Here is a 57051-nt window from a genome sequence, read left to right as displayed (position 1 = left end):
GGAGCCATGGATCCCCTTGAGGCGCTCGACGAAATCTCTTTCTGGCTCGAACGAAGCCAAGCCCCCACTTTCAAGGTCCAGGCGTTTCGAAAAGCAGCCGACGCCGCACGGCAGCTTTCGCCCGAGGACCTCAAGAAACTCGTGGGTTCCGGACGCATCACCAGTCTGAAAGGCGTAGGCAACCGCAGCGCCGAAGTCATCACCCAAGCCATGGACGGCCGGGTTCCCGACTATCTGGCTGATTTACGCGAGCGCGGCACTGAAGCCCTGGCCGCCGGAGGTGACACGCTGCGGGCAGCACTACGCGGGGACCTTCACAGCCACAGCAACTGGTCCGACGGCGGCTCCCCCATCGAAGCCATGGTTGCCGCCGCGCGCACCCTCGGACGCGAGTACCTGGCCCTGACTGATCACTCCCCCAACCTCACTATCGCCAATGGCCTCAGCGTGGAACGACTGGAGAAGCAATTGGATGTGGTGGACGGCATCAATGCCTCCCAGGATGGCTTCCGATTGCTCAAAGGAATTGAAGTGGACATCCTTGAAGACGGAACCCTGGACCAGACCCCGGACATGTTGGACCGTCTGGACGTGGTGGTGGCCAGCGTTCACTCAAAACTCCGATCAGACAAAAAGACCATGACCACACGAATGTTGGGTGGCATCAGTGATCCGCACACCAATGTGCTGGGGCATTGCACGGGCCGTCTGGTCCAAGGCTCACGGGGCACCCGGCCCGAATCCGAATTCGATGCCCCCAGAATCTTCAAGGAATGCGCGGAGTGGGGTGTCGCCGTCGAAATCAACTCCAGGCCCGAGCGCCAGGACCCACCGGACAACCTCATCACCATGGCCTTGGACGCCGGCTGCCTGTTCAGCATCGACAGCGACGCTCATGCACCCGGCCAGCTCGATTTCCTCCAGTACGGGGCGGAGCGGGCCGAAGCCATGGGTGTGCCCAAGGAACGGATCGTCACCACCTGGCCGCTGGAGCAATTGAAGGAATGGCTGAGCCTGAAAAAGTAGGTCTTCGGCCCACAACAAAGGGCTCCCCTGCAACGCTTAGCAGGGGAGCCCTTCGTGTGATGGCGTCGTCGCCGCGAGGTTAGTGGTCTACCGCCTTCTCAGCTCCAATGCCGGTCAGTGAGCGCACTTCCATCTCCGCCTGCTTGGCGGGATCTTCGCGCCGCTTGTCCAGGACCGTCCCGAGCCAGCCGAGGAAGAACGCCAGCGGGATGGACACAATGCCTGGGTTGCTCAACGGGAAGAGGGCGAAGTTCGCTCCCGGGATCATGGAGGTCTTGGCACCGGAAACCACAGGTGAGAACGTGATCAGCAAGATGGCAGCAGCAAGGCCGCCGTACATGCTCCACACCGCGCCCTGGGTGGTGAACTTCCTCCAGAACAGGGAGTAGACAATGGTGGGCAGGTTGGCCGATGCTGCTACCGCGAAGGCCAGGGCCACCAGGAAAGCCACATTCTGACCGTTGGCGAAGATTCCTCCCAAGATGGCCAGTACTCCAATCACCACCACGGTGCGTCGGGCTACCTTGACCTCAGTAACCGCGTCGGCTTTGCCCTTGGCAATGACATTTGCGTAGATGTCGTGCGCGAAGGATGCCGCCGCAGTGATGGTCAGGCCGGCCACCACCGCCAGGATGGTGGCGAAGGCGACTGCGGAAATGAAGCCCAGGAGCAGCGGGCCACCCAAGTGGAAGGCCAGCAGGGGTGCTGCGGAATTGACGCCACCGGGTGCGGACTTGATGGTCTCCGCACCTACCAGGGCTGCGGCACCGTAGCCCAGTACCAGGGTGAACAGGTAGAAGAGGCCGATCAGCCAAATGGCCCAGACCACGGACTTGCGGGCTTCCTTGGCGGTGGGGACGGTGTAGAAGCGCATCAGCACGTGCGGGAGCGCCGCCGTTCCCAGGACCAGGGCAAGGCCAAGTGACATGAAGTCGAGCTTGGACGTTTCGGTCTTGCCGTACTGCAGTCCCGGGTTCAGGATGGCCGGGTTGTTGGCGGCCTCGGCTGCAGAACCAAGCAGGCTGGACAGGTTGAAGCCGTAGATGGCGAGCACCATGGCCGTCATGACTGCGGCACCGGCGATCAGCAGGATTGCCTTGATGATCTGTACCCAGGTGGTGCCCTTCATGCCGCCAATCAGAACGTACATGATCATCAGGGCGCCGACGACCATGATCACCAGGGCTTGTCCGCCCCAGTCGCTAATGCCCAGCAGGAGCGAAATCAGGCTGCCCGCGCCCGCCATTTGGGCGAGGAGGTAGAAGAAGCAGACCGCCAAGGTGGACAGGGCCGCCGCAATTCGCACAGGGCGCTGGCGCAGGCGGAAGGACAGGACGTCAGCCATGGTGAATTTGCCGGTGTTGCGGAGCAGCTCAGCCACCAGGAGCAAAGCCACCAGCCAGGCAACAAGGAAGCCGATGGAGTACAGGAAGCCGTCGTAGCCGTTGATGGCAATGGCACCGGTGATGCCAAGGAACGAGGCAGCGGAGAGGTAATCGCCGGCAATTGCCGTGCCGTTTTGGGAGCCGGTGAACGAGCGCCCGGCAGCGTAGTAGTCCGCCGCGGTTTTATTGTTCCGGCTGGCTCGGAAGACGATCACCATGGTGACCGCCACGAACAGGGCGAAAATGCCCATATTCAACAGGGTGGTGTCTTTGAGGGCTTCGACGTTCACTGCCGCCGGGACCATGGTGTTCATTTGGTTACCCCGCTGTTCACATTGCCGTCCTTATCGAATTCGTGGCCCTCGATCTCGTTGCGGATTTCAGCAGCGATGGGGTCCAGCTTCCTGTTGGAGTAACTCACGTACCAAGCCGTAATGCCGAAGGTGGTGGCGAACTGCAGCAGGCCCAGAATCAGGCCGACGTTGATATTGCCCCACACTTTGATGGACATGAAGTCCACTGCGTAGGCGGCCAAGAGAACGTAAGCGAAATACCAAAGCAGGAATACAACTGCCATCGGGAAGACAAAGCTCCGGTGCCGCTTGCGCAGTGTCTTGAACCGTTCCGTCTGCTGGACTTCCTGGAAGTCCACGGACGCTGTTGCGTCCTGGGGTTGGGCCTCATTACCCATGGTTCCTCCTGATTGTGATGTGTCCACATCAGCTCCACGCGCCTTGCCAATGTGACTGCAATCACTATCGAACGCGGTGCTGTACCTGATCCAGAGGATCGCCGACCGCCGTCGCTCAGCGGTTATGATGCTGCGCCAAACGGCACCCGGGAGTGACCAACCGGGGCAACCGGCCGGCCGCGGAGGCGCATCCGGCTACGCTGGCCTCATGCCTGATTCCCCGCTCTTCACCGCAGCCGCGATCGCCGTGATCGCCCTGGCAGTCGCCGTCGTGGTGGGCGTTGGCCTCAAGGTGATCCGTTCCTTCAGGGATCTGGGCACGGACGCCGAGCGCGCAACCTACACCACACTCCATGCAGCTTCCCGGGCCGGGCAGCACCTTCGCGGCGGCCTCCACCCCGCCGGAGCAGCCAAGGCGAGCAAGCAACTGCGGGTCCTTCTGGGCTGCGATGCGTTGGCCATCACGGACACGGACTCAGTGCTCGCCTGGGACGGCGCCGCCGAAGAACTCCGGCCTACACTGATGCAACTCGCGGCGGAAGTTCTGACCACGGGGCGCACGGTAGTGGTTCCCCGGGCCGGTTACCCTGCCACCTCCGACCATGGACACCACGACTACAGCGCTGTGATCGCACCCATCCGGGCCGGATCCAAGGTGGTTGGCTCCGTGGCCGCGCTGGCCCCTGCGGCCGGGGCCGGGCTGGTCAGGGCCACCAGCGAAGTGGCCGACTGGATTGCCGCGCAGTTGGAGCTGGCAGAGCTGGAATCTTCGCGCACCCTCCTCATGGAAGCCGAGGTCCGGGCACTTCGGGCGCAGATCAGTCCGCACTTCATCTACAACTCGTTGAACGCCATAGCCTCTTTCATCAACACCGATCCAGCAAGGGCCAGGGAACTCGTGGTGGAGTTCGCCGATTTCACCCGGTACTCGTTCCGGCGGCACGGGGACTTCACCACCGTAGCGGAGGAACTACGCTGCATAGATCGCTACCTGCTGCTGGAACGGGCCAGGTTTGGCGAGCGCGTCCAAGTGAGCCTTCGGATCGCTCCCGAAGTCCTCAGCACCGTCATCCCGTTCCTCAGCCTCCAACCCCTGGTGGAAAACGCCGTCCGGCACGGCTTGGAGGCCAAGGAAGGCCCGGGACACATCACCATTTGCGCGAATGACTCCGGCGCGTTCGCCGAAGTGACCATCGAAGACGACGGCGTGGGCATGGACCCGGAACATCTGCGGTCAGTGCTCGCCGGACATACAGACGGTGACCACGTGGGACTCCGCAATGTGGACGCCCGCCTCAGGCAGGTCTACGGCGACGAGCACGGGCTTGTCATCGACACGGCGCCGGGCGAAGGCACCATGATCACAATGCGGGTGCCCAAATCCCAGCCCGACCACGACGCCTGATGCTGCGGTTAGTCTTTTAAACATGATCAACGTGCTCGTCGCCGATGACGAACTACCCGCAGTGGAAGAGCTCGCCTTCCTGCTGGGCCGGGATGACCGCATAGGCGTCATCCACCGTGCATCATCCGGTGCCCAGGCGCTGCGGACCCTGGAAACAGAGTCCGTGGATGCTGTCTTCCTCGATATCCACATGCCGGCGCTCTCAGGCCTGGACATCGCACGCGTCATTTCCCGCAGCGCCCGCCCGCCCGCCGTCGTATTCGTCACCGCAGATGAAGATTGCGCGCTCGAAGCGTTCGACCTCGCCGCCGTCGACTACTTGCTGAAGCCACTCCGGGCGGAACGGCTTTCGCGTTCCGTGGACAGGATCAGCGATCTCATCAAGGATGGAACTCCAGCGCCGGAAATGATCACGGTGGACCTCGGCAGCACCACCCGCATGATCCGCCGCGACGACGTCACCTACGTGCAGGCCCAAGGGGACTACGCAAGACTGCACACCGCCGAAGCCAGTTACCTCATCCGGGTTCCCCTCAGCGATCTCGAACAAAAATGGGCGGGAGCCGGGTTCATCCGGATCCATCGCTCCTATCTCATCGCCCTGAACCACGTACAGCACCTCAAGCTGTCCGCCACAGGGCCGAGCGTCGCTGTGGCCGGCGCTGAACTGCCCATCAGTCGCAGGCACCTGCCCTCGGTCAGGGAAAAGCTGCACTCCACCCGCATCCGGCCGCAAGGATGACACGCGTCCGTGTCACGGCGCCACGGCAGTCGGCCACAGCTGCGCCGGGTAGGTTGCCCTATCCCCGGGAGGTCAGCGAAGACTCCGACGCCGGACGTCTTTTCATCCGCTCCCTGATCCGGTCCCAACTACGGTTGGCTTTGGTGGTGGCCTGCGGGTTCCTGATTATCCTCGCCGTGCTCGCACTCTTTCTTGTATACGGCCCCGGGGTGGCGGAGACAAGAATCGCAGGGATTCCCTTGGATTGGCTGGTATTGGGCGCCGGCATCTACCCCGTGATCGGGCTGAGCGCCTGGCTTTACAATCGTGCAGCAGCCCGCAATGAGGCACGCTACAGGGACCTTGTGGAGGACAAGTGAACCCAGCCGTGGGCCTCTTCGCTTTCCTCGCCGTTTCCATCGCGACGGCCGTCATTGGCTTCTACGGCCTGCGCATTTCACGGACCACCGGCGATTTCTATGTGGCCTCACGAACCGTTCCGCCCTGGTGGAACGCTTCTGCAATCGGCGGCGAATATCTCTCAGCCGCCAGCTTCCTGGGCGTCGCCGGGCTGATCCTGCTTTCAGGGACCGACGCACTCTGGTTCCCTGTGGGATACACGGCCGGCTACCTCATGCTGCTGCTCTTCGTGGCCGCTCCCCTGCGTCGCTCCGGCGCCTACACCATTCCGGATTTCACCGAAGCACGGTTGGACTCACAGCTGGTCCGCCGGGTGACCAGCCTGATGGTGGTGGCCGTCGGCTGGCTATACATCGTGCCGCAACTCCACGGCGCTGCGCTCGCTATCCGGATCACCACCGGCCTGCCGTCCTGGGTCGGTTCGACGGCGGTAGTGGTGGTGGTGTGCTTGACGGTGGCTGCCGGTGGCATGCGCTCGATCACTTTCGTTCAGGCTTTCCAGTACTGGCTGAAACTGACTGCGCTGGCGGTGCCCGTCATGTTCGTCCTACTGGTGCTGGCAGGTAACGGCACGCAACCACAAGCACCTCTGCCCGTCAATCCCACCGGCCAAGGGGCTGCCGGGGCGTACCAGCACATATCACTTCTGGTGGCGTTACTCTTCGGAACCCTGGGCCTCCCCCACGTCCTGGTGAGGTTCTACACCAACCCGGACGGCCAATCGGCCCGCCGGACAACCCTCATTGTGCTGGGGCTGCTCTCCGTCTTCTACCTCTTTCCTACCCTGTCCGGGGCCTTGGGCAGGATGTTCGCGCCGGAACTGGCACAGTCCGGTCAAGCCGACGCCCTGGTCTTGTTGCTGCCCGGCAAACTCGTGGGAGGCATGGCCGGTGACCTCCTGTCCGCCTTGGTAGTCGCCGGTGCGTTCGCCGCCTTCCTGTCCACGACGTGCGGGCTGGTTGTTTCACTGTCCGGCGTCATCAGCCAGGACCTCTTTGGAGGAAGCGTGAGGGGCTTCCGCCTCGCTGCGGTGCTGGCCGCCGTCGTACCTTTGGGTTTTGCGTTGATGACAGACACTCTTGCGCTGGCAGGAAGCGTTGGCTTGGTCTTTGCTTTCACAGCGTCCACCATCTGCCCGCTGTTATTGCTGGGGATCTGGTGGCGCGGACTGACCGACGCCGGCGCCATCGCGGGCATGCTGACAGGGGCGCTCCTTTGCGGGGGCGCCATGGTGGTGGGCACCCTCATGGGCCCCGGGAATGCGTCGGCGTGGTTGGCTCAGCCTGCGGCATGGAGCGTGCCTGCAGCATTCGCGGTGACCGTGACGGTGTCGATCATCACCAAGAACCGTGTTCCGGCGTCAGTGAACCGGGTGATGTCGCGGCTGCATGTGCCGGAGAGGCCCGTAGCGACCGAAAGGTAGCGGCGTCAAGCCGTTGTCCGCTGCCCCCGCAGGGTGGACAATGGCGCCATGTCCGAGGAACCGGGCGCCGCCGGTCCAGAACCGCCGCCCACACCGGAGTTATCTCCCAGCGTTCGCGCGCAGTTGTTGGCCACGGAACACTGGAGCCTGCTGGCATCAAGGAGCACCACCCAAGGTGAAGTCCTCACCCGCATCAGCATGTTCCTGACTTTCACCTCGGCAAGCCTGCTCAGTGTGGCACTCGTGGGCAATGCCACCCAGTTTTCAGACGCATTCAGGGCCTTCGCGCTGACCATCCTGTGCATCGACGTCATGGTCGGTTTTCTGACTCAGGTTCGCGTACTGAACGTCGGCATGGAAGACCTGATGTATGTGATCGCCATGAACAGGCTGCGGGCTGCGTATGTGGAACTCGATCCGGGGATGGCCCGCTATCTTATGGCGGCGTACCACGACGATTTGGCCGGCTCCGACCAGACCTACTACTTTCTGGGCCCGCGGAGCTCGTTGAGCCAACTGGCCGGCAGCAGCATGATCTTCATGATCACAGCCAACTCGGCCTTGATGGCGCTGTGGTCGGGGTCCGCACTCCTGGCAATGGGACTCCCCATACCAGTCTTCGTCTCAATCGCGGTCTTTGTAGCCTTGGCCTTCTTCACCGGGTCCATGCTTGTGGGCAAGCGCGCCTACGACCAGGCTTACAAGAACAACCCGCCAATCTCGCCGACTCCCCGCAAGGCCTAAACCGACCCAGTGTTACTGATCAGTCGATGGCCGCCATGAGCTCGACAACGCGGGCGAGGAATGCGTCCACCTGGGCTTCCTCATACCCCTCGGCACCCTTGGCTGGCCGGAAAACAGCCCGGCGCACAGTGTCTACACTCAGGGCCTGATCGTGCTCCAGGTACCCGATGAGCTCGGCACACAGGGCATCAACATCCTCGACGTTGTAGCTGCGGGTCCGCTTCCCCGACGGGCGACGGAACCGCTCGCCGTCGGGCCTGTGAAGCCTGCCGCGGAGAATGCCGGAGAGTTTGCCGATCTGCCGCAGCCAGGCTTCTTCGCCCTGCTGGCTGATGAGGTCGTCCCTCTCTCTGCGCGCAAACGCGTCCTCCAACCGGTCCAGTGCGGCATCGACGCTGTTGGCATCGTAGCCGCCCTTGACGGGATCAAAAGCAACGGCCCTGACGTCCACGCTGGTCACTTGGTCCGCCGTGCCTACCGGGTTCTCAAACGATGTCCGGGCGCGCTGGAGGAACTCGTCCACCTGCTTGGCGTTATAGCCGTACTTGCTGCGCTCCACGCGCTCAAACGTTGCGGGGATCTGGCGTCGAATATCCAAGGCCACTAGTTTTCCTTCATTGGGTTGTCAGACGCCGCTCAGCAGCGCGAACAGAACATAGGCTACGGGGGCTGCGAACACGATGGAGTCCAGGCGGTCCATGATGCCGCCATGGCCGGGCAGGATGCTGCTCATGTCCTTGACGCCAAGTTCGCGTTTGACCATGGACTCGGCGAGATCACCGGCGGTTGATGCGGCTACCATTCCCACGGCCAGCACAAGACCCACCCACCAAGGCCTGTCCAGCAGGAAGATGCACGCAAGGACGCCAATCAGCATGGCCCCGGCGACGGACCCCGCGAAGCCCTCCCACGACTTCTTGGGGCTGATCTTTGGCGCCATGGGGTGCTTACCGAAGGAGGCGCCAACAATGTACCCGAACGTGTCATTGGATACCACCAACAACAGCATGGACGCGATCTGCCAGGCGCCTTCGGGAATTCCGTCGGGCCAGAAACCCACAGGAGTGGGCCCGCCGGCGGTGTGCAGGGAAAGCGAGGCGAAACTGATGAGGAAAGGAATCCACGCCAGGGTGAAGACACCGGCGAACACGCTCCGCGGCGCCCCTGCAGCGCTCTCTATGGAGCGCCACAACAAGACGGCCACGGAGCTCGCCGTCATAGTGAAAAGCAAACCTTCAAGTCCGCCGAAGTAGGCAGACACCGGCATCACCAAGCTGCCGATCATCACGGGGATGACCGGCATCCGGGTGCCCTGCGCCTCAAGGGCCCTATAAACCTCCCAGACACCCAGCACCGCAAAAGCGGTAGTGAGGAGGACGAATCCCAGCGGGAGGAACAGCAAGCCGCCCAAAACGGCCAAAAGCATGGCAAGCCCGACGCCGATGGCGGCCGGAAGATTCCGGCCCGCCTTGGGTGTGGGGTTCTTGCGCACGCGCCTGGCGCGCTTGGGGGTATCGCGTGTCGGGACCCGCTCAGCGGGCGCCGGCTCAGCCTGGTTCATCAGACCTCGAGCAGCTCGGCTTCCTTGCGCTTGAGCAGTTCGTCGATGCTGTCAACGTGCTGCTTGGTCAGGGCGTCGAGTTCCTTCTCAGCGCGTGCACCCTCGTCTTCGCCGGCTTCGCCGTCCTTGACGAGCTTGTCCAGCGAATCCTTGGCTTTGCGGCGGATGCTACGGATGGAAACCTTGGCGTCCTCACCCTTGCCCTTGACGATCTTCACGTACTCTTTGCGGCGCTCTTTGGTGAGTTCCGGGATGGTCACGCGAATGACGTTGCCATCATTGGAGGGGTTGGCGCCAACCTCGGAGTCGCTCAGGGCCTTCTCGATGTCACGCAGGGCGGTTTTATCGTAAGGGGTAATCAGGATGGTGCGGGCATCCGGCACCCCGAAGGAGGCCAGCTGCTGCAGCGGAGTAGGCGTGCCGTAATACTCGACGATCACCTTGTTGTAGAGGGCGGGGTTGGCCCGGCCAGTACGGATCGAGGCGAAATCGTCCTTGGCTACCTCCACCGCCTTGTCCATCTTCTCGCCGGCTTCGAGCAAGGTCTCTTCGATCACGGGTTTCTCCTCAGAAATAGTTGCTGCCCAACTGCAGGCGGCAATGCACAGTAAAGCAATGCACAGTAAAGATCCGCCACCAGGGGCGGACGGTCCTAGAAATATCCTAGCCCTTGCTAGGGAGTAACCAGGGTTCCCAGCGTTTCGCCGAGGATGGCACGGGTTACGTTGCCTTCACCCTCCATACCGAAGACCACCATGGAGAGACTGTTGTCCTTGCACATGGTCATTGCGGTCTGGTCCATGACCCGGATGTCACGGCGCAGGGCGTCATCGTAGCTGAGGACATCCAGCTTCTCGGCCGTGGGGTCCTTTTTGGGATCGGCGGTGTAGACGCCATCCACGCCACTCTTGGCCATGAGGACCACGTCTGCGTGCACTTCGAGGGCACGCTGCGCAGCGACTGTATCGGTGGAGAAGTAGGGCAAGCCCGCGCCCGCGCCGAAAATGACCACACGGCCCTTTTCCATGTGGCGGATAGCCCGGCGGGGGATGTAAGCCTCTGCCACCTGGCCCATGGTGATGGCGCTCTGGACGCGGGTTTCCACTCCGGCTTGCTCCAGGAAGTCCTGCAGGGCCAGGCAGTTCATCACGGTGCCCAGCATGCCCATGTAATCGGCGCGGGAGCGGTCCATGCCGCTTTGCGACAGTTCGGCGCCGCGGAAGAAGTTACCCCCGCCTACGACGATTGCCACTTCGACTTCAGTGACCGCGGCAGCGATCTGCTTGGCGATGGCGCGCACTGTCTCGGGATCGACGCCGAGCTTGCCTCCGCCGATGACCTCGCCGGAGAGCTTCAGAAGTACACGGCGGCGGGTCTTCTCGGGCTGGATAGCAGTGTTGACGGTTTCCATGGTGCCTTCCCGTTGGTGGACTCTGGCTAGATTATCGTGCTGTGGGTCCGCGCAGGTACTACCCGGACGGGTGCATGAAAAAGGGGCGGCCACCGAAGTGACCACCCCTTTTCATGTAGTACTAGTTTCCGACGCGGAAACGGGTTACTGCGGTTGCCTTGACGCCGGCTTCTTCGAGGACCTGTGCAACAGTCTTCTTTGAATCCTTGGCGAATGCCTGGTCAACCAGAACTTCGCCCTTGTAGAAGCCCGTCACGCGGCCTTCCACGATCTTGGAGAGCGCAGCTTCGGGCTTGCCTTCAGCCTTTGCGGTCTCTTCGGCGATGCGACGCTCGGACTCGACCAGTTCGGCCGGGACATCCTCGCGGGTCAGGTAGTTCGGAGCCATGGCTGCAACGTGGACAGCGATGTCGTGTGCGGCGGTGGCAGCGGCTTCGCCTTCACCGTCGACAGCGAACAGGACGCCGACCTGGGCCGGGAGGTCCTTGGACGTCTTGTGCAAGTAGGCGTCAACCGTGGTGCCCTCAACGCGGGAGATACGGCGGACAACAACCTTCTCGCCGAGGACAGCGCCCTCTTCGACGACAACCTCGGACAACGGCTTGCCGTCAACCTCGGTGGCCAGCAGGGTCTCGAGGTCGGCTGCGCCGGACTCGACTGCAACGTTGAGAACCTTGTCAGCCAGCTGGATGAACTTGTCAGCCTTGGCGACGAAGTCGGTCTCGCAGTTGACCTCGATCATTACGCCAACGCCGCCGTTGACCTTGGCAGCAACCAGGCCTTCAGCAGTGGAACGGCCTTCGCGCTTGGTAGCACCCTTGAGGCCCTTGATGCGGATGATTTCGATGGCCTTCTCGGCGTCACCGTTGGCTTCGTCAAGAGCCTTCTTGACGTCCATCATGCCGGCGCCGGTGCGCTCGCGCAGGGCCTTGATGTCAGCAGCAGTGTAGTTCGCCATGTGAACCCCTCTGTCTAGAAATTTTTGTGTTTACATAACTGACAGGACGGCAGCCCACCGCGTGAGCCACCATCCTGTCAGTTGCCCCTGGTGCCGTTTCGGGTATCAGGGAAGGTCCAGATTTACTTGGCTTCTTCGGCTTCGCCGGCTGCAGCTTCAGTTGCCTCGGGAGCCTCAGCTGCGGGAGCTTCTGCTGCCGGAGCCTCGGTTGCCGCTGCTTCTTCGGCCTTGCTGCCTTCGAGGAGCTCGCGCTCCCACTCAGCCAGCGGCTCTTCCGGAGCTTCGGTGGTGCCGGTTGCGCGCTGGTTGCGGGCGATGAGGCCCTCAGCCACGGCGTCGGCAACAACGCGGGTCAGCAGGTTGACGGAGCGGATGGCGTCGTCGTTGCCCGGGATCGGGAAGTCAACTTCGTCGGGATCGCAGTTGGTGTCCAGGATGGCAACAACCGGGATGTTCAGCTTCTTGGCTTCGTCAACAGCAAGGTGTTCCTTCTTGGTGTCAACAACCCAGAGGACCGAGGGAGCCTTGGTCAGGTTGCGGATGCCACCGAGGTTGGACTCGAGCTTGGTGAGTTCACGCTTGAGGAGCAGGAGCTCCTTCTTGGTGTAAGCCGAACCGGCGACGTCGTCGAAGTTGATCTCTTCGAGTTCCTTCATGCGCTGGATACGCTTGGCGACGGTCTGGAAGTTGGTGAGCATACCGCCCAACCAACGCTGGTTGACGTACGGCTGGCCGACGCGCGTAGCCTGCTCGGCAATTGCTTCCTGAGCCTGCTTCTTGGTGCCGACGAACAGGACGGTGCCGCCGTGGGCAACAGTAGCCTTGACGAACTCGTAAGCGCGGTCGATGTAGGACAGCGACTGCTGAAGGTCAATGATGTAGATGCCGTTGCGCTCCGTGAAGATGAAGCGCTTCATCTTCGGGTTCCAACGACGGGTCTGGTGTCCAAAGTGGACGCCGCTGTCAAGCAGCTGGCGCATAGTTACGACGGGCATGCCGACGCTCCTTCCGGCAGGTCATTCATGAGAGAGCCCATGGGACTGCTCTTACCCTGCCAATAGTTGACGGTTGTTTAGCCTTTGCCCGGATGGGCGCGGCTCCTGGCATCCATTGCGCTTCTCATCCGGCATGGAGCCTAAGCTCTGCCGGACCGCAAGAGGCACAATCCTCCGCAGCACAAAACCGTGAGGCTTCGCTGGTGGAGGGCTGGATACGCGTAGTCAGCCTGGGACCCTCACACATCTGAATGAGACATGCTCCTGAACAAGCTCGAGGGCACAGCAAACTGCTCCACCAAGTGTACTACAGCGACCCCACCGCTTTGACCGTAGGAAACCACGCGTTATCCACATACGGAAGCCCGGGGATCGATCCAGGGGGCGTTCGGCAGAAGGCTTGGTCCATGACCCTTTTGAAGACCCTGATGGCCGCTGTTGCCGCCCTGACCGTCGTGGCGACCACTGCCATGACGCCCGCGCCGGTCAACCCACGCTGGAGTTGGCCCCTCTCCCCCAAACCTGCCGTGCTGCGAACGTTCGACCCGCCGGACAAGCCCTGGCTCAGCGGGCACCGGGGTGTTGATTTGGGGCCACCGCCCGACGGCGGCCCGGTCACCGCGCCGTCGGATGGCGTGGTGACCTTTGCCGGCGTCGTGGTTGACCGTCCTGTAGTGACCATCGATCACGGCGATGGACTCAAGAGCAGTTTCGAGCCGGTGACCAGTGAACTCAAAGCCGGCGACACCGTGCGCAAGGGTCAGGTTATGGGCACCGTAGAGCCCGGTCACTGCAACAGCACCGCATGCCTTCATTGGGGCGTGCGGCGCGGCGAGGACTACGTCAATCCCCTGGGTTTCGTAGAGGACATGCGGCCATCCGTCCTGTTGCCGCTGCACTGATCGCCGCCGAAGATGGGTCCCCGCCGCGCAGCAAGCGTCTTAGACGATGGCAGAAACGCCCGTAATGGCGCGGCCGGTCACCAAAGTGTTGATCTCGTGCGTGCCCTCGTAGGAGTAAATGGCCTCCGCATCGGAGAAGATCTTGGCCATTCCGTAGTCCGTAACGATTCCGTTGCCGCCCAGGATGCTGCGCCCCAGGGCAACGCTTTCGCGCATGCGGGCCGTGGTGAAAGCCTTCGCCAAGGCCGACTGCTCGTCCCTGGCCACGCCAGCGTCTTCAAGTTGGGCCAGGCGAACCATCATGCCCATGGAGGCTACGGTGTTTCCGAGAATCTGGACCAACTGGTTCTGCACCAACTGGAACGCCGCCAGCGGCCGCCCGAATTGCTGACGCTCCACGGCGTAACTGCGGGCGACATCGAAGGCAGCCATCTGCAGCCCCACAGCCTGCCAGGCCACAGCCAGACGGGTCACCTTGAGCACCTTGTTGGTATCACGGAAGCTGTTGCCGTTGGCAAGCTTGAAGAAGTCCGGCACCACCACGTTGTCCAGAACGATATCCGCATTCTGGACCGTACGCAGGGAGATCTTGTTCTCGATCTTGCTGGCCGAGTAGCCCGGAAGTGCGGTGTCCACCAGGAACGCCTTGACCTGGTTGTCCTCCACGTCCTTGGCGTAGATGACCACCCAGTCGGAGAACGTGGCATTGCCGATCCACCGCTTGGCGCCATTGAGAATCCAGGTGTCGCCGTCCCGCTTGGCGGTGGTGCGCGTTCCACCAGCGACGTCGGAGCCACCCAGGGGCTCGGTCAGTCCGAAGGCGCCGATCTTCTTCAGGGAGTAAATGTCCGGCAGCCAGGCGTCCTTCTGCTCCTGCGACGCCAGGGCCTCAATCGAGCCCGTGAAGAGCCCGTCGTGGACACCCATGAACGTGGCGATCGAAGCGTCAGCACGGGTCACTTCTGCGTGGAGCATGCCGGCGAACAGGTTGGAGTACCCCTGACGCCGAACCGGGCTGACAAGATCCAGTTCGCCAAGCTTGGGGATGAGGTCCATGGGGAACTCGCCACGGTTCCAGCAATCCACGGCAATGGGCTTGACTTCGCGGGTGAGGAATTCGCGGACTTCCGCCAGACGGTCCTGCTCTTTTCCTGTCAGCATCTGCTCGAAGGCGTAGAAGTCGCCGTCGGCATACGGGAGGTTGGTGGCGTCGAATGCAGCGTTGGACATATTCGCTCCTTCAAAGGTGGTCGCCTGCGACCACATCAGGTCCGGAAGAACTGCACAGCCTCGATGGGAAACGGTGCAGCCAAGGTACCGGCAGGTAGTAAGTTACTGCTCAGTAACATACCGCAGGTTCTACGGTCCCCGCAATGGAGGGCACCCCATTCCCGGTCACCAATGCACTGTTCCCAGGCGACCGTTCTGTAACGTCGGTTGTGATGCGCCGCACTCAACTGGGGGACTTTCCGATGATCAATCCACGACGCGAGGCGATTCTGGTCCGTAGCCGCCACCACAAAGGCCTTGATGACAAGACCGCTGAGGTGGTGGAGTACCGTGCCGACGGCGCCTTCGTGCGGCTGACCTTTGGTTCCGGAAAGAGCTACAAGTACTCCGCGGAAAACGTCATCATCCTGCGGAATCCGGCGTCGACAAACCTTGGGCGCCAGGACACGGTGACCATTCGGGGCAGGGTGCTTGACGGCGTTACAGAGGTTCTCCGCTTCGAGTCGCCCCAGGGAACATGGTGGCGTGTTTTTCACGCGGCTGGTTCGGGAACCGGGTATCAAAGTTGTCAGGACACTGAGATAGCCATCGCCCGGCCGTCCGATGAAGAACTAAAGGCCCAAGCAGTCCTTGAATATTGGCGGGATGTGTCGTCGAAGCTGCGGGAGGATGACCCACTCCGCCGGCAGTATGAGAATTTTCGGAACATCCCGAAAGGAAGCGCGCTGGAACTTTACCTCCAGGGTCAGTCCATTGATTCCGCAGGGCAGGATCAACAGCACCCCATCCTGCCCTTCCCCTCTAACATCAGCCAACGTGAGGCCCTGCTGAAGGGCTTCAGCCACCGAATCTCCGTGATCAACGGTCCGCCCGGAACAGGAAAGACGCAAACCATACTCAACGTCGTCGCCAACATTGTCGCCGTTCCGGGCAAGACGGTTGGAGTCGTCTCCTTCAATAACGCCGCAGTTGAGAACGTTCGCGACAAACTCGTGCAAGAAGGTGTGGGCTACATCGTGGCGGACCTTCGACGCAAGGAGAAAATGGACGAATTCTTCGCCCGTCAGGAAAGCAGAAATGCCGATGTCGATCGCTTCCTCAGCAGACCCCGCCACGAAGCGCCTCCAGCGGAGCAGGTAGCTGCCCTCGACAAACGCTTGCGCGGCTTACAGGAGACGGCCCTGCAGCTGGCGCAGTGGAAGCAGGAGTTGGAAGCGTTCAAACTCGAGAGGCGCCATTTCTTCCTTCGCGCGACCCACCCTGACTCCGATGGACTGAGCGCAGTACCGACCCTGCCCGGCTCGTCCCGCCGCATCCTCGAATTTCTGGCCGAGACGTCCTCCGTCCCTCAGGATGAGGGTCCGCTGCGCAGGTTCTTCAGACGCATGGGACTTCGACTGCGATACGGGGCACTGGGCAAAGCGAACAGCAGCGACACTGATGTTGTCCTGGGTCTGCAGGGCGCCTATTACCACAAGAAAATCGCAGAGCTGGGGCGCCTCATTGATAGAGGGAATGAGATTCTGGCTGCTGAGGACTACCCGGCTCTGGAAGAGGACCATCAGCTGGCCTCCAGGCAACGGCTCGACGCGGCACTCCATCTTCGATATGCCCGGAAGCGGAGAAGGACCTACACGGAAAGCAGTTACAAGACTGCCTTCGCAGAATTCACCTCCGACTATCCGGTAGTACTCAGCACCTGCCACTCCTTGCGAAGAAACGTTCCCACGGGAACGCTCCTGGATTACTTGATCATCGACGAAGCGTCCCAGGTTGATCTGCTCGCTGCCGGTCTGGCGCTCTCATGTGCCCGGAACGTCATCGTTGTGGGCGACCTGCAGCAGCTCCAACACATCACCGACGAAAAAGCCTCAAGGAACGCCTTTAAAGCACCGTCACCAAACGTCGACTACACGCTGCACAACATTCTGTCCTCGATGATCGGGCAATTCGGGGCCGACCTTCCGCGCACCATGCTCCGGGAGCACTACCGGTGCGATCCTGCGATCATCGACTATTGCAACAGGAAGTTCTACGGCGGGCAACTCGTTCCCTATACCACCGGCGACGCTGAGGGCCGGCCTCTCGTCGTAGTCCGCACTGCTGCCGGGAACCACATGCGTCAGCACCTCAGTGGTGGCCGAACCAACCAGCGCGAGGCAGACGTCATTGCCAAGGAAGTACTCGACCAGTTCTGTTCAGGCATTCCTGACCACGACATCGGCGTGGTCACACCCTATCGGCGGCAAGTGGACAAGGTCACAGAGGCACTGCTCAATAACATCCAGGCCGATACAGTCCACAAGTTTCAGGGGCGGCAAAAGTCCGTAATCATCATGAGCACTGTCTTGGACGAAACGAACAGCGGGCAATCTGGCATTGGCTTTGTGGACGACCCCCATTTGGTCAATGTCGCAGTTTCCCGCGCGGTGAAGCGGTTCGTGCTGGTAACCAACCATCAGATGCTTCCAACAAGTCGCCACCTTCGGGATCTGGTTCACTTCATCCGATACCGAAACCCGGACGATGGTGTTTTTGACAGCAGCGTGTTGTCTGTCTTCGACCTCTTGTACACGGAGTATTCGACTCTTTTGAGGCCCTTTGCCAGCAGGGTCCGGGGCACCTCACAGTTCCCCTCGGAAAACATCGTATGGACGCTGCTGACTGAACTGATCGGGGATGAGCCTTTCAGCGACTTGGCCATAGCTCCGCAGGTCGTACTGAGGAGCCTGCTGCCGGACCTGTCGATGCTCACGCCCGACCAGCATTCCTACGTCCAAAACCGCGCAACTTTGGACTTTGTGGTCTACAACCGCATCAGCAACATTCCCGTTCTTGCCGTTGAGGTGGATGGTTATGCGTTCCATGAGAACAATCCGATCCAGCGCGCGCGGGATGCACTCAAAGACGCCATCTGCCGCGCCCACAAGATCCGCCTCGTGCGTTTACCCACCACGGGCAGTGGCGAGGAAGCACGCCTTCGCCACGAGTTGTCAGCCGCTCTTAGCGACCAGTGACAGCAAGAGCCGTGGCCGACGATGGATCATCAGCCACGGCTCCTGCATGAAATGTAGGGCTACTCGGACTTGAACCGAGGACCTTAGGATTATGAGTCCCGCGCTCTAACCAGCTGAGCTATAGCCCCTTGATGCCCGGTCCGGCCACCGCAAAGCAGCAGTTCCGGGCAAAGCACTCCAGCAATTCTAATAGGTCCTGGAGAGTGCTTTTGTCACACCACCATGTCCTCGTACGTAGCGCCCCGGTAGAGGTCCTCGAAGGTATGAAGGGTGCTGTTGATGCTGTGCGGCTCCACCATCTCGCGGCTCAACTTGCCCATGACCTCAAGCTCGTCCCGGGGAAGTTCCACCAGTTGGGTGATCTTTGCCGCCAACTCGTTGCTGTCATTGGGGGTGAAAAGGTAACCGTTCTCCCCGTCGCGAACCAAATGCGGCAGCGCCATGGCGTTGGCCAGCAGCACAGGAGTGGAAGCAGACATGGCCTCCAGCGTCACCAGTGACTGAAGCTCGGCTGTCCCGGGCATGCAGAAGATGTCGGCCTTGATGTAGGCCTCACGCAAGTCCTCGTCGCTGGCCAGCCCGAGGAACCTCACCCGGTCGCCCAGCCCAAGCTTAGCGACCTGGGCTTCAAGGGCTGGGCGAACTTCGCCGCCACCCACGATTTCGAGGTTCACGTTCAGTTCCCGTGGAGTCTTGGCCACGGCATCGATCAGCACGTTGATGTGCTTTTCTTCGGCAAGCCGGCCCACGAACAGGACGGTGGGGTTGGCATGCGGCTCAATGACTTCACCTGGCTGCAGCTCGTACGCGGACGAGTCGATGCCGTTGGAAAGGGGCAGGACCTTCCGCAGGAAAGCGTGCTGGTGCATGGCCTTGGCAGCGAGCGGTGTGGGTGTGGTGACCACGTCGGCCTGGCCCATGACCTTGCCCATGTCTTTCCACGAAACTCGTCCCACAATGTCCTTGAACCACTGCGGGAAGGGCAGGAACGGGTTGAGGTTCTCGGGCATGAAGTGGTTGGTGGCCACAACCCTGATGCCGCGTTTCACGGCCTCGTAGAGGACGTGTTCACCGATCATGTAGTGGCTCTGGATGTGAACGACGTCAGGCTGGACTTTGTCGAAGAGGAGGCTGATTTCCTTCTTGATTTCCCACGGGAAGCAAATACGGAAGTACTCATGGGTGAAAACGCCATGCGAGCGGAGCCGGTGAACGGTGGCTTCATCGCGGAACTCGGTATAGCTCTTGCCTGTGTCCGGACGGCAGGCCAATACGTGCACGTTGTGTCCGCGTGCCGTCATCCCCTTGGCCAGGCGGTAGCCGAACTGGGCGGCACCGTTGACATGCGGCGGGTAGGTATCCGCGGCAATCAGAATAGTGAGGGGCTTGTTGGTGTCGGGAATGGTCACGTGGAGAACTCCTGATGTTCACGGTGCGGACAGCACTGCTTGTGGCAATGCTGCGGTGTCGCCGGGTTGCCGCCCGCAACAGCGGTGGCGCAAGGTCAAGCTTTGCCCTGGGCTTTCCGGTTGGCAGCCGCCTTTGCATCCTTCTTGCGTTTGGTGACTTCCGGATGGTGCCGGCTTAGGGCAATAACCCCCACGATAGCAAGCGTAGCGGCCGCCGCCATGGCGATGGCCATCACGGCGTGGACATCGGGACGAAGCTCACCCAGAATCACAATGCCAATTGCGATGCCCACCATGGGGTCGATCACGGTCAGGCCGGCAATGACCAGGTCCGGTGGGCCGCCGGAATAAGCGCTCTGAACGAACCATGACCCCAGTCCCCCGGCGGCCACGATCGCTATCAGCGTGTACCACTGCACGTTCAGCAGGAACAAGCCGTTGGGGTCCAGCAGGTGCTTGCCGATGATGCGGGTCAAAACGGCGACGAAGCCGAACAGGACACCGGCTCCCAAAATGTAGATGAAGGCACTCATCCGGTGTTTGAACAGAACCGCAAGTGTCCCAAAAATGCCCACCGCAAGGGCCAGGAGGAGAACGATTGTCAGTTCGTCGTCGCTGTTGACGTGATGGTTCTCCTGCGTGACGTTGACGGCCAGGAGCACGAACAGCGCCGAACCAGTCACACAGGCACTGATGGCCACCACGGTTGCACGGTTGATACTCAAACCTTGGTCCTTGGCATTGACCACCGTGGTGATCACCAGCGCAATGGCACCAATAGGCTGCACCACCGTGAGAGGTGCTGAGACCAAGGCGATGGCGTTCATCACCATTCCGAGGGCGAGGAACAGCAGGCCCAGCATCCATCGGGGATTCCGCAGGAGCCGCAGGAAACCGTTGGAGCTTAGGGCCAAGCCGCCGGTGTCGGCTTTCACGGCGCTGCCCTGCCGCTGGGCGCCGATGGCGAGGAAGAAGGCACCAAGTACCGCGAGAAAAACCGCCAGCCAGACCATCAGCCTCGTCCGCCGTCGTCGGTTTTCAATTCTTTTCCTTTGCGCAGGATGGCCCAGTAGTAGTTGTAAGCGGCTATCCAGTGGCCGATCAGGCCCAGGCCCAGGAACGTCCAGGCGGCCACGAAGTAGACGTCGGTGAAGGCAATGGGCAACTTGGACAGGACCAGCAACGGCGTACCAATCAGCAGCAGCCCCGTGCGGATCTTGCCGATGATGCTCACCGGAAGGTCCGGGTGGCTCCGGAAGTAAATCAGGGATGCAACAGCCAGGACGGCGTCCGGCACCAGTAGCGCGGCCAGGTACCACCACTGCACGACGCCGGCAATCGCCAGTGTGAAGGCGACCGCCAGCAGTGCGGCCCGGTCTGCCATGGGATCCAGGATCCGGCCAAGCTTGGAAGTCTGGTCGAAGCGTCTGGCGATGTAGCCATCCACCCAGTCGGTACTGCCCATGATGACGAGCACCAGGACCGCGAAACCGTACTCCTGTTCGGACAGGACGAGCCAGACGAACAGTGGCACACCCATGAAGCGAAGTACCGTGAGGATGTTGGGGACAGTGAAGATGAGGTCGTGATCAACCTGCGGCCGGTCAGGGTGCGACCCAGCTCCGATCAATCTCATCTTCTCCCCCTTCCTCGTCTTCAGTGTTGGTGGCGCCGCTGGCTGCTACTTCTTCAGTAACTTCCGCAGTGCAACAACGAACACCACTGCAGCCGTGGCAAACGCAGCAAGGTCCTTCCACCGGGCGGCAAGCCGTTCGGTGAGACTCTCAGGGACGGAGTCTCCAAGGTCGGCAAACTTCGCCGCAGCGAATTCCCTGCTCTCCTGGAACTTTCCATTGGCGCTCTGCAGCAGGGCCTGGCCCTGTTTCTTGACGTCCAGCTGCTCACCGAGCTCGTCGCGAACGCCCGTGAGGTGTTCGCGGCGGCGCTTCAGGCGCGAGCGAAGCTCGGCTTCGGTGGGCGCCTTGACGGCATCGGCTTCCTTGGCGGCTTCCTTTGCAGCCTTCTCTGCCTTGGCCTTCTCAGCAGCCGCTTCCTTTTCGGCCTTGGCTGCCTTGGCGGCGGGCGAGTTGGGATCGAGGATGGACTCGTCGAAGTCAGAGCCTTCCTTGGCGATTCCCAGATCATGTTTGATCCCCCGGATGGTGTCCTCGGGGACCAAGGGCATGGCCTTCTTGAACTTGGCAATACCAATCAGGGACGCGATGGCCACAATCACCAGGAAAAAGGCGGCAACAATCAGAGCCGCCAGCCAGCCAGGCATAATGGTGGCCAATCCCAGGATCGCCGCGACAACCAGTGCAATGACCAGGAGCGCCATGAACACAAGCGCTACTCCGAAGAAGGCACCGGCGATGCCAACCTGCGTGGCTTTTCGCTTGAGTTCAACCTTCGCCAAGGCTATTTCGTCGTTGAGTTGCCTCGGAGCCAGCCTTGCTACGAGCTTGAGGGTCTTCGGCAAAGTACGAATGGCTGGTCCTTGACTGGGCCGGCCGGTGTGACGTCCACTCATGGGTTCCGCCTAACTGCTTCCTCTGGGCATCGTGTAAGGCGAACGCGGCGAAAAACCATCCCCGCGAACACCTGTCCTCAAAGCTATCATTCAGGTTCCTGCTGAACTTTCGGCATCATGCCCCGGCGCGCCCGTCATACGTCCAATAAATATGATCCGGGCCATAGGATAGATGATCGTGACCTCTCCCATTGCTCCGGGCGATTCTCTGAGCCGACGCGAAAAACTCGTCTACATTCTCTTGTTGGGTGCACTGACCGCCCTCGGTCCTTTCACCATCGACCTCTATCTTCCGGCGTTCCCCGCTTTGGAAGAGAGTTTTGATGTCTCGGCGGCGGCGATCCAGCTCACTCTGACCGGTACCACGGTTGGCTTCGGGCTCGGCCAACTGCTGGTGGGACCCTTCAGTGACAAGGTGGGGCGTCGGCTTCCGCTCATTCTGGCCACAGCCGTGCATATCGGCTCATCGCTGGGTGCGGCGCTTGCCACAGACATCGGGATGTTGTCGTTATTCCGCGTGCTCATGGGGATCGGTGCTGCCGGAGGTGGCGTGGTGGCCATGGCCATGGTCCGGGATCTCTTCCACGGCTACTCCATGGTCCGGATGTTCTCGCGGATGTCGCTGGTTAACGGATTGGCCCCCATCCTGGCGCCGGTCATCGGCTCCCAGCTGCTGTTGGCTTTCCCTTGGCCGGGCATCTTTTTCTTCCTGGCCGCTTATGGACTGCTGGTCATCCTTGCTTCGATCTTCTTCATCCGGGAAACACTTCCGGCTGAGCAGCGGGGAAAATCCACTGTCACCGTGCGCCAGCGCTACAAGACCGTCCTGACGGACAGGATCTTTGTGGGCATGGTGCTGGTGGGAAGCCTGAATTTCGGTGGACTTTTCGCTTATCTATCAGCATCGACCTTTCTTTTCCAAAACGTCTACGGCTTTTCGCCGCAGGAATACGGCATCCTGTTCGGTATCAACTCCTTGGGCATCGTGGCAGGCGTACAGATCAGCTCCCGACTGATCCGACGGGTGGCTCCGCAGTGGATCGTGGCCGGTGCTACGGCCTTCATGCTGTTCATCGCCCTGCTGATCGTGGTGCTTGACCTGTTCCATGTGGGTTTGTGGGGCATCCTCATCCCTCTGTGGTTCTACATTTGCGCCACTGGCTTCATGTTCCCGTGCGTTCAGGTCCTGTCCCTGGCCAACCACGGCGCGCAAGCGGGCACCGCTGCATCGCTCCTGGGCGCATCCCAATTCATGATGGCCGGTATTGTCCCGCCGGTGGTGGGTTGGCTGGGCGTCAGCTCCGCTGTACCCATGGGCGCGGTCATGGCCGTCTGCATCACTGGCGCTATTGCAGCGCTTTGGCTGGTTGTGCGGCCGCGGTCGGTTCCGTCTATTCATTAGGCCGACTCCTGAGGACCGGCTCTTGAGAACCGGCCCCGTAGGCTGTGACCATGACTAATAAACCGCACCGCAACGGTAGGGGCCTCTTCCTTGGCGCCTTGCTTGGAGCCCTGGCCGGTGCTCTTCTCGGTCGCGCCGCGGGAAGCGCACTGTTCGGCGCCATCCTGGGCGCCGTGATCGGCGCCGCTGTGCTCTACCGCGTGAACCCCGGCCCTTGGAAGCGGGACTAAGCCAGCTGCAAGCAGGACTAAGCCGGCCCCGCAGGCGACCCGCCGACGTCGGGAACCACCAACCCCTCCCCTAACCGCGTACCGCAGGGCAGAATGGTGGCCAGCCGGGTAACCGGTGCTTGAACCGGTGAAGGGGACATCACATGAGCACGGCTGTTGTATTCCGGGGCAGTGTTCGCGGCCTGGCAACCTTACGGAGGTTGCCGCTGACGCTGGCGCTGGTGGTGCTCCTTTGGGTGCTGGGCGCTATCTCCGGCAGCCTCGTCAACGGCCCCGGCCAGGATCTGCTGGATCAAGTGGGAATTGGCTTGGCAGTGGAGCCAGGACCGTGGTGGTCAATCTTCACCTCGGGGTTCTTCGCCTCCTCCTTGCTCGACTACCTGGCCTGCACAGCGGCGATCCTGGTGGGTGTGGGCATCGCCGAACGCGTTATGGGGCCTTGGCTGGCCCTGGCTGCTTTCATTGCCGGTTCAGCCCTCAGTGCCCTGGTACTTGTGGTGCTGGTGACCTTCGGAACGGATGCCAGCGACCAATGGCTCAGTTTCCTGGGCGGCGAATATGTAGTGGGCGCCTATGGTGGCGCCGCCGCAGCGCTGGGATGTTCGACGGCGGCGCTTGATGCACTGTGGCGTCGGCGCCTGAGGACGTGGTTGCTGGCCGCCACGCTGATGTTTGCCTTGTTCGTTGGGGTCGCCCAAACCCTGCAGGCGCTTGCCGGGGCCGTGATCGGCATCCTGGCAGGTTGGGCCATCCAGTCGCTGGCCCTGCGCCGCAGGGCAGGCTCGTTGCACTCCTCAAGCCTTCGCGAAACACGATTCCTGGTGGGTACCGTGGTGGGTGTCTTCGCGGTGGGACCTTTGCTGACGCAACTGACCGGAACGTGGGAAGTCGGCCCCCTGTCGGTGGTTTCCGAGGTGATGCTTCAGGCAAGTCCCGACGCCGATGAGGTTCAGGAAGCGTGCAATAACGACAACAACTGTGTCACCCTGCAAAGCATCGTGGGTGTCCAGAGCTTCGGCGCGGCCATTCTGACGCTGATTCCTGTGCTGCTGTTGCTCGTCTGCGCTGAGGGTCTGAGGCGCGGCCGGCGGCTCGCATACCGGCTGACCCTTGTGATCCAGCTGTATCTGGCAGCCGTAACTGTCCTCTCCATCCTTCAGTACGTGACCGATCCGGGGGTCACACTAGGCGATGACGACTTCGCCTACCTTCTGCTGTACGCGGTCCCCGCAGTCCTCGCGCCTGTCATCATCGCGGTGCTGCTTCTGGTGAACCGGCATAAGTTCCGCGTCGAATCCAGCGACGCCGGGTACCGGGTTCTTGGCCGGACCTCGCTCGTTCTCGCTGTGGCCGCTGTGATCTTCTATGTGATCTTCTGGTTCCTCGAAGGCAACCCGGGCCGCTCCACCCTGTTGGACCTTGCCGGGCAACTGACCCACATCCTGGTACCTTTCCCGGTCCCCTTCGTGGTGGCCCTGCCCCAGGGCCTGCTCAGCACAGTGCTGTACGGCCTGGGCGGGGACATCATCTGGCTCTGCATCCTGGTGCTGGTCCTGAACAACTTTCGGCGGTTCAGGATGCTGGCCACCGATCCGGCGGCGGATCTGGGACACGCCAGGGAACTGCTGCATGATGGCGGCGGCACGTTGTCCTGGATGGCTCTCTGGGACAACAACCAGTACTGGTTCACCCCGGACAGGAAAGCTGGAATCGCCTATCAGGTCCATAACGGGGTGGCCCTCACAGTTGCCGGCCCTTTCGGCGCTGAGGAGCACCATGCCGAGGCAGCGACTGGTTTCGTCAAGCACTGCGCCAATCTGGGCCTGATCCCGTGCTTCTATTCGGCAACGGCAGAGCTGGATGTCCCACTGCTCCCCCACGGCTTCAGGAAATTGGAAGTAGCTGAAGAGACACTCCTCAACGTCCAGGCCATGACCTTCAAGGGGAAAGAGTGGCAGAACGTCCGGACCGCACTCAACCGCGCAGACAAACTTGCCATCAAGGATCACTGGTACCCCTACCCTGAGATGCCTCCGGGAATCAGGGCGCAGCTGGCTGAGATCTCCGAAGAATGGGTGGCCGACAAGGCCCTTCCGGAGATGGGCTTCACCCTGGGCGGCTTGAACGAGCTCAAAGATCCCGAGGTGCTCTGCTGCGTGGCGGTGGATGACGACGGATTGGTCCACGGGGTAACCAGCTGGCTCCCGGTCTTCACCCACGGGGTCATCTCAGGGTGGACCTTGGACTTCATGCGCCGCCGCACCACAGGTTTCAAGGGCGTCATGGAATTCCTGATCGCCTCTGCCGTGACCCACTTCAAAGAAGAAGTACCCCAAATCTCCCTATCCGGCTCACCGCTCGCCACTGCAGGGGACGGTGCCGGCGATGGAGACCGCAGCGCTTTGGACCGCGTCCTTGCGCTCCTGGGAAACGCCCTGGAACCCATGTACGGCTTCAAATCCTTGGCCGCTTTCAAATCAAGGTTCCAGCCCGAACACAGGACGCTATACATGTACTATCAGGACCCGTTGGCCTTGCCTTCTATCGGCATCGCGGTGGGTTCGGCCTACCTGCCGGGACTGTCCCCCACGCAGAGCGCCGGGCTGTTGCGGCAAATGGTAGCCAAGGAGCCAGCCGCATGAGGCACGAGCGGACCTCCCGGTCATGAACGAGCTCTTGAAGCTCGAGATCAGCGGCCCCGTCGTCATGATCATCGCCGGGGTGATCGGCGTCGGCTTTTTCCTGCTGTTGTTCCTGAGGCCGTCAGCGCGTTGGGCCCGTACCGCGATCACGGCGATTGTGGTGGCGGGACTGTTCGGGTGGTTGACCGTGTGGCTCGTGGAGGACGTCATGGACGTCTTTCATGTGGGGCTGACGCCGCGGGTGTGGTTCTGGGCGATTTCCTGCTTTGCCGCCGTGGGTCTGGCCGTAGTCAGTTTCCGCCATAGTCAGCGCTGGCGGAAGGTAGTGGCGGCTCTCTCGATTCCGGTGTTCGTGGTGGTGGCCGGTCTGGGCATCAACACCGAGTTCGGGCTCAACAAAACCTTGGGCTCAGCGCTGGGAATCTCCACGGAGGACGCCATTCAACTGGCCAAACCTGACCCGGACGCCCCTGTCCCGGCCGGTCCGCTACGGCAGAGCTGGAAGCCCCCTGCCGACCAGCCGGCGAAGGGCGAAGCAGGAACCCAGGTCATACCAGCCACCGTCTCCGGTTTTGTCGCCAGGCCGGCGGGCATCTACCTGCCCCCTGCCGCCCTCACGGCACATCCGCCCAAGCTGCCCTTGTTCGTCCTCATGATGGGCCAGCCGGGACTCCCTGATCCGCAATACGTGTCGGCCGCCCTGGACGAGTTCGCAGCCAGGAACAACGGCCTTGCCCCCATCGCAATCGTGGCAGACCAGATCGGCCCCGACCAGAATGACACCCTCTGCCTGGACACCGCCAAGTACGGCAACGTTGAGAAGTACATCAACCAGGACGTGGTGAATTGGGCCAAAGCGAACTTGAACATCCTCGAGGACCGCGAACACTGGACCATAGCCGGCTACTCCAACGGCGGCCAATGCGCAATCTCGTTCGCGGTCAAATACCCGAAGATGTGGGGCAACGTGGTGGACATCTCCGGCGAGGAATTTCCCGGCGCGGAGGACCCGGCCGGCAACCTTGCATCGATCTTCGATGGCAACCAGGCTGCCTACGATGCCCAGAAGCCCATCAACATCATGAAAGGCAAGCAGTTCCCTAACACAACGGCAGTTTTCACCGTAGGCTCGGACGACACCACGTACGTGGCAGCCGCCAAGGCAGTCTCCGCTGCCGCCCGGGATGCTGGGATGACCGTGACGTACTACGAAGTGCCTAACGGCGGTCACGTTGGCTTGGCGTTGAACGCGGGCCTGACCAAGGGTTTCGAGGTGCTGTACCCAAGGCTTGGACTCTCCAAATAGCCTTTGCCCTTTTGCCAGCCCGGGACCGGCGATAAAGTTGAGCTGTGCCACATGGGCAAGAGCTGCAGCCGCTTCCGGCACCGTGGCAGCGTCGGGATGAACGCATCCTGCCGCTGTGGTGGGACCGCCTGTGCTCGGTGACCAGCCCTCAGTCGGCTGCACTTTACGCCGCCGGGCTCTTTACCGATGACCGTCGCAGACCCATTGCCCAGTGGTACAACCCCGAAACCGACGCCGCGCTGTTGGTCGCACCGGAGACCTCGCCGGAATGGCCGGTCCAACGCTTTGGCATCTTCTATGCCCCGCCAGGAGGCGGCTTTACCCGCGTTTATTCGGCGCCCCACGAATGGCATCCCCGGGAACCCCGGACTCCGCCCACCGAGCAGGATTCCTTCCTGGCGGCGGTGGTCGAGGCGGCCCGGTTCCTGCAAGTGGAGATGGATTTTGTGTGATCAAAAAGCAGACCCCGCACCAGCTGAAAAGCCGGTACGGGGTCCTGTTGCTCCTCCGACTGGACTTGAACCAGTAACCCTTCGATTAACAGTCGAATGCTCTGCCAATTGAGCTACGGAGGAATGAAGCGGTTATGACTTTAGCAAAGGTTCTACCGGAATGCGAAATCGACTCACCATACCCCTCGGGGGTATAAAAATACCCCCGTTTCGAAGACTCGAAACGGGGGTATTGCGCGCTCCTCCGACTGGACTTGAACCAGTAACCCTTCGATTAACAGTCGAATGCTCTGCCAATTGAGCTACGGAGGAATGAAGCGGTTACTAGCTTAACAGGGGCCCGCCGGAAAGTGAAATCGGCGCTTTCAACCGTCCGAACGCAGCGACCTGCGCTCCATTTCGAGTTGCATCAGCTCCCGGTTCAGCCGCTGGAACTCCTCCGGATTGGCACCTGCATCCAAGCGCTGCAGCTGACCCATCTTGTCTGCCTTGATCCTGGTGATCTGCAATTCGAAAAGACGGGCCAGGATGTCACGGCAGTACCGCTGCATGGCCTCGGCAGTGCTCGCCGGCAGGGGCGTCACTGCCAACTCCGAGACCAGTGGCCTCAAGGGCTCGGGGACTTCCTGACGGACCTGCTCCACCCACGCCACGGGGTCATCCGAGTGTGCCAGACCGGCAGCCCGCACGGCAGTGTGGACGGCGGCGTAAGCAGGAGTGGTGAACTGCGAGGCCTCGAAACGCTCCCAGGCTCCCCCGCCCAGCACTGATGGCTCCTGGAGGACTACTTCAAGCGCTTGGCGTTCCATACCGGCTATGGGGTCCCGGGGATCGGGCCGTTGGAAGACGGGACCGCTCGACGCCGGCGCCGTCGACTGTTCTCCCGCGCCGCCCGCGGCGGCGCGCTTGGCAGCTCCGCCAACGAATCGACTGACCTCTTCGATGGGCATGCCCAGCCACCCGGCAAGTTCGCGGGTGTAGCCCGGCCGCGCGGCAGAGTCCCTGATTTGCGCCACCACGGGGGCGGCTTCGCGCAAGGCGGCCACACGCCCTTCCACGGTGTCGAGGTTGTGCCTGCGGAGCGAGGCCTTGATGGCGAACTCAAAGAGGGGTTTCCGGCTGCTAATCAGATCCCGCACCGCGGAATCGCCCTTGAGTTGACGAAGATCACAGGGATCGGCGCCGCTGGGTTCAACAGCCACGTACGTCTGGGCTTGGAACCGCTGGTCTTCTTCGAATGCCCGCAGGGCAGCTTTTTGGCCGGCGGCATCGCCGTCGAAGGTGAAGATGACCTCTCCCCCGCTGCCGTCGTCCGAGAGCAGCCGCCGGGCCACCTTGATGTGCTCGGTACCGAAAGCAGTACCACAGGTGGCCACCGCCGTCGTAACTCCGGCGAGGTGGCAGGCCATGACGTCCGTGTACCCCTCGACCACTACCAATTGACGTTCCTTGGCGATGTTCCGTTTGGCGATGTCGATCCCGTAGAGGACTTGGGATTTCTTGTACAGCGTGGTTTCAGGAGTGTTCAGGTATTTGGGGCCTTGGTCGTCCTCGTAGAGCTTCCGGGCGCCGAAGCCGATGGTGTCGCCTGCGATATCCCTGATGGGCCAGATCAGCCTTCCACGGAAACGATCGTAGATTCCCCGGTTTCCTTCCGAGAACATGCCTGTGAGCTTCAACTCAGCATCAGTGAACCCACGGCCGCGGAGATGCTTCAACAGTGCGTCCCAGCCCTGGGGCGCGTATCCGACGCCAAAATGTTCGGCGGCGGCGCGGTCGAAACCGCGGCCGTCCAGGAAGTTCCGCCCCTCGGCAGCTCCGGGCGTCAGCAACTGCGCACGGAAGAACTCATCGGCGATCTTGTGAGCGTCCAACAGGCGTTGGCGCTTGCCCACCTCTTCACGGCTGGGACCGGTGCCGCCATCCTCATAGCGCAGCTCATAGCCGATTCTGGCAGCCAGTTTCTCTACGGCCTCGTGGAACGAGCTATGGTCCATTTTCTGGACAAAGGAGATGGCATCGCCGTCTTCCCCACATCCGAAGCAGTGGTATCGGCCCACTTGCGGGCGGACAGTGAACGAGGGTGAGCGTTCGTCATGGAACGGGCACAGGCCTTTGAAACTGCCTAGCCCGGCGCCCTTGAGGGTGACGTAACCGTCAACGACTTCCTTGATATCCGTGCGCTGGCGTACTTCGTCTATATCTTCACGTTTGATCAGGCCAGCCACGTCACCATCCTAGTCGCTTGCCCGGGGCGTCCCCGCCGTTAACGTCAGGGTTCCGCGGGCTACCAGAGCGAGGGAAGGCTCCCCACAAGCCGCTCATACATGGCCAACGCGGAGACGTCCGTCAGCGAGGCGACTTGGTCGATCACCACGCGCAGCCGCGCACCGTCGTCGACGGCGTCGCGCCAGTCAGCGGCAAACATCGGCTCCAGGTGACGGTCACCAGTGGCGTTCAAAACGCCGACCAGTGCGTGCAACACTTCGCGTTGACGCTCGTACACTGGCTGGCGGTGATCGGTGGAGATCACGAACGTGGTGGCCAGGCCCTTGAGGACCGCAATCTCAGTGACAGTTTCCTCAGGGACCATGAGCTCGGCGTCGTAGCGGGTCAGGTTGGCCGGGCCGAAGTGCGCACGGGTTGTCTCCATGGCGCTCTGGCAGAACCGGCCGATCAACTGGCTGGTCATATCCTTCAGCGCAGCCATGGATTTCCGGCTGCCGTCAGCTTCGCGGACCCAAACTTTGGTGGCTTCCAGGCGGGCAAGGGCAGCATCAATCTCGGCGGGATCGTTATGCGGCAAATACCACTGCTTGGTGTAGCCCACCACGCGCGCCCGGTGGTCCGGGTTCTCCATCCATTTGAGCTGGAAATGACCGGCGACGATCGCATCCTCAACATCGTGAACCGAGTAGGAAATATCGTCTGCAAGGTCCATCACCTGGGCCTCGATGCAGGAACGGTTACCCGGAGCGCCTTCACGCAGCCATTCAAAGACGGGAAGATCGTCCTCGTAGGCGCCGAATTTGCTGGTGCGGTGCCCATGAATGACAGGAGCATCGACGGCGGACCACGGGTACTTGGAAGCGGCGTCGAGGCTGGCACGGGTCAGGTTGAGTCCTGCAGGCCTGCCGTCCTCTGCCAGTACCTTGGGTTCCAGGCGGGTCAGGAGCCGCAGGGTTTGGGCGTTGCCTTCGAAGCCGCCAATGGTGTGCGCAACTTCATTGAGCGCGGACTCACCGTTGTGGCCGAAGGGCGGATGTCCGAGATCGTGGCTCAGGCATGCAGTGTCAACAACATCAGGATCACAGCCGAGGGACCGGCCCAGTTCGCGGCCTACCTGCGCCACCTCCAGGCTGTGGGTCAACCTGGTTCGGACAAAGTCATCCGTGTCCGGGGCAACTACCTGCGTTTTTGCGCCGAGCCTGCGCAACGCCGAGGAGTGCAGGACCCTGGCGCGGTCCCGTTCAAAGTCGGAGCGATAGTTGCTCTTGCGGGGCTCTTCGACCCACCGCGCGGAATCTGCCTCGGCGTATCCGGGGATGGCCAGCACAAAATCGTGGGCCGTCCCGTCGTGGCCAAGAATCGCTTCGGTTCCCATGGGTATCTGCCTCCTTCAAGCGCCGGGGTGTGGAGCTTCTTGAGTCAGTCTTACACGTGTGAGGCTAGCCGCCCGAAACGTCCAGCTCTGCGGCCGAGATATCCGCGCTCTGTTCAGCGTTCAGCTGACGGCTCACCAGCCAGTCCTTGGGCAACGCAGGCTTCTTGGGCGAACCAGCCCGGCCGCGGGGACCCTCGGAATCGACTCCCGGGTAGGGCGAGTCCATATCCAGTTCATCAAGGTATTCGCGCAGCACCTCGAGGGTGGGAACGGTGGCCAGTTTGGCGCGGAGTTCGCCACCCACAACATAGCCCTTGAAGTACCAGGCCATGTGCTTGCGGATCTCACGGAGTGCCTTGTATTCATCGTTGCCGAAGGTCTCCACCATCAGCTCAGCATGGCGGTAGACGCCCTCCGCCACTTCCCGGAGCCCGGGGCGGTGCCGCTGGTCGCTGCCCTCGAACGCTGCCTGGAGGTCGCCGAACAGCCAGGGGCGGCCCTGGCAACCGCGGCCCACCACGACACCGTCCACACCGGTTTCCCGGACCATGCGAACTGCATCCTCGGCAGACCAAATGTCGCCGTTGCCCAGCACCGGGATGTCCGGCAGAGCTTCGCGGAGGCGGGCAATGGCGGACCAGTCGGCATGGCCGGAATAGAACTGCGCGGCAGTCCTGCCGTGAAGTGCGACGGCGGCTACTCCGGCGTCGCGGGCGATCCGGCCGGCGTCGAGGTACGTCAGGTGATCCTCATCGATGCCTTTGCGCATTTTGATGGTGAGCGGGATATCGCCCTTGGCGGCTTCCTTGACTGCTGTATTGACGATTGAGGTGAACAGATCGATCTTCCAGGGAAGCGCTGAACCGCCACCGCGCCGGGTGACCTTGGGCACGGGGCAGCCGAAGTTGAGGTCGATGTGATCGGCCCGGTCCTCTTCCACCAGCATCCGCACCGCGGCGCCCACCGTCACAGGATCCACGCCGTAGAGCTGCACGGAACGGACTTTCTCGTCCTCATCATGGGAGATGATGCGCAACGATTCCGGCGTCCGCTCCACAAGGGCACGGGACGTCACCATCTCGGCCACGTACATACCGCCGCCGTATTCACGGCAGAGCCTGCGGAAGGCCGAGTTGGTGATGCCGGCCATCGGGGCAAGGATCACGGGGGTGTCCACGGTGATCCTGCCAAGCTTCAATGGCGGGAGCTCAAGCTTTGGTGCGGGGGGCGTTGCTACAACAGTCACCTAACCATTGTTGCAAATCCGGGCAAATCGGCGGACGGCCCGCCGAATCCCCTGCTTGATCGTCCAGCACACCGTACTCAGGCGGGCCCTGGGGGCAAGATCCAGACCCGGCGTCAGGTGGTGTTGTCGGTGCTTCCGCCGCGGCGCTCCGCTTCCCGTTGTGCACGGCGGCTACCCGGGCGTGCCGGCTTGCCGTGAGCGTCAAGGCGCGTGTCGGCGTCGTGCGTGTCCTCCGACCCTGAACCCGCGACGACGGCGGCTGCTGCCAGCGAACCGGTGTCCCTAAGCTCATCGGGACTCACCGAGGCCCCGCCTGCTGCGGCAAGGCGCTTTATGCCGGTGGCCTTCACCACCAGGACAGCGATCAGGGTGGTGACGGGGATGGCAAGAACCAGGCCGATGGAGCCCACCAAGGTGCGGATGACTTCCTCGGACAGCTCGGCACTGGTCAGTGCTTCCGCGAGCGGGCGGTCATAAAGCATCACAATGATGAGGATGGGAAGTGCGGCGCCGGCGTAGGCAAAGGCGATGGTGTAGACGGTGGAAGCGATGTGGTCCCGCCCGATCCGCATAGCCGAGGAGAACAGCTTGCGGGCACTGGTGTTGGGCGCCAGTTCGTAAAGTTCCCACACTGCGGAGGACTGCGTGATGGTCACATCGTTGAGAACGCCCAGGCCGGAAATGATGAGGCCGCAGAGGATGATCCCGGAGATCGAGATCTGCGGGGACATGTTCACCAGCGTTGAAGCGTCGTGGTTCCCCACTCCGGCCAAATTAGCCGCGTCCGTAGCCCACGCCGCCAACAGCGCAGTGATGCTGAGCCCAAAGATCGTGCCCAGCAGAGCCGTAGACGTTCGCGCCGAGAACCCGTGCGCAAAGTACAGGACCCCGATCATGATCACCGTAGAGCCCACCAGAGCCAGCAGAAGCGGCGGTTTTCCTTCCACCAAACCCGGCAGAATGAAGCTCACCAGGACAAAATAGGCACCCACCAGGCCAAGAAGCGCCCGGAAGCCGCGCCAACGGGCCACCGCGATGACCACCGCTGCGTACAGGACAGCCAGGAGGGCGATGGGAATACTGCGGACAAAGTCCACAAATACATAAGCCGGGGCGCCACTTCCCGCACTTGCCCCCTGGACGGCGGACAGGTTGAGGTACCGGATGGAGTCCCCCACATCCACGCCGTGGGACATGGCCACGTCAGGGTTGATGACAACCTTCACCACGTCCCCGCCCTTATCCGGCTCCGTGAAGGCGAACGTGCACTGGGATCCGCCGGACTGGCTGTTCTGGCCCGTGTCAGTTTGGCCGGTGTTGCTTTGGCCCGTGTTGCTTTGACCCGTCTGCGTGCAGCTTTCCACCACCACGCTCTGAATCTTGCCAGTGTCGAACGTGACTCCGGGGGCGGGTTGGTATGGGCTTGAAAACGTGATGCCCTCGCGGCTGCCGGAAGGCCACAGGACCATCATGGCCACGAGCGTCAGGACGCCCACCGGAACAAGAATGGCCGCGAGAATCCAGTTGGCCCGCTTCCGCGACGCAATGGCCTGCGGGGTTGGCTCGGAATTTTCAGAATGACCGTGGGAGTGACCGTGGCCCATCAGCAGCAAAACCTCATGCCTTAACCCTACGCGGGCACAGCTGCATTTAAACGCAGGATCCCACGCGGCCCGCGGGATGCGGGCAACGTGGGATCCGGGCGTGCGGAAGATGCGGTCAGTCGCTGACGATCAGGGTGTCTGCGCCCCGCACATGGGCTTTTCCGGATTCCAGCAGCGGATCAAGAACCGTGCGGAGCGCCGTCATGGATTCGTCAACTTCCAGCAGGACCGGGTGCTGGTAGGCGATGAGTGCCAGCAGGTCCCGGACCGCGGCAGCTGCTTCCTCGGCCGGCAGCAGGGGGTCGTGGCCCAGGAAGACATCAGACGGCTCGTCGGAATCGCCTTGGGCGTAGCTGATGGCGAACGCCTGGATCTTGCCCTTGCGGCTGGCGGGAACGCCTTGGCCGAACGCACTCGCTTTGGGTGCGCGCAGGACGATTGCCCCGTGCGCGCCGGTCAGGTCATGCAGGAACAAACGCTGCACTGTGGCAATGCTCAGCTCTCCGGGGCTGTCCCAGTGGTGGACGTGGGAGTAGTACTTGCCCACCACGTCGCTCAGTTCCACCGAACCTGTAGCCAGGTCTTCCACGCGCTCTGAGGCGGCTTCCTCGGACCCGTCGCCAAAGCGCGGCAATGACAACGGCTCCGGCTTCACCACCACCAGTTGCGAGCGCTGAATGGGGGAAAGTCCCGCTGCCGCAGCAAATGCAGCACCGGCAGTGTCCGGCTCCACCTTGCTGCGCAATTTGGAAACGCCCGACGGCGAGTTCCCGGCTTCCCGGCGCAGCATGGTCAGCAGGGTGGCACCCACGCCTTCACGGCGGTGGTCTTTGGCAACCTCAACGTACGCCCAGAGTCGTTCCGGGTGCAGCGAAGCCTCATGGACAACACCTGCAGCGACGGGAATCCGTACGCCATCCACCACGTCCTCGGCCACGATGCAGCGGCGCCAGGGCTGGTTGCTGGAAGGTGCCAGGGCTGCACGGAACTGCTCTGCGGGGAGTGTTTCCGGGCCGCCCCAGATTTCCAGGAGGGCGAGGTCATCGCCTTCCTTCCATTCGCGGTAATCCAAAGCCACGGCTAGGCGCCGATCAGGCGTGCTGCAAGGTAGCCCTCAACCTTGTCCAGGGACACACGTTCCTGGTTCATGGTGTCGCGCTCACGAATGGTGACGGCCTGGTCTTCCAGGGTGTCGAAGTCCACGGTGATACAGAACGGGGTACCGATTTCGTCCTGGCGACGGTAGCGGCGGCCGATGGCGCCGGCGTCGTCGAAGTCGATGTTCCAGTTCTTGCGCAGCTGGGCGCCCAGTGCCTTTGCCTTCGGGGACAGGTCCTCGTTACGGCTCAGCGGGAGGACGGCGGCCTTGACCGGAGCCAGGCGCGGATCCAGTTTCAGCACGGTGCGGACATCGACGCCGCCCTTGGCGTTGGGTGCCTCGTCCTCGGTGTAAGCGTCGATCAGGAAGGCCATGAAGGAGCGGGTCAGGCCGGCAGCGGGCTCGATCACGTACGGGGTGTAACGCTCGTTGGTGGCCTGGTTGAAGTAGCTCAGGTCCGTGCCGGAGGCCTTGGCATGGGTGGAGAGGTCAAAGTCCGTGCGGTTGGCGATGCCCTCGAGCTCGCCCCACTCGGAGCCCTGGAAACCAAAGCGGTATTCGATGTCGGTGGTGCCCTTGGAGTAGTGGCTGAGCTTCTCCAGCGGGTGCTCAAAGAATCGGAGGTTCTCTTCACGGATACCCAGGCCTGTGTACCAGGACATGCGTTCCTTCATCCAGTACTGGTGCCACTCTTCGTCCGTGCCGGGCTCGACGAAGAATTCCATTTCCATCTGCTCGAATTCGCGGGTACGGAAAATGAAGTTGCCCGGCGTGATCTCGTTACGGAAGGACTTGCCGATCTGGCCAATGCCGAACGGTGGCTTCTTCCGGGACGTGGTCAGGACGTTGTTGAAGTTCACAAAAATGCCCTGGGCCGTTTCCGGACGCAAGTAGTGCATGCCTTCCTCGCTGGCCACCGGGCCGAGGAAAGTCTTGAGCAGACCGGAGAATTCCTGGGGTTCGGTCCACTGGCCGCGGGTGCCGCAGTTTGCGCAGACGATGTCAGCCAGGCCATTTTCCGCCGGGCGACCCTTCTTTTCCTCGTACTCTTCCTCGAGGTGGTCGGCGCGGTAGCGCTTGTGGCAGGAAAGGCACTCAACCAGGGGGTCGGAGAAAACCTCCACGTGGCCGGATGCTTCCCATACCTGGCGGGGAAGGATGACCGAGGAGTCCAGACCTACAACATCTTCGCGGCCGCGAACCATGCTCTGCCACCACTGGCGCTTGATGTTCTCCTTCAGCTCCGCACCGAGGGGACCGTAGTCCCACGCAGAACGGGAGCCACCATAGATTTCACCGGCCTGGAAGACAAAGCCCCTCCGCTTGGAGAGTGAAATGACCTGGTCAAGGACGGATTTAGCTGCCATGGGTAACTCCATTTGTTCTACAGGGCCGCTGGGTGCGGTCCGCGGTGGTTTGCCCCGGAATCCGGACGAGGTTGTCCGGCGGGGTGCTGGGGGAAAGTTGTTCCTCTAACCCTACCGGCCTTTGGCCGTTGATCTTCGTGCGAATGCTCCCTTGGGCCAGGGCAACGTGGCTACGATGATCGCAATGAGCGTCAGTACCGTACCTAGCACCGTGGGCAAGGCGACCACCGCTCCGGGACTGGGGATCACGACGTCGAGCACCAACGATCCCACCAGTTGCCCGGCGATCATGCCCAAACCCGTGATCAGGACGCCCAGGCTGCGGACCAGCAGGGCCGCCAGTCCAATGAAGAGGCAGCCCATGGGGCCACCAAGGTAGTACCACCACTCACCGGGCAGCGGATTACCCGGCCCGGCCACGGACAGCTTGATGATCCACGCGATCCACAAGATGGCTGACCCGGCAATGAAGTTCACCAGGGTGGCGGCAATGGGCGTCCCATAATGCACTGTGGCGGTGCCGTTCATAGCCTGCTGGAAGCTCATGAAGAAACCGGCAGCCAACGGCAGGAGGACGGGCAAAACGAGCGAGGCGACGTCGGCGTCGCCGCCGAACCGTGGCGAAACAGCCCAGGCGACGGCGGCCACGGTCAGGACACTGCCAAGGACCCGAACTCCGGTGATGGCGCGTTTCCCTCCCGGGCCGATTCCCATGCGGTCCACAAGCAAGCCACTGAGCGTTTGTCCCGTAACGGCCGCGACCGTGAACAACGCAACGCCCAACAGGGCAACCGTGAACGACTGGGCAAAGACGAACAGTGCGCCAATGGCACCGGCCATGACATAGAAGCGGGGAAAACTGCGGTTCCGGACAGCAGGAATGATCCGCTGCAGGCCGGCCCTGCCCCTGGGCGTGGCAAGCGAGATGGCGCTGATGAGCAGGAGCCCTGTGGTGAAGCTCACCACAGATGCGGCGATGCCGTCGTCCAGTTTCGCGCCGAGGGCCCCGTTGATCCGCGCTTGAAGCGGGATGACCAGGCCTGTCGCTACGGCAATAGGGAGGCCAATGACCAGCGGGAGGGTGGGACGGGGAGAAGGCTGCGGCACCGTCACCACACTACTTCAGGCATCATTGCTCTATGAGCAACCCCGAAATTGAAGAAATCCCCATTCGCGACGACATGATCCGCCTGGGCCAGCTGTTGAAGCTCGCCAACCTAGTGGAGGACGGCGTTGAAGCTACGGAGCTCATCAAGAACGGCTTGGTTAAGGTCAACAACGAAATCGATGACCGCCGTGGCCGCCAACTCCACGTTGGAGATACCGTCACCGTCAACGGCCAGACGGTCCGGATCACCGCAGCCTGACGCACTGAGATTTTGTACAGATAACGCCCTCCAGAACGGCTCTTAGGGGCGTTATCTGTACAAAAACTCAATCAGTGAGGACCTTATGGGTGAGGAACTCGCCCACGTGTCCGATCTCCTGCTGGTTGATGCCGTGCCACATCCCCGTGTAGAGCACTTTAGTGAGGTCAACGTGCTTGCGTACCCAACCCATGGTGTATTCGATCTTGTCTTGGGTGATGACGGGATCCTGCTGGTCACGGCCCCAGAACATGGGCAACGATCCGTCCAGTTCACTGTCCCGGAAGGCGGCGTCAGCGCCGGCGTCGATCACAAAGCCTGAAAGCCCGACGACGGCGGCGAAGTCCGCGGGACGGTAGCGGAGCATGGTGGTGGCCATGGCCATGCCCATGGAGAAGCCCAGCAATGTCACCGACGAGTGGTTCGCTTTGACCGTGTCCAGCCATTCGAGCGCATACTCGGCTGCGTGCTTCACGGCGTCCAGCGAGTAGTCGATGGATGCTGTCAGGGGGAACCACGTAAAGCCCGGCCCCATGGGCATCGGCGCGCGAAGGGCAGCCACCACGAAGCCTTGGGGAAGCAACCCGGCCAAGCTGAAGAGGTCCTCCTCGTTGGAGCCGTAGCCGTGCAGCAGGACCAACAGGGGCTTGCCTGCGCGCTCGGCTTCGTCGTGGGACCACAGGACAACGGGGGCTGGAAAGGCGGGTGCTTCAGTCATGGGTCCATTCTTGCAGTTACCCACAAGTAACAACCTACGGTGGCGTAGGGTCGAGGTCACGGTGCAGGATATGAGCGTGAGTGAGAACAATCCATTACTGAAGCCGGGCGAGCCCGTCCCGGAGCCCCACGAACCCGTTCAAAAGCACCCGTGGACCCGATACGTGGCCCTGGGTGACTCCTTCACCGAGGGCATCGGCGACCCCGAACCCCGGAACCCCGGCGGTCACCGTGGTTGGGCGGATCGAGTGGCCGAGGAATTGGGCCGCGGCCAGGACGACTTCGCCTATGCCAACCTTGCCATCCGTGGCAGGCTGTTGCAGCAGATCATCGATGAACAAGTGGGCCCGTGCTTGGAGCTGCAGCCGGACCTGGTGTCCATTTCAGCTGGCGGCAACGACCTCATCCGCCCAGGCGGGGATCCCGATCTATTGGCCGAAAAGCTCGACGCCGCTGTGGCTGAGCTGAGCTCCGGCGGCGCTACCGTGGTCCTTTTCAACGGTCCGGACACGGCAGCATCGGTTCTGGGGCGTATCCGCGGCAAGGTTGCCATTTACAACGAGAACCTCCGGACCGTGGCTGCACGCCACGACGCCATCATCGCTGACATGTGGTCCTTGCGGCAGCTGGCAGACCCCCAAATGTGGGATGCCGACCGCCTGCATTTCTCCCCGCTGGGCCACCACACCATCGCCATGATGGTGCTGGACGCACTGAACGTCCACCACACTCTTGAGCCCCTGATGCCAAAGTCCCTTCCGCCGCGCACGTGGCGTGAGGCGAGGTCTTCGGACCTCGTCTGGGCCCGCGAGTACTTTGTCCCATGGGTGATCCGGAGGCTTCGGCATCAGTCCTCCGGCGATGGCATCAGTCCAAAACGTCCGACGCCGGGTCCCGTCTTCGGTTCCACCGGCACCCTGCTGCCACGCCGCTGACGTGACGCTTCTTCGCCGCGAGGTCCGCCATGCCGGGTGGTAGCTCCCTGTCCGCGGAGAGCGTCCGGCGGATAAGGCTCCGGCGGCAACAACTGCGGGCCCCCCACGCCGGAGGCCCCGCGGACGTGGTCCGTAACCTCCTGGCTGTCCAGTCGCAGGAGTTCCCTTATGCGAGGTGGACCCTTGCACAGAGAAGCTCCGCCGGCTCGTCACCGGTGGTCACGGCCTCAGATGTTGAGCAGGCCGTAGCTGATGGAACCATTCTGCGGACACACATCCTGCGCCCCACCTGGCACTTTGTGCACCGGGACGACCTCGGCTGGTTGATGGGATTGTCCGCAGATCGCCTCCACCAGGGCAACAAAGGCATGTATCGCCAAACAGGAATCGATGAAGACGCTGCTGCAAGGAGCGGCCAGATCCTGGCTGCTGCGGTGGCGGACGGGGCCCACAAGACACGCGAGGAACTGGCCCGGGTCCTGGGAGGGGCGGGTTTCCCCAGCAAGGGCCTGGGCTTCATCTACCACCTCATGCATGCCGAAATCAGCCGCGTCCTGGTCAGCGGGTCCCCCGTCCGATCCGCAGGCGGTGCCCTGAAACAGACGTACGCCCTGTTCGAGGAACGCGTTCCCGGGTTCCTAACCTCACCGTTGGCCGGGGAGGATCGTGAACAGGCACTTGGGCAATTGGCGCTGCGATACTTCAGCAGCCGGGGCCCCGCAACCGTGAAGGACTGTGCGGTGTGGTCCAGGCTGACCATGGAGGACGTGAAGCGTGGAGTCCAGGTGGCCCAGGACATCTCTCCCGGCAGCTTGGGCGCCCTTCTGCTCGATGGACTTGAGTATTATCTGGCTGCGGAGGAAGTAGACACCCTCGCCAGCGGGGACCATCCCTGGACGACTGCGGACCCTGCGCTCCCGCGCATTGACCTTATCCAGTGCTACGACGAGTACGTGATGGGCTACTCGCAGTCCCGGCACTTCCTGGGCGGAACGGCGCCATACTTCCCAGAGGACAACGGACCCATGCACGTGGTCCTGCTGGATGGCCGGTTGGCCGGATGGTGGCGTCACGGATTCTCCGGCGGAGTCTGCGAGCTGGACGTGCGAATGAACCGACCTGCCACTGCGCAGGAGCAGGCCGCCCTGCAGACCGAGGTGGATCGCTATGGCCGGTTCCTGGGCATGGACGTGACGCTGGTGTGACGTGGCGGGAACGGCCCAAGGGCACAGGACTAAGCTGGGGTGAGACCTAGGAGGCCTGCACTGTGAACAATCTGATCTTCTGGATCATCGTCTGCTCGTGGCTGATTCCCCTCGGAATCCGCATGTACAACCGCTCCCGGGCGCGCCGGATCCAGAACGACACCTTCCGCGGCCCGGGGTACCCGCCGCAGAACCTGCCGGGACCGGGGTATCCGCCGCAGAATTACCAGCAGCAGGATTACCCGGGACAGAGTTACCCTGGGCAAAGGTACGCTTCGCCGGGCTACCCGGGCTACCCGGGCTACCCGTCCGAGCCCACCGTCATCCGCCCCGTGGATGACGCGCCGCAGTCCGTGCCGCCGTCGAACCCGTCCTCCCCCACCCCGTTCGCCTCGACGAGCGGGTCCGAGCCGCAAGGATACCGGGCTCGCAAGCTGGCCGAGTTGGATACAAAATTCAGCAACGGCGAGATCGCCATGGAGGATTACATGCGGCAGCGCGGCGAGATCATGAATGGCTGAACTGCCTGGCATCGGACGTTCCTTGCCGTTTAAGCAGGGTCAGCACACCAGCGTTTAGGCGAAAAACGCTTCGCGGAGCTGGGCTGAGAGCTGGCCGATTTCGGTGAGGAAGCCATCATGGCCAATCGGCGCTTCAATGACGTGGACCGGCACCTCGCCAGGGAGCGCAGCGGCCAGTTCCCGGGACTGGGCCGGGAAGTAGAGCCTGTCACTGTCCACTGCCGCCACGAAGAAATCCGCCGTGGCACCCGAAAGCGCCGCTTCCAACGATCCGCGCCCCCTGGTGACGTCGTGGGACATCAGTGCCTCGGTGATGGCGATGTAGCTGTTGGCGTCAAAGCGGCGGACCAGTTTGGTTCCTTGGTGGTCCAGGTAGCTTTCCACCTGATACCGACCCCGCTCGCCCAATGCTGCGGCGGCGAGCGGAGTCTCCTGGTGCTGGGCTTGCCGGCCAAAGCGGACGTCCAGCTCCAGTGCCGAGCGGTAGGTGATGTGGGCGATGCGCCGGGCCAAAGCCAAACCGTGCTCAGGCGCGGGGCCACCGTAGTAGTCGCCGTTGTTGAAATTCGGGTCCTGCCTGATGGCCAGGGTTTGTGCTTGGGCAAAAGCAATCTGCTCGGCCGTGCTGTAGGCGCCTACTGCGATGACTGCGCAGCGTTTGACCCGATGGGGGTATGTCACAGCCCACTCAAGGGCGCGTGCGCCGCCCATGGATCCGCCCAATACGGCGTGCCAGGCGTCGATTCCCAGGGTATCGGCGAGGCGCGACTCTGCCTCTGTGCTGTCGCGCAGGGTGACCAGCGGGAATCGCGAGCCCCACGGGCGTCCATCCGGGGCTTCGGATGATGGACCGGTGCTGCCGTAACAGCCGCCCACGATGTTGATGGAGATGACAAAGAACTTGTTGGTGTCGATGGTGGCACCCGGACCAACGAGTTGCTCCCACCATCCTTCCTCGTCCGTGGCTCCGCGGGCTACGTGCGTACTGCCGGTGAGTGCGTGCTGGATGAGCACCGCGTTGGAGGCATCCGCGTTCAGCTGCCCCCAGGTCTCATAGGCGAGTACGACGTCGGGGAGGAATCCGCCGGCTTCAAGTTCCAGTGGGCCTATGCCGGCGTACTTGACGGTTCCGTCTTCTTCTCCGGATTTTGGAAGGGCTGTAGCAGTAATGGTCATTCCTTTGACACCTTAACCTCGCGCTTGCCCGTCGCCTTGCGTGCGAACAGGCCAGGTCTTCACCCGGGGCACCCCACCGCGGAGGAGGGTTGCCGGCCAGCAAGCCGGGGCTGTGTGCTGGCACTCATGACCTAATACGAAGAGTCTAGGAAACACAGGGGGGTTCTGGCGAAGAATGTGACAACAGTGTGACGGTTAAAGGTCACTTCGTTCGCCTACGAGCACCCGCCACTGCCGCCCGGCGAATTTTCGTCGGCGCGGGCGGCAGTCGGTCTGGTGCGTTGAGCCGTGGGCGTCAGGCGCCCTTGGCAGCCCGGAATCCGGCTTCGAGGTCCGCGATGATGTCATCTACGTGCTCGATACCGACGGACAAGCGCACCAGGCCCGGGTTGACGCCGGCAACAAGCTGCTGCTCCGCGGTCAGCTGACTGTGCGTCGTCGACGCCGGGTGGATGACCAGCGAGCGGACGTCACCGATGTTGGCAACGTGCGAGTGCAGTTCCAGACCATCCACAAAACGCTTGCCCGCTTCCACGCCACCCTTGATGTTGAAGGCAACGATTGCCCCCGTCCCCTTGGGTCCGTACTTCCGGCCACGGTCATACCACGGGCTGGATGGCAGGCCCGCGTAGGCGACCGATTCGACGTCGTCGTGGCTTTCAAGCCACTCAGCCACCTTGGTGGCGTTCGCTACGTGACGCTCCACGCGCAGGCTCAAGGTCTCCAACCCCTGGGCAATGAGGAAGGCGTTGAACGGAGACACGGCCGAGCCGAGATCACGAAGCAACTGGACGCGGGCCTTGAGGATGTAGGAGAGGTTGGCACCCAGCGCACCGTCCTTGCCGAGGTCCCTGGCGTAAACCAGCCCGTTGTAGCTGGGGTCCGGGGTGTTGAAGCCGGGGAAGCGTTCCGGGTCCTTGCCGAAGTCGAAGTTGCCGGAGTCAACAATCACACCGGCAATTGCGGAACCGTGACCGCCCAGATACTTGGTTGCCGAGTGGACCACAATGTCGGCGCCCCACTCGATGGGACGAATGAGGTACGGCGTTGACAGGGTGTTGTCCACGATCAGGGGCACGCCGGCCTCGTGGGCGACGCGTGCGATGCCTTCGATGTCCAGCACGTCCTGCCGCGGGTTGGAGACAACCTCGCCGAAGAACAGCTTGGTGTTCGGCTGGACGGCGTCACGCCACTGCTCCAGGTTGTCCGGGTCCTCCACGAAGGTGACGGAGATGCCGAATTTCTTCAGAGTGTGTGCAAGCAAGTTGTAGGTGCCGCCGTACAGGCTGGGGCTCGCCACGATGTGGTCGCCGGCCTCAGCGATGTTCAGGATGGCGAACGTCTCCGCGGCTTGTCCTGAGCTAAGCAGGAGTGCTCCCAGGCCACCTTCCAGGCTCGCGATCCGCTGCTCCACGGCATCCTGCGTCGGGTTGCCGATCCGGGTGTAGATGGGTGCGAGCTCCGCCAGGGCGAAGCGGTTGGCGGCACTCTCGGCACTGGGGAATACGAAGGACGTGGTCTGGTAGATGGGAAGCGAGCGCGCTCCGGTGGCTGAGTCCGGCTCCTGGCCTGCGTGGATTTGGCGGGTTTCGAAAGACCATCCTTGGGGCATGGAGTTCTCCTGTTCGTGACGCATGGGTTTGGCAAGCAGTGTGGTGCAGCTGAACTGGGGCCAGTCTAGGAACTGTCCGGAAGTCAGAACAGCTTTATGACGCCGATGGAATCTTTCGGTCTCTTAGCGTCCTCGCATGACGCCCATAGCGAAAGTTACATACATCCCACCTTAGTTAGGCTTGACTTAGCTGAGACACTGATCACAAAGTGCCAAGATGAAGCCATGCGCATGGATCACGTCTCTTACGCCTGTGAACGAGATGGCCTTTTGGCCACTACCGAACGAATTTCCGCGGCATTGGGAGTGGACGCTGTCCGGGGCGGAGTGCACCCGCGCTTCGGTACCCGGAACATGATCATTCCCCTCGCGGATAACAAATACCTGGAAGTTGTGGAGGTCCTGGACCACCCTGCTTCCGACAAAGCACCCTTTGGCCAAGCCGTCCGTGCACGGTCGGCTGCCGGTGGAGGTTGGATGGGCTGGTGCGTCGCCGTTGATGACCTCGCCCCGTTCGAGGACCGCCTTGGCCGCTCCGCCGTTCCGGGCAACCGCAAGTTCCCTGACGGCCGCGAATTGGTGTGGCAGCAGATTGGTATCCTCGGCTTGATCGCCGATCCCCAGGTGCCGTACCTGCTCAAGTGGGAGGGCGACCCCTCACTTCACCCGTCCAGGATTTACGAGAGCGACGTCAAGATGTCCAGCCTCACCATTGCGGGCTCGGCTGAACGCGTCACCGAGTGGTTGGGCGAACCGGTGGAAAAGCCGCTTGAGGATGTCGCAGTCCAGTGGATGGCACCGCACGGCACCCCCGGCATCCTGGCTGTCACTTTCGAAACCGCTACCGGAGCCGTCACCATCTAAAGCAGTTCCTTCCAAACTTCGGCCGCCATCAGCGGGTGCCAATGACGTCACCCAGCGATGGCGGCCGAATACCTTTAACGTGCGCTCTAACCGAGGCCTATAGCCTTGCCGAACAGGCTGAAACCTACGAACGCTACGATGTCCAGCAATGCGTGGGCAATCACCAAGGGCATGACCCGCTTGGTCTTGGTATAGATCCACGCGAACACCAAACCCATGACCACGTTGCCGATGAAGGGCCCAAAACCCTGGTACAGGTGGTAGCTCCCCCGCAGGAGGGCACTGACCACAATGGCTACCGGCATGCTCCAGCCGAACTTGCCAAAACGGTCCATGAGGTAGCCCACCACGATCACTTCTTCCACGATCGCGTGGCGCATGGCCGAGAGGATCAGCACTGGCACCGTCCACCAATAGGCGTCCAGGCCGCTGGGCACAATCGCCGTGGTGATGCCCAGGGCGCGGCCGGCGGCGTACAGGCCAAGCGAGGGGATCCCAATCACAGCCGCCAGGCCAAGACCCTGAAGAAGGTCCTTGCCGGGGCGGGCAAAGTTGAAGCCGAGCCGTGCGAAGGCTGAGCCACCGCCGCCGTCCTTGTGTCCGGGTGCGTGGGTGGACAGGAAGTAGAACACCAAGGCCACCGGCACCAGAGCGAACACGATGTCCAGGAGTTGGTACGTGAGGTCAAAGTACTCGCGCGTGCTCTGGGATCGGTTCAGCGTTGATGTGGCGTCTGCCAACGGTGCCCGGGACATTTTGTCCAGCAGCTGCACTACGGAGTAAACGGCCGACTGGCCCAGGGACAAACCCAGCACAATAAGTACTTCGGCTCGCAGCCGTCGGCGGGAAGCAAGGAACATGTTCCTATCTTGCCCTTACTCCCTGCCACTTTGCCGGGAACAGCGCACCTTGCCGGACCTGGCACGGCAGCCACCCTATGCTTGGTGGGATGGGCGCCCCCGAGAGAATCTTCATGATCCGGCATGGACAGTCTGCCGCTAATGCCGACACCTCCATCTACAATCGTGTGCCGGACTACCGCATCCCACTGACGGACTTAGGCGTGGAGCAGGCGAGGATTGCCGGGGAACATTTGCGCCGAAAGCTCGATGGTGAGCAGGTCTGCGTCTACGTCTCCCCCTACCTGCGTGCCTATCAGACCCTTGAAGCCCTGAACCTCGGCTCCCTGGTGGAGAGGGTCATAGAGGAACCCAGGCTTCGCGAGCAGGACTGGGCAAACTTTCAAATCGCCGGGGAGATCGAGGACCAAAAGGAACTGCGCAACCTCTACGGCCACTTCTTCTACCGGTTCCGCGAGGGCGAATCCGGCTCGGATGTGTACGACCGGGTTTCATCCTTCATGGAGACGCTGTACCGGCACTGGCAGAAGCCTACGTACGCCCCCAACACGCTCCTGGTGACTCACGGGCTGACCATGCGCCTGTTCTGCATGCGATGGTTCCACTGGACCGTGGAATACTTCGAATCGCTCAACAACCCGGACAACGCCGAGTTACGTACCTTGATAAAGAACGACGACGACCAGTACAGCCTGGATATACCGTTCAGCCAGTGGGTGCCCAGGGAGATAGACGACTCGGTCCTGCATGCACCCAGGATGCGCTTCTAGCTTCTCCTTGCGGCCAAATATCAGCTGGCTGGCGCGACGATGACTTCCGTTCCCTTGGCTTCAAACGCCGCTTTGTTTTCGGCGCTGATGCCGGAGTCCGTGATGAGGTGCCTGAAATCGTAGCCCGCCATGGCGGCGAAGGAACGGCGGCCCACTTTTGAGGAGTCGGCCACCACGTAGGATTCTGTTGCCCTGCGTGCCATCACGGTGTTGACCATGGCTTCGCCTTCGTCCGTAATGGTGGGGCCGAGATCCGGGTCCACGCCGTTGACGCCAATGAACGCAATATCCAGGGCAACTTTTTGCATGATGACGTCCGTGTACGGACCCACCAGTTCATAGGAGCGCGGATTGAGGATCCCACCGGTGACCATGATTTTGATGTTCGGCCGGACAGCCAACTGTGAGGCGATGTTGATCGCATTGGTGACCACGGTAAGGGTGGGTGTGTGGGATGGCGCGTTGAGGTCTTCCCGTGTGGAGAGCACCTGAGCCAATGCCGTGTTGGTGGTACCGCCGCTGAGGCCAATGACTGCACCGGGACGGATCAACGCTGAAGCAGCCAAAGCAATCTCCTGCTTGGCCTCGGCGTGGTCGTCCCGGTTGTACCGGCCGGGAAGGTCGTAGGCGACGGACCCGGTGGTTGCACCGCCGCGGGTGCGGCTCAGCAGCCGCTGCTTGGCCAGGCTGTCAAGATCCCTACGGGCCGTGGCAGGTGACACGCCCAGGCGGGTCACGATGTCCTCGACTTCCACGTGGCCGGACTCGGCCAGGAGGTCGAGTATGGCAGTCAGCCGATCGGTGCGGGTCATGACAAGCCTTTCGCGGGTTCGGCGCTAATTCGCTTTGGCGAACAGCGTCAGCATACGTGCAGACTCCAGCACAAGGGCTTCACGGCCGGCCTTGATGTATTTCCGGGAATCCACCACTGCAGGATTGGCATCGAGATACTCACGGACGGCGCGGGTAAAGAACCCGTTCAAATGTGTGGATACGTTGATCTTAGTCATACCCGCGCGGATAGCGGCTATGAGCATGTCATCTGACACACCGGATGAGCCGTGGAGGACCAGTGGTTTTCCCACCGCTGTCTTCAGCCTGGTGATGAGGTGCAGATCCAGGGCGGCACTGCGTTCGGTCATGGCGTGGGATGAGCCAACCGCCACGGCCAGGGCGTCCACGCCTGTTGCCTCGACGAACGCCCGGGCTTCGTCGGGGTCTGTTCTGACACCGGGAGCGTGTGCTCCGTCTTTACCACCCACTTTTCCCAGCTCGGCCTCCACGTAAACACCGCGTTTGTGGGCGTAGGCGGCAACCCTTCGCGTGACTTCCACATTCGAACCGTAGGGCAGATGCGCGCCGTCGTACATGACGGAACCGAAACCGAGGTCCACAGCGGCCAGCGCAAGGTCTTCGGATTCTGCGTGGTCCAGGTGGAGGGCAACAGGGACAGCGGCTGAGCGGGCGATGGCCAGTGCTGCCGATGCGATGGGCTCAAGTCCGCCGTGGTACTTGGCGCAATTCTCGGAAATCTGCAGGATCAACGGCACGCCGGCCGCCTCAGCCCCTGCCACCAGGCCTTCGGCGGTTTCGATGTGAATGATGTTGAAGGCGCCCTGGCCCGCGCCAGCTGACGCGGCCCTGTCCATGAGTTCCCGTGTATTGACCAGGGTCACCGGGTCTCCTTCCATGTGACGATCAATTGCTCTTGAAGTTCCTGGTACCGCGGTGAGATTTCGCCTGCGGCGGGCATGAGAACGGCCGCGGCCGACCATGCGGTGGCACGGCGAAGAATGTCGCGGGGCTCGGTAACGCCTTCGGCGAGTGCGACGGCGGCAGCCGCCACACCGGCGTCGCCCGCCCCTGTGGGGTTGCCGCTGAGCGCTTCCGGCAGCCGTGCGCTCCAGTAGCCGCCCGGGGCGGCGTGGTCGAAGGCGAGCATGCCGTCCGCGCCGGCGCTGACCAGGACGGTGCGGGCACCCATATCGATGAGCGCGAGGGCCGCTGCTTCCAGGCTGGACTCCCCCGTCGCCTCAGCGAGCTCGTGATGATTCGGTTTGAGGATGTCGGCGCCAGCTTTGGCTGCGGCGATGATCCCGGGACCGGAGGTGTCTATGATGGCCGGGATACCGGCGTCGTGGGCCAAGCGAACCAGTTCCGGGTAGAAATCCGCGGGAGCGCCCGGTGGCAGGCTTCCCGAACCGACCAGGACAGAGGCCTGCAGGTTTCTATTTCCGCTGACCGCCTCAACTACGGCGATCCGAAGTGAGCGCCAATCGTCCGGCAGGAGCGCCTGTCCCTCCTCATTGAAAATGGACGTTTCCCCGGCAACGGTGTCCACCAGCGCTATGCTGCGGCGGGTCTCGGCGGCTACACCCACCAGGGTGTGCGGCACGCCGCTGGTCCACAGCTCGGCAGCCAGGGTCTGTCCTGCCGCGCCGCCCGTAGGGGCAATGGCGAGGACGGGGTAGCCGAGTTGGTGGGTGACCCGGGCTACGTTGATCCCCTTGCCGCCGGCACGGCTCAAAGGGGTGGGTACGCGGTGGCTTGAGCCCTCGGTGATTCCGTGAACCGTGTAGGTCATGTCGATCGCCGGATTGGCAGTGACGGTGATGATGCGGTTCACGTTGGCTCGCTTCATTGTGCACCTCCTAACACTGCCCTGGCGTTCATGGCCGCACCAAGCAAGCCTGCGTCCTGTCCCAGCTGGGCACGGATGAGCTGGGGCCGACGCTGAAAGTCCAGGATCCCGTCAACCCGCTTGCGGAGCGGCTCCAGCAGTTCGTCGCCGGCTTCGGCGAGTCCGCCGCCAATCACCACGGCTTCAGTTCCAATGATGTTCACGCATTGGCAAATGGTGAAAGCAAGGGCATCAACGGCATCGTCCCAAACGCGTGCAGCGACTGTGTCTCCTGCGCTCGCCCTAAGCAGGACCCCGCGTGCACCGTTCACCCTGTTTCCCGATGCCCGGTGGTACCGCTTGGCAATGGCGCCGGCCGAGCCTACTGCTTCCAGGATGGTGGAACCGGTGGCGCCGGGGGCGGCGTCGGGGTCCGGTACCTGGGCATGGCCGAGTTCGCCGGCGAAACCGCCGGCGGTGACAGCCTTGCCGCCGGAGAACACGGCTGCGGCGATGCCGGTACCTACCACCATCACCACAACATCGTTGAACTCTTTGGACCCGCCGAAGCTGTGTTCAACAGCTGCAGCGGAACGGACATCGTGGTCGAATGCGACGGGGATGCCGAGCCGCTTTTCGGCTTCGGCTTTGAACGGGAAGTTCCGCCATCCGAGGTTGGCGGAGTAGATACCCACTCCGGCCACGGAGTCCACAATCCCGGGGACAATGATGCCTGCTGCCTCGGCGGGGGCTTCGGGAAACTCCGAGGCCAACTCGGCTTTAAGCTCGGCCAGCCTGTCCAGCACGGCTTCGCCGGGGCGGGCCGGATCAAGGGGCGTGGGGACGCGGCGCATGCCCAGGACAGCACCCCTGGCGTCCACCAAACCGGCCTTGATGTCCGTCCCGCCAACGTCGAAGGACAGGACCGGTGAATTTGCGGCTCCGAGAACCATGATGGGATGCCTAGGCGGAGGCGTCGAGAATAACGGAGCGCGTCAGGTTGCGGGGCAGGTCCGGATTCAGGCCACGGACGCGTGCACGCTCCAGAGTTACCTTATGGACACGTGCCAGTTCAGCCAACGGGTGCTTAGCCGTTGTGATGTAGAGCGCGCCCGTGACGGCCATGTCAGCGTCCAAGCCCTCGGGCTGGTTTCCGAACAACCAGGTGACGCGGCCGGGGGCGGCGATGGAGATAGGGCCGTGACGGTATTCCTTGGCCGGGTAGGACTCGGTCCACCCTTGGACTGCCTCGCGCATTTTCAGTCCGGCTTCATGGGCCAGCCCAACCGTCCAACCGGTACCGAGGAAGGTGAATTGCTCAGCATCGAGCAGTTCCCGGGAGACCTCTGCCGTCACTGCGTCACGGGCATCCTCGATTGCCTGCTGTACGTCAATGTCCAGGCTGGTCAGCAAATAAACCAGCGCCGTGGTGGCGAAGCGGGTTTGCACCACTGAACGCTCATCGGCATATGGGAGGCCAACCACGACGTCCGCCAGCTCGACGATCGGTGAGGAGGTGTCGCCGATGATCGCAACGGTGGGGACGATCCCCCTCAGCTCAGCCAGAATCTCCAGCACCTCAGTGGTGGTACCTGAGCGCGTGATGGCCACAACGGCGTCGTACTGGCGGTCGGCACTGTTGCTGTTCAGGAAGGCCTCGGACGCTGCGAACGCATCCGTGACCCCTTTACCAGCGGATTCGCGTGCAGCGGCGTAGCTCTGGGCCATGAACCAGGACGTGCCACAACCGATCACGGCGATGCGCTTGCCGTCGGCGGGAAGCAATTGCTCCGCACGGGCTTGCTCCACGGCGCGCTGCCAAACTTCGGGCTGGGATACCAGCTCTTCTTCCATGAAGGCGCCCAGTGTGTTCTCGCTCATCGTGTGTCCCGCTCCCGCTCAGCCAAATGACGTTTTCTGATCTATAGAAACACTAAACGATCATTTTCGATCTCACAAGGATCACCTGAGCGCAAGGACCACACAATAGGCGAGCACGTGACAGAGGGGTATCAAAACGGGGAAAAAGTGTTCTGTGATGTGCACTTAAGTTAACTGGCTGTTAACTATTGTCAATTCCTGTCTCATGCAGCAGTGTTGGTTAGGTCCGAAAGAACATGATTGTAAATAGCTTGGAAAAATCAAGAAGGAGCATAATGCCCCGCTTGTCATCCCCTGGACGCCTCGCCTCATTGAGTTTGGCCTGCGTCGTCGCCTCATCCTCTTTAGGTCTGCTGGCCATTCCGCCCGCAGCTGCAGCCCCCACCACCCAACCAGCAGATATCGTCAGCGCTGCCGACACTGCCACCATCACCTCAGGCGAGCTCCACGTTGACGTCGCCACCACGTTCCCTCAAGTCCTCGGCTACACGGACGCTGCAAGCAAAGCCCGCCTCGACGGCACCACCACCCGACTCACCACCATCACGCTCAATGGCACGGAGTACACAGTCTCCGGGACATCCTCCGCCTCCGAGAAAGAGGCAAGGGACTACGTCCTTACGGTTCCCGAGTTCGGCAACACCGTGATCAAGGCCCGGCTTTCAGTGAAGAAGAACGTGGTCTCCTTCAACATCACGGAAATCAAGGACTCCGCGGAACACCAAGTCAGAACCCTGCAACTCCCCCGGATGAACCTGGTGACCGTAAGCTCCACGCAGCAAGGATCCCAGGTGTCCACGGCAAACCTTTCCGTGGACCGGAGCGTGACGGGAGACGAGTTCACGCCCATCACGGCGTCCACTCCTTTGGATGCCGCTGCCAAGAGTTCGGCCTACGCGCTGGCCAACACTGCTTCCTTGGGTGCCGCCGTCGAATCCAACGCTTTATATGACACGTCCTCCGGGCCCGGTTCGAAGGACCGCGGCCGCTTTTGGCGCCAAGCCATCAGCGACGGGGCAGGCGAAGTGTCCATGGGCGTGGCCAGCGGCCAGTGGCTCTACCGGGCCGAGGGCTCCACCAATACAGAGGAACTCCCCTGGACCCGCGTCGCCATCACCTCTGACGCCAACAACGACGGCGGCGTGGACTGGCAGGACGCCGCAATCGCCATGAGGTCCATCCAGGTCAGCCCCAACAAGGGTGAACAGACCCCGGACAATGTGATCACCCACATCCCGTTCAACTTCGCCTCGCAGGCAACCCACCCGTTCCTGCGCACCCTTGATGACGTGAAGCGCATCTCCCTGGCCACCGACGGGCTCGGACAAGTAGCCATGCTCAAGGGCTATACCAGCGAAGGCCACGACTCTGCCAACACGGATTACGGCAACAACTTCAACACCCGCGCAGGCGGCCTCGGGGACTTGAACACGTTGGTCAAGGAAGGCAAGGAATGGAACGCCAGTTTCGGCGTCCACATCAACGCCACTGAGATCTACCCTGAAGCGAAGTCCTTCAGCGAAGACCTCCTGCGGGCAGATAAGGGCCTGGGCTGGAACTGGCTGGACCAGTCGTACTACATGAACCAGCGCCAGGACATTAACTCCGGCAAGCTCGCCCAGCGCATCAAGGAACTTCGCGAGGCCACAGACAAGAACCTGGACTTCGTGTACGTGGACGTCTACTACGAGTTCGGCTGGCTCGCCGAACGGCTTCAGCAGGAACTCGTCAAGAACGGGTTCCGTGTGGGCTCCGAATGGGCCGACCACCTGTCCCGGAACAACACCTGGTCCCACTGGGCCAACGACGAAAAATACGGTGGCTCCACCAACAAGGGCATCAATTCCCAAATCCTGCGCTTCATCAACAACACCCAGTCAGACGTCTGGAACCCCGATCCCAAGCTCGGCGTAAGCCACATCGTGGAGTTCGAAGGCTGGACGGGACAGAACGACTTCAACGCCTTCAGCGAGAACGTCTGGACCGCCAACGTGCCGGCGAAGTTCCTCCAGCACCACCCCATCACCAAGTGGACTGCAGAGCGGATCGACCTCGCCGATGGTGTGGCCGTCACTGGAAACACCGCCGAGGAACGCAACATCACCGTGGGCGGCGCATCCGTATTGCAGGGTGGAACCTACCTCTTGCCGTGGTCCTCCAAGGAGAACGGCAAGGCTGACAAGCTCTACCACTACAACCCCGCCGGTGGCGCCAGCACCTGGACCCTTACTCAGGACTTCGCCAAGTCCAGTTCGCTGGAACTGTTCAAGCTGACCGACAACGGACGTGTGAAAGTGGCCGACGTCCCCGTGGTCAACGGACAGGTTACCGTCACGGCCGACCCCAAGCAGGCCTACGTCCTTGCCCCGAAGAACAACAAGGCCGACCTGCCCAAGAACGCCGACTTCGGCGAGGGCACCGCTTTCAACGATCCCGGCTTCAACGGCGCAGACCTCTCCCCATGGACCCCCACGGGCACTGTCACCCAGGTCCGCGACGACAAAGGCCGCCGTTTCGCCGAGATGGGGGCATCGCCGTCGTCGATCAGCCAGGAAGTAAAACTGGACGCAGGAACCCAATCCGTCAGCGCCTGGATTGAAATCCAGCCGGGCAAGAACCGTCCCACCACGCTCTCCGTCAGCGTCGACGGCAAGACCGAAAGCGTCACTATCGATTCGTCCAACGCGGAAAACTACGTGGCCGGCGACGAAAAGCACGGGACCGCATTCCAGCGTGTGCGGGTGTTGGTGGACGTGCCGCGGAACAACACCAAAGCCACAGTTTCAGTGAAAACGGCCGACGGCGATGCCACGGTACGCGTCGATGACTTCCGGGCGGTGAAAACCACCCGGGTGGCCACCACCGGTGTGCTCAGCGAAGACTTCGAAAACGTGGACCAAGGCTGGGGGCCGTTCGTCAAGGGCGACGCCGGAGGTTCCACGGATCCACGCACCCACATCACCGAACGCCACGAACCCTTCACCCAAAAGGGCTGGGACACCAACGTGATCGACGAAGTACTGGACGGCACGTGGTCGCTGATCGCCCATGACGAAAACCTCGCTCCCAACGGCGGCCCGGGCCTGGTCTACCGCACCACCGAGGCATCCGTGCCGTTCCAAGCGGGCCACAAATACAGGGTGTCCTTCGACTACCAGAACTCCAAAGCCGGGCAGTACGCCTGGGTTTCCGGTTATGACTCGCAGGCAGGCCCGGCCGTGACCGCCAGCCAGCCCATCGACGCGAAGACGTCCACCGCGCGGTTCGAGCAGATCCTGGACACGGGCTTCTGTGGAGACTACTTTGTGGGGCTGCAGCGCACGGGCAGCTCGAACGGTTCTGATTTCACGTTGGACAACTTCCTGGTGGAAGACCTGGGCGCCTCGGAAGCCGTCCCGGCCTGTGCCCAACTCTCGGCAGAACTTCAGAGCGACGTAGTCCAGCAAGGCAAGGCCCAGGAGTTCGTCACCACATTTGTGTCCGACGAACCGGCAGCCATCAGCGACCTCGCCGTTGCTTTGGAACTGCCTGAAGGCTGGACGGCAACTCCTTCCACACCGTCTTCCGCGGACACCCTCCCCGCCGGCGGTACGCTCACCACCACATGGAAGATCACCGCACCCGCTTCTGCTGATGGCGACTACCCCATCACGGCCAAGGCAAGCTACACCACTACTGCTTCGCCCGCGGGAGGCCGAACCATCAGCACCACCACCACCGTGCGGACACTCCCCAAGCCGCCCCAGGCCACCGTGTTCGCCAGCGACCACCCTTGGGTCAGCTCCACCAACGGCTGGGGACCTGTTGAAAAGGACCAATCCAACGGCGGAACCGGGGCCGGCGACGGAACGCCACTCACCCTGAACGGAACCGTCTACGCCAAAGGCCTGGGAGCCCACGCAAACGGTACTGTCCGCTACTATCTCGGCGGCTACTGCACCGCCTTCACAGCAACAGTGGGAATTGATGACGCCCAACCGACGCGGGGCAGCGTGAAGTTCTCCGTGGTAGCCGACGGCACCACCAAGGTCACCACACCCGTACTTGGAGCCACCAGCGCTCCCCTGCCACTGACCGTGGACGTCACCGGCGCCCAATACGTTGAACTGGTAGCCAACGACGCCGGCGACTCCAACGGCAACGACCACGCAGACTGGGCCGATGCCAAGTTCACCTGTTCGACCACCCCGCAGGAACCTCCGGCCCCCGTCCTCTCCGGCAGCGTCTTCGCATCGGACCTCCCATGGATCGGCAGCACCAACGGCTGGGGCCCCGCCGAACGGGACCGGGCCAATGGCGAGCAAAACGCCGGTGACGGACCAGCATTGCGGCTCGACGGCGTCGAATATGCCAAAGGCATTGGAGTCCACGCCGACTCGAAAATCAGCATCGCCACCGAAGCCAAATGCAACGCCTTCACCGCCTCGGTGGGAGTGGACGACGCCAAGCTGAACAAAGGCCTGCACGGATCAGTGGTGTTCATCGTCAAGGGCGATGGCCGCGAACTCCTCCGCACGCCCGTCCTCAGCGCCGATTCCGCAGCACTACCCCTCAACGTGGACATCACAGGTGTCCAGAACGTCGAGTTGATCGCCGACAAGAACGGCGACGACGCTGGCGACGACTGGGGCGACTGGGCGGACGCGAAGTTCAGCTGCGCATAGTCCATCTTTCCCTCAGTAAAGAAGGGCGGCGTTCCCACCGGAACGCCGCCCTTCTTTACTGCCTTCTTAGACGACGCGCACGCCGGCCCGCCACACGGAATGAGTCAGGGGAATTCCGGGACGGTAGGCCAAGTGCGTGGCCGACGGCGCCTTCAGCATATGCAGGTCTGCGCGATGTCCGATGACCAGCGAACCCACCGCCCGTTCGCCGTCGACGTCGTTCCCCGACTCCCTGCCCAGCGCCAAGGCGCCGCCGTACGTCGCCGCCCGGACGGCCTCGTGAACACTCAAACGCATCTGGAGCACCGCAGTGGTCACGCAGAACGCCATTGAACTGGTGTAAGAGGTCCCCGGGTTGCAGTTGGCAGCCAGAGCGATCTGCACGCCGGCGTCAATCAGTGCACGGCCCGGTGCAAGGGGCTGGCGGGTGGACAGATCGCATGCGGGAAGGCACGTAGCAACCGTGCCTCTGGTGCCGCTCCCCGTTGCCGGATCCCAGCCAGCCCACGATTCCGCGAGCGCCAGGACGTCTTGGTCCGACAAGTAATTCACATGGTCCACGCTCGCAGCCGCGAACTCCACAGCCAGGGCCACACCGGGCCCCTCGCCCAACTGGTTGCCGTGGACCCGCAGCCCCAGGCCAGCGTCGCGCGCAGCCGTCAGGACCCGACGCGACTGATCCTCCGTGAAGGCCCCGCGCTCGCAGAAGACGTCCGCCCAGCGGACGTGCGGCAGGACGGCGTCGAGCATGGGGCCGCATACCAGATCGGTGTACTCCTCCGGATCGGAGCCGTTGGGGACCAGGTGTGCACCAAGGTAGGTGACCTCGTCCACTTCAGCTGCAGCGATGCGGGCGCTGCGGGCCTCGTTCTCCACGTCCAAGCCGTAGCCGGTCTTGCTCTCCAAATACGTGGTTCCCTGCGAGACAGCCTCAGCCACGCGGTCGCGCACCAGGCGGGTCAGTTCGTCGTCGCTGACGCTGCGCGTGGCACCCGTGGTGACGGCGATGCCGCCGGCACTGTAGCTTTCACCAGCCATGCGGGCTTCGAACTCTGCCGTGCGGTCCCCGGCGAAGACAA

50 protein-coding genes, 3 tRNA genes and 1 riboswitch (1 of these 54 cut by a window edge) are annotated in these 57051 nt (G+C 62.3%); of the genes, 20 read left to right on the top strand and 33 right to left on the bottom strand.

Annotated features, from left to right (window positions below; genetic code table 11):
• The first annotated feature begins 6 nt into the window (after window positions 1–6).
• Window positions 7–1026 (top strand): PHP domain-containing protein, encoded by a 1020-nt coding sequence (locus HAV21_RS21395; protein WP_166843080.1) that lies wholly within the window; start codon window positions 7–9, stop codon window positions 1024–1026.
• Window positions 1027–1105: 79 nt separating this feature from the next.
• Here the strand turns inward: HAV21_RS21395 and HAV21_RS21390 are convergent, their stop codons facing one another.
• Window positions 1106–2725, bottom strand: coding sequence for a sodium/solute symporter (locus tag HAV21_RS21390; RefSeq protein WP_142939703.1), 1620 nt, complete (start codon window positions 2723–2725; stop codon window positions 1106–1108).
• The gene (locus HAV21_RS21385; RefSeq protein ID WP_142939704.1) at window positions 2722–3102 is read right to left on the bottom strand and encodes a DUF485 domain-containing protein; all 381 of its coding nucleotides are present in this window, start codon (window positions 3100–3102) and stop codon (window positions 2722–2724) included. The genes HAV21_RS21390 and HAV21_RS21385 overlap by 4 nt, the downstream gene beginning before the upstream one ends.
• 208 nt (window positions 3103–3310) lie before the next feature.
• Here HAV21_RS21385 and HAV21_RS21380 point away from each other — a divergent pair, with 208 nt between their 5' ends.
• The 5 genes from HAV21_RS21380 to HAV21_RS21360 are packed head-to-tail and all read left to right on the top strand — an operon-like array spanning window position 3311 to window position 7815.
• Window positions 3311–4507, top strand: coding sequence for a histidine kinase (locus HAV21_RS21380; protein ID WP_166843079.1), 1197 nt, complete (start codon window positions 3311–3313; stop codon window positions 4505–4507).
• A gap of 22 nt (window positions 4508–4529) precedes the next feature.
• Window positions 4530–5249, top strand: coding sequence for a LytTR family DNA-binding domain-containing protein (locus tag HAV21_RS21375; protein WP_142939706.1), 720 nt, complete (start codon window positions 4530–4532; stop codon window positions 5247–5249).
• Window positions 5246–5608: a hypothetical protein gene (locus HAV21_RS21370; RefSeq protein ID WP_166843078.1), complete on the top strand. Its 363-nt coding sequence runs from the start codon at window positions 5246–5248 to the stop codon at window positions 5606–5608. Before HAV21_RS21375 ends, HAV21_RS21370 begins: the two co-directional genes overlap by 4 nt.
• Window positions 5605–7071 carry a cation acetate symporter gene (locus tag HAV21_RS21365; RefSeq protein ID WP_166843077.1) on the top strand — a complete coding sequence of 489 codons (1467 nt, stop codon included), beginning with the start codon at window positions 5605–5607 and terminating at the stop codon, window positions 7069–7071. The genes HAV21_RS21370 and HAV21_RS21365 overlap by 4 nt, the downstream gene beginning before the upstream one ends.
• Before the next feature lie 48 nt (window positions 7072–7119).
• Window positions 7120–7815, top strand: a complete 696-nt coding sequence (locus HAV21_RS21360; protein ID WP_142939709.1) for a hypothetical protein — start codon at window positions 7120–7122, stop codon at window positions 7813–7815.
• Window positions 7816–7834: 19 nt separating this feature from the next.
• Here the strand turns inward: HAV21_RS21360 and HAV21_RS21355 are convergent, their stop codons facing one another.
• From HAV21_RS21355 to rpsB, 6 genes are all read right to left on the bottom strand, one after another.
• Entirely contained in the window at window positions 7835–8419 is a 585-nt protein-coding gene (locus HAV21_RS21355; RefSeq protein WP_166843076.1) for a DivIVA domain-containing protein, read from the bottom strand.
• A gap of 21 nt (window positions 8420–8440) precedes the next feature.
• Window positions 8441–9376, bottom strand: a complete 936-nt coding sequence (locus HAV21_RS21350; RefSeq protein WP_142939711.1) for a phosphatidate cytidylyltransferase — start codon at window positions 9374–9376, stop codon at window positions 8441–8443.
• The gene (gene frr / locus HAV21_RS21345; RefSeq protein WP_011774219.1) at window positions 9376–9933 is read right to left on the bottom strand and encodes a ribosome recycling factor; all 558 of its coding nucleotides are present in this window, start codon (window positions 9931–9933) and stop codon (window positions 9376–9378) included. Before frr ends, HAV21_RS21350 begins: the two co-directional genes overlap by 1 nt.
• A gap of 116 nt (window positions 9934–10049) precedes the next feature.
• Window positions 10050–10787: a UMP kinase gene (pyrH, locus tag HAV21_RS21340; RefSeq protein WP_014921238.1), complete on the bottom strand. Its 738-nt coding sequence runs from the start codon at window positions 10785–10787 to the stop codon at window positions 10050–10052.
• Window positions 10788–10908: 121 nt separating this feature from the next.
• Window positions 10909–11745 carry a translation elongation factor Ts gene (tsf, locus tag HAV21_RS21335; RefSeq protein ID WP_011774217.1) on the bottom strand — a complete coding sequence of 279 codons (837 nt, stop codon included), beginning with the start codon at window positions 11743–11745 and terminating at the stop codon, window positions 10909–10911.
• A 122-nt stretch (window positions 11746–11867) separates the two neighbouring features.
• Complete coding sequence (gene rpsB / locus HAV21_RS21330; protein ID WP_142939713.1) at window positions 11868–12740, bottom strand: 30S ribosomal protein S2; 873 nt, start codon at window positions 12738–12740, stop codon at window positions 11868–11870.
• Window positions 12741–13147: 407 nt separating this feature from the next.
• On the opposite strand from rpsB, the gene HAV21_RS21325 reads away from it, so the two are divergent.
• Entirely contained in the window at window positions 13148–13642 is a 495-nt protein-coding gene (locus tag HAV21_RS21325; RefSeq protein WP_166843075.1) for a M23 family metallopeptidase, read from the top strand.
• 39 nt (window positions 13643–13681) lie between these two features.
• On the opposite strand, the gene HAV21_RS21320 is transcribed toward HAV21_RS21325, so the two are convergent.
• Window positions 13682–14872, bottom strand: coding sequence for an acyl-CoA dehydrogenase family protein (locus HAV21_RS21320; RefSeq protein ID WP_166843074.1), 1191 nt, complete (start codon window positions 14870–14872; stop codon window positions 13682–13684).
• A gap of 242 nt (window positions 14873–15114) precedes the next feature.
• On the opposite strand from HAV21_RS21320, the gene HAV21_RS21315 reads away from it, so the two are divergent.
• Window positions 15115–17889, top strand: coding sequence for an AAA domain-containing protein (locus HAV21_RS21315; protein WP_166843073.1), 2775 nt, complete (start codon window positions 15115–15117; stop codon window positions 17887–17889).
• Between the two features lie 54 nt (window positions 17890–17943).
• Here the strand turns inward: HAV21_RS21315 and HAV21_RS21310 are convergent.
• The 5 genes from HAV21_RS21310 to HAV21_RS21290 all read right to left on the bottom strand — a co-directional run bounded on the left by HAV21_RS21310 (window position 17944) and on the right by HAV21_RS21290 (window position 21828).
• A tRNA-Ile gene (locus HAV21_RS21310) sits at window positions 17944–18017 on the bottom strand.
• 84 nt (window positions 18018–18101) lie between these two features.
• Window positions 18102–19298, bottom strand: coding sequence for a glycosyltransferase (locus HAV21_RS21305; protein ID WP_166843072.1), 1197 nt, complete (start codon window positions 19296–19298; stop codon window positions 18102–18104).
• Between the two features lie 95 nt (window positions 19299–19393).
• Window positions 19394–20311 (bottom strand): DMT family transporter, encoded by a 918-nt coding sequence (locus HAV21_RS21300; protein ID WP_142939718.1) that lies wholly within the window; start codon window positions 20309–20311, stop codon window positions 19394–19396.
• Entirely contained in the window at window positions 20311–20934 is a 624-nt protein-coding gene (locus HAV21_RS21295; RefSeq protein ID WP_142939719.1) for a CDP-alcohol phosphatidyltransferase family protein, read from the bottom strand. The genes HAV21_RS21300 and HAV21_RS21295 overlap by 1 nt, the downstream gene beginning before the upstream one ends.
• 45 nt (window positions 20935–20979) lie before the next feature.
• Window positions 20980–21828, bottom strand: a complete 849-nt coding sequence (locus tag HAV21_RS21290; protein WP_166843071.1) for a phage holin family protein — start codon at window positions 21826–21828, stop codon at window positions 20980–20982.
• A gap of 172 nt (window positions 21829–22000) precedes the next feature.
• On the opposite strand from HAV21_RS21290, the gene HAV21_RS21285 reads away from it, so the two are divergent.
• The 5 genes from HAV21_RS21285 (at window position 22001) to HAV21_RS21265 (ending at window position 27860) form a co-directional block, all read left to right on the top strand.
• Window positions 22001–23230, top strand: a complete 1230-nt coding sequence (locus tag HAV21_RS21285) for a multidrug effflux MFS transporter (protein ID WP_142939721.1) — start codon at window positions 22001–22003, stop codon at window positions 23228–23230.
• 50 nt (window positions 23231–23280) lie between these two features.
• On the top strand, window positions 23281–23460 hold the full coding sequence (locus HAV21_RS21280; protein WP_142939722.1) for a glycine zipper domain-containing protein: 180 nt from the start codon (window positions 23281–23283) through the stop codon (window positions 23458–23460).
• 143 nt (window positions 23461–23603) lie between these two features.
• A complete protein-coding gene (locus HAV21_RS21275) occupies window positions 23604–26102 on the top strand; it encodes a DUF2156 domain-containing protein (RefSeq protein WP_166843070.1) in 2499 nt (832 codons plus the stop codon).
• 22 nt (window positions 26103–26124) lie between these two features.
• Window positions 26125–27408 (top strand): alpha/beta hydrolase-fold protein, encoded by a 1284-nt coding sequence (locus tag HAV21_RS21270; RefSeq protein WP_166843069.1) that lies wholly within the window; start codon window positions 26125–26127, stop codon window positions 27406–27408.
• Between the two features lie 44 nt (window positions 27409–27452).
• The gene (locus HAV21_RS21265) at window positions 27453–27860 is read left to right on the top strand and encodes a hypothetical protein (RefSeq protein ID WP_142939725.1); all 408 of its coding nucleotides are present in this window, start codon (window positions 27453–27455) and stop codon (window positions 27858–27860) included.
• A 50-nt stretch (window positions 27861–27910) separates the two neighbouring features.
• On the opposite strand, the gene HAV21_RS21260 is transcribed toward HAV21_RS21265, so the two are convergent.
• The 9 genes from HAV21_RS21260 to HAV21_RS21220 all read right to left on the bottom strand — a co-directional run bounded on the left by HAV21_RS21260 (window position 27911) and on the right by HAV21_RS21220 (window position 37896).
• Window positions 27911–27983 (bottom strand) — tRNA-Asn (locus tag HAV21_RS21260).
• 116 nt (window positions 27984–28099) lie between these two features.
• A tRNA-Asn gene (locus HAV21_RS21255) sits at window positions 28100–28172 on the bottom strand.
• Window positions 28173–28225: 53 nt separating this feature from the next.
• A complete protein-coding gene (gene dnaG / locus HAV21_RS21250) occupies window positions 28226–30088 on the bottom strand; it encodes a DNA primase (protein WP_142939726.1) in 1863 nt (620 codons plus the stop codon).
• Window positions 30089–30147: 59 nt separating this feature from the next.
• Entirely contained in the window at window positions 30148–31464 is a 1317-nt protein-coding gene (locus HAV21_RS21245; RefSeq protein ID WP_166843068.1) for a deoxyguanosinetriphosphate triphosphohydrolase, read from the bottom strand.
• A gap of 64 nt (window positions 31465–31528) precedes the next feature.
• Entirely contained in the window at window positions 31529–32710 is a 1182-nt protein-coding gene (gene dusB / locus HAV21_RS21240) for a tRNA dihydrouridine synthase DusB (protein WP_166843067.1), read from the bottom strand.
• A gap of 113 nt (window positions 32711–32823) precedes the next feature.
• A complete protein-coding gene (locus HAV21_RS21235) occupies window positions 32824–34314 on the bottom strand; it encodes a YibE/F family protein (RefSeq protein ID WP_166843066.1) in 1491 nt (496 codons plus the stop codon).
• Between the two features lie 115 nt (window positions 34315–34429).
• Window positions 34430–35392, bottom strand: a complete 963-nt coding sequence (locus HAV21_RS21230) for a GNAT family N-acetyltransferase (RefSeq protein ID WP_166843065.1) — start codon at window positions 35390–35392, stop codon at window positions 34430–34432.
• 2 nt (window positions 35393–35394) lie between these two features.
• Window positions 35395–36780 carry a glycine--tRNA ligase gene (locus tag HAV21_RS21225; protein ID WP_166843064.1) on the bottom strand — a complete coding sequence of 462 codons (1386 nt, stop codon included), beginning with the start codon at window positions 36778–36780 and terminating at the stop codon, window positions 35395–35397.
• A gap of 111 nt (window positions 36781–36891) precedes the next feature.
• On the bottom strand, window positions 36892–37896 hold the full coding sequence (locus HAV21_RS21220; protein WP_142939732.1) for a DMT family transporter: 1005 nt from the start codon (window positions 37894–37896) through the stop codon (window positions 36892–36894).
• Between the two features lie 23 nt (window positions 37897–37919).
• Between HAV21_RS21220 and HAV21_RS21215 the strand changes: the two genes are divergently transcribed.
• Window positions 37920–38147 carry an RNA-binding S4 domain-containing protein gene (locus HAV21_RS21215; protein ID WP_062067368.1) on the top strand — a complete coding sequence of 76 codons (228 nt, stop codon included), beginning with the start codon at window positions 37920–37922 and terminating at the stop codon, window positions 38145–38147.
• 67 nt (window positions 38148–38214) lie between these two features.
• On the opposite strand, the gene HAV21_RS21210 is transcribed toward HAV21_RS21215, so the two are convergent.
• On the bottom strand, window positions 38215–38865 hold the full coding sequence (locus tag HAV21_RS21210; RefSeq protein ID WP_166843063.1) for a dienelactone hydrolase family protein: 651 nt from the start codon (window positions 38863–38865) through the stop codon (window positions 38215–38217).
• 70 nt (window positions 38866–38935) lie between these two features.
• On the opposite strand from HAV21_RS21210, the gene HAV21_RS21205 reads away from it, so the two are divergent.
• From HAV21_RS21205 to HAV21_RS21195, 3 genes are all read left to right on the top strand, one after another.
• Window positions 38936–39799 (top strand): SGNH/GDSL hydrolase family protein, encoded by an 864-nt coding sequence (locus HAV21_RS21205; RefSeq protein WP_223942156.1) that lies wholly within the window; start codon window positions 38936–38938, stop codon window positions 39797–39799.
• Window positions 39800–39828: 29 nt separating this feature from the next.
• The gene (locus HAV21_RS21200; RefSeq protein ID WP_166843062.1) at window positions 39829–41004 is read left to right on the top strand and encodes a winged helix DNA-binding domain-containing protein; all 1176 of its coding nucleotides are present in this window, start codon (window positions 39829–39831) and stop codon (window positions 41002–41004) included.
• 62 nt (window positions 41005–41066) lie between these two features.
• Window positions 41067–41525, top strand: a complete 459-nt coding sequence (locus HAV21_RS21195; RefSeq protein WP_166843061.1) for a hypothetical protein — start codon at window positions 41067–41069, stop codon at window positions 41523–41525.
• 54 nt (window positions 41526–41579) lie between these two features.
• On the opposite strand, the gene HAV21_RS21190 is transcribed toward HAV21_RS21195, so the two are convergent.
• Both HAV21_RS21190 and HAV21_RS21185 read right to left on the bottom strand, forming a co-directional pair.
• Window positions 41580–42701 (bottom strand): homoserine O-acetyltransferase, encoded by a 1122-nt coding sequence (locus HAV21_RS21190; protein WP_166843060.1) that lies wholly within the window; start codon window positions 42699–42701, stop codon window positions 41580–41582.
• A 15-nt stretch (window positions 42702–42716) separates the two neighbouring features.
• Window positions 42717–42833: riboswitch (SAM riboswitch) on the bottom strand.
• A gap of 163 nt (window positions 42834–42996) precedes the next feature.
• The gene (locus HAV21_RS21185; RefSeq protein ID WP_279539032.1) at window positions 42997–44337 is read right to left on the bottom strand and encodes a bifunctional o-acetylhomoserine/o-acetylserine sulfhydrylase; all 1341 of its coding nucleotides are present in this window, start codon (window positions 44335–44337) and stop codon (window positions 42997–42999) included.
• A 201-nt stretch (window positions 44338–44538) separates the two neighbouring features.
• Between HAV21_RS21185 and HAV21_RS21180 the strand changes: the two genes are divergently transcribed.
• A complete protein-coding gene (locus tag HAV21_RS21180) occupies window positions 44539–45177 on the top strand; it encodes a VOC family protein (RefSeq protein ID WP_043469963.1) in 639 nt (212 codons plus the stop codon).
• 86 nt (window positions 45178–45263) lie between these two features.
• Here HAV21_RS21180 and HAV21_RS21175 read toward each other — a convergent pair whose 3' ends face one another.
• The gene (locus HAV21_RS21175; protein ID WP_166843058.1) at window positions 45264–46037 is read right to left on the bottom strand and encodes a type II CAAX endopeptidase family protein; all 774 of its coding nucleotides are present in this window, start codon (window positions 46035–46037) and stop codon (window positions 45264–45266) included.
• 89 nt (window positions 46038–46126) lie between these two features.
• Between HAV21_RS21175 and HAV21_RS21170 the strand changes: the two genes are divergently transcribed.
• A complete protein-coding gene (locus HAV21_RS21170; RefSeq protein WP_166843057.1) occupies window positions 46127–46807 on the top strand; it encodes a histidine phosphatase family protein in 681 nt (226 codons plus the stop codon).
• Between the two features lie 20 nt (window positions 46808–46827).
• Here the strand turns inward: HAV21_RS21170 and HAV21_RS21165 are convergent, their stop codons facing one another.
• The 5 genes from HAV21_RS21165 to HAV21_RS21145 are packed head-to-tail and all read right to left on the bottom strand — an operon-like array spanning window position 46828 to window position 51308.
• Window positions 46828–47619 carry a DeoR/GlpR family DNA-binding transcription regulator gene (locus tag HAV21_RS21165; protein WP_166843056.1) on the bottom strand — a complete coding sequence of 264 codons (792 nt, stop codon included), beginning with the start codon at window positions 47617–47619 and terminating at the stop codon, window positions 46828–46830.
• 24 nt (window positions 47620–47643) lie between these two features.
• Window positions 47644–48498 carry a class II fructose-bisphosphate aldolase gene (locus HAV21_RS21160; protein ID WP_142939742.1) on the bottom strand — a complete coding sequence of 285 codons (855 nt, stop codon included), beginning with the start codon at window positions 48496–48498 and terminating at the stop codon, window positions 47644–47646.
• Window positions 48480–49448, bottom strand: coding sequence for a hexose kinase (locus HAV21_RS21155; RefSeq protein ID WP_166843055.1), 969 nt, complete (start codon window positions 49446–49448; stop codon window positions 48480–48482). Before HAV21_RS21155 ends, HAV21_RS21160 begins: the two co-directional genes overlap by 19 nt.
• Entirely contained in the window at window positions 49445–50380 is a 936-nt protein-coding gene (locus tag HAV21_RS21150) for an ROK family protein (protein WP_142939744.1), read from the bottom strand. The genes HAV21_RS21155 and HAV21_RS21150 overlap by 4 nt, the downstream gene beginning before the upstream one ends.
• A gap of 10 nt (window positions 50381–50390) precedes the next feature.
• Window positions 50391–51308 carry an SIS domain-containing protein gene (locus HAV21_RS21145; protein WP_166843054.1) on the bottom strand — a complete coding sequence of 306 codons (918 nt, stop codon included), beginning with the start codon at window positions 51306–51308 and terminating at the stop codon, window positions 50391–50393.
• Window positions 51309–51583: 275 nt separating this feature from the next.
• Between HAV21_RS21145 and HAV21_RS21140 the strand changes: the two genes are divergently transcribed.
• Window positions 51584–55972, top strand: a complete 4389-nt coding sequence (locus HAV21_RS21140) for an endo-alpha-N-acetylgalactosaminidase family protein (RefSeq protein ID WP_166843053.1) — start codon at window positions 51584–51586, stop codon at window positions 55970–55972.
• Between the two features lie 66 nt (window positions 55973–56038).
• On the opposite strand, the gene hutI is transcribed toward HAV21_RS21140, so the two are convergent.
• Window positions 56039–57051 carry the 3' portion of an imidazolonepropionase gene (gene hutI / locus HAV21_RS21135; RefSeq protein ID WP_166843052.1) on the bottom strand. 217 nt of this gene lie beyond the right edge of the window, so the window shows 1013 of its 1230 coding nt (coding positions 218–1230); the start codon falls outside the window, past its right edge; the stop codon is at window positions 56039–56041.

This window comes from Paenarthrobacter sp. MSM-2-10-13, assembly GCF_011605365.1.
Taxonomy (GTDB): domain Bacteria; phylum Actinomycetota; class Actinomycetes; order Actinomycetales; family Micrococcaceae; genus Arthrobacter.
This window is presented reverse-complemented; position numbering and strand designations above follow the sequence as displayed.

Excerpts from the sequence above, each read along its gene's own strand:
- HAV21_RS21395 (WP_166843080.1), top strand. The coding sequence starts at position 7 with ATGGATCCCCTTGAGGCGCTCGACGAAATCTCTTTCTGGCTCGAACGA.
- HAV21_RS21390 (WP_142939703.1), bottom strand. The coding sequence starts at position 2,725 with ATGAACACCATGGTCCCGGCGGCAGTGAACGTCGAAGCCCTCAAAGAC.
- HAV21_RS21385 (WP_142939704.1), bottom strand. The coding sequence starts at position 3,102 with ATGGGTAATGAGGCCCAACCCCAGGACGCAACAGCGTCCGTGGACTTC.
- HAV21_RS21380 (WP_166843079.1), top strand. The coding sequence starts at position 3,311 with ATGCCTGATTCCCCGCTCTTCACCGCAGCCGCGATCGCCGTGATCGCC.
- HAV21_RS21375 (WP_142939706.1), top strand. The coding sequence starts at position 4,530 with ATGATCAACGTGCTCGTCGCCGATGACGAACTACCCGCAGTGGAAGAG.
- HAV21_RS21370 (WP_166843078.1), top strand. The coding sequence starts at position 5,246 with ATGACACGCGTCCGTGTCACGGCGCCACGGCAGTCGGCCACAGCTGCG.
- HAV21_RS21360 (WP_142939709.1), top strand. The coding sequence starts at position 7,120 with ATGTCCGAGGAACCGGGCGCCGCCGGTCCAGAACCGCCGCCCACACCG.
- HAV21_RS21350 (WP_142939711.1), bottom strand. The coding sequence starts at position 9,376 with ATGAACCAGGCTGAGCCGGCGCCCGCTGAGCGGGTCCCGACACGCGAT.
- pyrH (WP_014921238.1), bottom strand. The coding sequence starts at position 10,787 with ATGGAAACCGTCAACACTGCTATCCAGCCCGAGAAGACCCGCCGCCGT.
- tsf (WP_011774217.1), bottom strand. The coding sequence starts at position 11,745 with ATGGCGAACTACACTGCTGCTGACATCAAGGCCCTGCGCGAGCGCACC.
- rpsB (WP_142939713.1), bottom strand. The coding sequence starts at position 12,740 with ATGCCCGTCGTAACTATGCGCCAGCTGCTTGACAGCGGCGTCCACTTT.
- HAV21_RS21325 (WP_166843075.1), top strand. The coding sequence starts at position 13,148 with ATGACCCTTTTGAAGACCCTGATGGCCGCTGTTGCCGCCCTGACCGTC.
- HAV21_RS21320 (WP_166843074.1), bottom strand. The coding sequence starts at position 14,872 with ATGTCCAACGCTGCATTCGACGCCACCAACCTCCCGTATGCCGACGGC.
- HAV21_RS21315 (WP_166843073.1), top strand. The coding sequence starts at position 15,115 with ATGATCAATCCACGACGCGAGGCGATTCTGGTCCGTAGCCGCCACCAC.
- HAV21_RS21300 (WP_142939718.1), bottom strand. The coding sequence starts at position 20,311 with ATGGTCTGGCTGGCGGTTTTTCTCGCGGTACTTGGTGCCTTCTTCCTC.
- HAV21_RS21295 (WP_142939719.1), bottom strand. The coding sequence starts at position 20,934 with ATGAGATTGATCGGAGCTGGGTCGCACCCTGACCGGCCGCAGGTTGAT.
- HAV21_RS21290 (WP_166843071.1), bottom strand. The coding sequence starts at position 21,828 with ATGAGTGGACGTCACACCGGCCGGCCCAGTCAAGGACCAGCCATTCGT.
- HAV21_RS21285 (WP_142939721.1), top strand. The coding sequence starts at position 22,001 with ATGATCGTGACCTCTCCCATTGCTCCGGGCGATTCTCTGAGCCGACGC.
- HAV21_RS21280 (WP_142939722.1), top strand. The coding sequence starts at position 23,281 with ATGACTAATAAACCGCACCGCAACGGTAGGGGCCTCTTCCTTGGCGCC.
- HAV21_RS21275 (WP_166843070.1), top strand. The coding sequence starts at position 23,604 with ATGAGCACGGCTGTTGTATTCCGGGGCAGTGTTCGCGGCCTGGCAACC.
- HAV21_RS21270 (WP_166843069.1), top strand. The coding sequence starts at position 26,125 with ATGAACGAGCTCTTGAAGCTCGAGATCAGCGGCCCCGTCGTCATGATC.
- HAV21_RS21245 (WP_166843068.1), bottom strand. The coding sequence starts at position 31,464 with ATGGGAACCGAAGCGATTCTTGGCCACGACGGGACGGCCCACGATTTT.
- HAV21_RS21235 (WP_166843066.1), bottom strand. The coding sequence starts at position 34,314 with ATGGGCCACGGTCACTCCCACGGTCATTCTGAAAATTCCGAGCCAACC.
- HAV21_RS21225 (WP_166843064.1), bottom strand. The coding sequence starts at position 36,780 with ATGGCAGCTAAATCCGTCCTTGACCAGGTCATTTCACTCTCCAAGCGG.
- HAV21_RS21215 (WP_062067368.1), top strand. The coding sequence starts at position 37,920 with ATGAGCAACCCCGAAATTGAAGAAATCCCCATTCGCGACGACATGATC.
- HAV21_RS21210 (WP_166843063.1), bottom strand. The coding sequence starts at position 38,865 with ATGACTGAAGCACCCGCCTTTCCAGCCCCCGTTGTCCTGTGGTCCCAC.
- HAV21_RS21205 (WP_223942156.1), top strand. The coding sequence starts at position 38,936 with ATGAGCGTGAGTGAGAACAATCCATTACTGAAGCCGGGCGAGCCCGTC.
- HAV21_RS21200 (WP_166843062.1), top strand. The coding sequence starts at position 39,829 with ATGCCGGGTGGTAGCTCCCTGTCCGCGGAGAGCGTCCGGCGGATAAGG.
- HAV21_RS21190 (WP_166843060.1), bottom strand. The coding sequence starts at position 42,701 with ATGACCATTACTGCTACAGCCCTTCCAAAATCCGGAGAAGAAGACGGA.
- HAV21_RS21185 (WP_279539032.1), bottom strand. The coding sequence starts at position 44,337 with ATGCGTCACGAACAGGAGAACTCCATGCCCCAAGGATGGTCTTTCGAA.
- HAV21_RS21180 (WP_043469963.1), top strand. The coding sequence starts at position 44,539 with ATGCGCATGGATCACGTCTCTTACGCCTGTGAACGAGATGGCCTTTTG.
- HAV21_RS21175 (WP_166843058.1), bottom strand. The coding sequence starts at position 46,037 with ATGTTCCTTGCTTCCCGCCGACGGCTGCGAGCCGAAGTACTTATTGTG.
- HAV21_RS21170 (WP_166843057.1), top strand. The coding sequence starts at position 46,127 with ATGGGCGCCCCCGAGAGAATCTTCATGATCCGGCATGGACAGTCTGCC.
- HAV21_RS21165 (WP_166843056.1), bottom strand. The coding sequence starts at position 47,619 with ATGACCCGCACCGATCGGCTGACTGCCATACTCGACCTCCTGGCCGAG.
- HAV21_RS21160 (WP_142939742.1), bottom strand. The coding sequence starts at position 48,498 with ATGGAAGGAGACCCGGTGACCCTGGTCAATACACGGGAACTCATGGAC.
- HAV21_RS21155 (WP_166843055.1), bottom strand. The coding sequence starts at position 49,448 with ATGAAGCGAGCCAACGTGAACCGCATCATCACCGTCACTGCCAATCCG.
- HAV21_RS21150 (WP_142939744.1), bottom strand. The coding sequence starts at position 50,380 with ATGGTTCTCGGAGCCGCAAATTCACCGGTCCTGTCCTTCGACGTTGGC.
- HAV21_RS21145 (WP_166843054.1), bottom strand. The coding sequence starts at position 51,308 with ATGAGCGAGAACACACTGGGCGCCTTCATGGAAGAAGAGCTGGTATCC.
- HAV21_RS21140 (WP_166843053.1), top strand. The coding sequence starts at position 51,584 with ATGCCCCGCTTGTCATCCCCTGGACGCCTCGCCTCATTGAGTTTGGCC.